At 54.8% G+C, this 57,671-nt stretch carries 52 protein-coding genes and 1 rRNA gene (1 of these 53 running past the window's edge); 27 read left to right on the top strand and 26 right to left on the bottom strand.

Translation table 11 applies throughout. From position 1 onward, the window contains the following. The 3 genes from ABLV30_RS17455 to ABLV30_RS17445 form a co-directional block, all read right to left on the bottom strand. Positions 1–1,250 carry the 5' portion of an MFS transporter gene (locus ABLV30_RS17455; protein ID WP_032751995.1) on the bottom strand. The gene continues 16 nt to the left of window position 1, outside the view, so only the first 1,250 of its 1,266 coding nucleotides appear in the window; its start codon is at positions 1,248–1,250; the stop codon falls past the left edge of the window. 41 nt (positions 1,251–1,291) lie between these two features. Continuing rightward, positions 1,292–3,415, bottom strand: a complete 2,124-nt coding sequence (locus ABLV30_RS17450; RefSeq protein WP_265801951.1) for an alpha-galactosidase — start codon at positions 3,413–3,415, stop codon at positions 1,292–1,294. A gap of 114 nt (positions 3,416–3,529) precedes the next feature. Further along, positions 3,530–4,525 carry a substrate-binding domain-containing protein gene (locus tag ABLV30_RS17445; RefSeq protein ID WP_025106535.1) on the bottom strand — a complete coding sequence of 332 codons (996 nt, stop codon included), beginning with the start codon at positions 4,523–4,525 and terminating at the stop codon, positions 3,530–3,532. Positions 4,526–5,059: 534 nt separating this feature from the next. On the opposite strand from ABLV30_RS17445, the gene ABLV30_RS17440 reads away from it, so the two are divergent. The 5 genes from ABLV30_RS17440 to ABLV30_RS17420 are packed head-to-tail and all read left to right on the top strand — an operon-like array spanning position 5,060 to position 12,184. Beyond that, a complete protein-coding gene (locus ABLV30_RS17440) occupies positions 5,060–6,319 on the top strand; it encodes an MFS transporter (protein ID WP_265801954.1) in 1,260 nt (419 codons plus the stop codon). A gap of 36 nt (positions 6,320–6,355) precedes the next feature. Beyond that, entirely contained in the window at positions 6,356–7,483 is a 1,128-nt protein-coding gene (locus ABLV30_RS17435) for an acyl-protein synthase (protein WP_014837014.1), read from the top strand. 1 nt (position 7,484) lies between these two features. Beyond that, positions 7,485–9,893 carry an acyl-CoA reductase gene (locus tag ABLV30_RS17430; RefSeq protein WP_224225685.1) on the top strand — a complete coding sequence of 803 codons (2,409 nt, stop codon included), beginning with the start codon at positions 7,485–7,487 and terminating at the stop codon, positions 9,891–9,893. Between the two features lie 42 nt (positions 9,894–9,935). After that, a complete protein-coding gene (locus ABLV30_RS17425) occupies positions 9,936–11,270 on the top strand; it encodes an AMP-binding protein (protein ID WP_181251334.1) in 1,335 nt (444 codons plus the stop codon). Then, the gene (locus tag ABLV30_RS17420) at positions 11,267–12,184 is read left to right on the top strand and encodes a GNAT family N-acetyltransferase (RefSeq protein ID WP_265801958.1); all 918 of its coding nucleotides are present in this window, start codon (positions 11,267–11,269) and stop codon (positions 12,182–12,184) included. The genes ABLV30_RS17425 and ABLV30_RS17420 overlap by 4 nt, the downstream gene beginning before the upstream one ends. Before the next feature lie 58 nt (positions 12,185–12,242). On the opposite strand, the gene ABLV30_RS17415 is transcribed toward ABLV30_RS17420, so the two are convergent. Next, the gene (locus ABLV30_RS17415; protein ID WP_004855902.1) at positions 12,243–12,791 is read right to left on the bottom strand and encodes an XRE family transcriptional regulator; all 549 of its coding nucleotides are present in this window, start codon (positions 12,789–12,791) and stop codon (positions 12,243–12,245) included. A gap of 100 nt (positions 12,792–12,891) precedes the next feature. Here ABLV30_RS17415 and ABLV30_RS17410 point away from each other — a divergent pair, with 100 nt between their 5' ends. Both ABLV30_RS17410 and ABLV30_RS17405 read left to right on the top strand, forming a co-directional pair. Further along, positions 12,892–13,551 carry an AzlC family ABC transporter permease gene (locus ABLV30_RS17410; protein ID WP_009653646.1) on the top strand — a complete coding sequence of 220 codons (660 nt, stop codon included), beginning with the start codon at positions 12,892–12,894 and terminating at the stop codon, positions 13,549–13,551. Then, on the top strand, positions 13,551–13,874 hold the full coding sequence (locus tag ABLV30_RS17405) for an AzlD domain-containing protein (protein ID WP_009653628.1): 324 nt from the start codon (positions 13,551–13,553) through the stop codon (positions 13,872–13,874). The genes ABLV30_RS17410 and ABLV30_RS17405 overlap by 1 nt, the downstream gene beginning before the upstream one ends. A 90-nt stretch (positions 13,875–13,964) precedes the next feature. Here the strand turns inward: ABLV30_RS17405 and ABLV30_RS17400 are convergent, their stop codons facing one another. The 7 genes from ABLV30_RS17400 to ABLV30_RS17370 are packed head-to-tail and all read right to left on the bottom strand — an operon-like array spanning position 13,965 to position 18,785. Continuing rightward, positions 13,965–14,519: an ATPase AAA gene (locus tag ABLV30_RS17400; protein WP_025106530.1), complete on the bottom strand. Its 555-nt coding sequence runs from the start codon at positions 14,517–14,519 to the stop codon at positions 13,965–13,967. After that, positions 14,516–14,953, bottom strand: coding sequence for a PTS sugar transporter subunit IIA (locus ABLV30_RS17395; protein WP_014227381.1), 438 nt, complete (start codon positions 14,951–14,953; stop codon positions 14,516–14,518). Before ABLV30_RS17395 ends, ABLV30_RS17400 begins: the two co-directional genes overlap by 4 nt. Positions 14,954–14,962: 9 nt before the next feature. After that, a complete protein-coding gene (locus ABLV30_RS17390; RefSeq protein WP_014227380.1) occupies positions 14,963–15,232 on the bottom strand; it encodes a hypothetical protein in 270 nt (89 codons plus the stop codon). A gap of 57 nt (positions 15,233–15,289) precedes the next feature. Next, positions 15,290–16,132, bottom strand: a complete 843-nt coding sequence (locus ABLV30_RS17385) for a class II fructose-bisphosphate aldolase (RefSeq protein ID WP_014227379.1) — start codon at positions 16,130–16,132, stop codon at positions 15,290–15,292. Beyond that, positions 16,119–17,486, bottom strand: a complete 1,368-nt coding sequence (locus ABLV30_RS17380; RefSeq protein WP_004855887.1) for a PTS sugar transporter subunit IIC — start codon at positions 17,484–17,486, stop codon at positions 16,119–16,121. Before ABLV30_RS17380 ends, ABLV30_RS17385 begins: the two co-directional genes overlap by 14 nt. After that, positions 17,479–17,793, bottom strand: a complete 315-nt coding sequence (locus ABLV30_RS17375) for a PTS sugar transporter subunit IIB (protein WP_004855885.1) — start codon at positions 17,791–17,793, stop codon at positions 17,479–17,481. The genes ABLV30_RS17380 and ABLV30_RS17375 overlap by 8 nt, the downstream gene beginning before the upstream one ends. Before the next feature lie 11 nt (positions 17,794–17,804). After that, positions 17,805–18,785 (bottom strand): 6-phosphofructokinase, encoded by a 981-nt coding sequence (locus ABLV30_RS17370; RefSeq protein WP_004855882.1) that lies wholly within the window; start codon positions 18,783–18,785, stop codon positions 17,805–17,807. Positions 18,786–19,333: 548 nt separating this feature from the next. Between ABLV30_RS17370 and ABLV30_RS17365 the strand changes: the two genes are divergently transcribed. The 7 genes from ABLV30_RS17365 (at position 19,334) to ABLV30_RS17335 (ending at position 26,850) form a co-directional block, all read left to right on the top strand. Then, positions 19,334–21,937: a sigma 54-interacting transcriptional regulator gene (locus ABLV30_RS17365; protein WP_064378070.1), complete on the top strand. Its 2,604-nt coding sequence runs from the start codon at positions 19,334–19,336 to the stop codon at positions 21,935–21,937. Between the two features lie 173 nt (positions 21,938–22,110). After that, complete coding sequence (locus ABLV30_RS17360) at positions 22,111–22,593, top strand: PTS fructose transporter subunit IIA (protein WP_049069823.1); 483 nt, start codon at positions 22,111–22,113, stop codon at positions 22,591–22,593. Continuing rightward, entirely contained in the window at positions 22,590–23,768 is a 1,179-nt protein-coding gene (locus tag ABLV30_RS17355; protein WP_049069821.1) for a glycoside hydrolase family 88 protein, read from the top strand. The genes ABLV30_RS17360 and ABLV30_RS17355 overlap by 4 nt, the downstream gene beginning before the upstream one ends. A 13-nt stretch (positions 23,769–23,781) precedes the next feature. Next, positions 23,782–24,279, top strand: coding sequence for a PTS sugar transporter subunit IIB (locus tag ABLV30_RS17350; RefSeq protein WP_014837005.1), 498 nt, complete (start codon positions 23,782–23,784; stop codon positions 24,277–24,279). A gap of 11 nt (positions 24,280–24,290) precedes the next feature. Further along, positions 24,291–25,094: a PTS sugar transporter subunit IIC gene (locus ABLV30_RS17345; protein WP_014837004.1), complete on the top strand. Its 804-nt coding sequence runs from the start codon at positions 24,291–24,293 to the stop codon at positions 25,092–25,094. Then, positions 25,087–25,929: a PTS system mannose/fructose/sorbose family transporter subunit IID gene (locus tag ABLV30_RS17340; protein ID WP_014837003.1), complete on the top strand. Its 843-nt coding sequence runs from the start codon at positions 25,087–25,089 to the stop codon at positions 25,927–25,929. The genes ABLV30_RS17345 and ABLV30_RS17340 overlap by 8 nt, the downstream gene beginning before the upstream one ends. A gap of 222 nt (positions 25,930–26,151) precedes the next feature. Continuing rightward, the gene (locus ABLV30_RS17335; RefSeq protein WP_348865634.1) at positions 26,152–26,850 is read left to right on the top strand and encodes an oligogalacturonate-specific porin KdgM family protein; all 699 of its coding nucleotides are present in this window, start codon (positions 26,152–26,154) and stop codon (positions 26,848–26,850) included. A gap of 46 nt (positions 26,851–26,896) precedes the next feature. Here the strand turns inward: ABLV30_RS17335 and ABLV30_RS17330 are convergent, their stop codons facing one another. The 3 genes from ABLV30_RS17330 to fdhD form a co-directional block, all read right to left on the bottom strand. After that, positions 26,897–28,408: a glycoside hydrolase 43 family protein gene (locus ABLV30_RS17330; RefSeq protein WP_064378071.1), complete on the bottom strand. Its 1,512-nt coding sequence runs from the start codon at positions 28,406–28,408 to the stop codon at positions 26,897–26,899. A gap of 145 nt (positions 28,409–28,553) precedes the next feature. Next, positions 28,554–28,766, bottom strand: coding sequence for a YdgH/BhsA/McbA-like domain containing protein (locus ABLV30_RS17325; protein ID WP_004127125.1), 213 nt, complete (start codon positions 28,764–28,766; stop codon positions 28,554–28,556). A gap of 128 nt (positions 28,767–28,894) precedes the next feature. Beyond that, a complete protein-coding gene (gene fdhD, locus ABLV30_RS17320; protein WP_046877898.1) occupies positions 28,895–29,731 on the bottom strand; it encodes a formate dehydrogenase accessory sulfurtransferase FdhD in 837 nt (278 codons plus the stop codon). Positions 29,732–29,887: 156 nt separating this feature from the next. Here fdhD and fdnG point away from each other — a divergent pair, with 156 nt between their 5' ends. The 5 genes from fdnG to ABLV30_RS17295 all read left to right on the top strand — a co-directional run bounded on the left by fdnG (position 29,888) and on the right by ABLV30_RS17295 (position 36,871). Then, positions 29,888–32,938 carry a formate dehydrogenase-N subunit alpha gene (fdnG, locus tag ABLV30_RS17315; RefSeq protein WP_014837000.1) on the top strand — a complete coding sequence of 1,017 codons (3,051 nt, stop codon included), beginning with the start codon at positions 29,888–29,890 and terminating at the stop codon, positions 32,936–32,938. A 12-nt stretch (positions 32,939–32,950) separates the two neighbouring features. Next, the gene (fdxH, locus tag ABLV30_RS17310) at positions 32,951–33,853 is read left to right on the top strand and encodes a formate dehydrogenase subunit beta (protein WP_014227375.1); all 903 of its coding nucleotides are present in this window, start codon (positions 32,951–32,953) and stop codon (positions 33,851–33,853) included. Then, positions 33,850–34,485: a formate dehydrogenase cytochrome b556 subunit gene (fdoI, locus tag ABLV30_RS17305; RefSeq protein WP_004107380.1), complete on the top strand. Its 636-nt coding sequence runs from the start codon at positions 33,850–33,852 to the stop codon at positions 34,483–34,485. The genes fdxH and fdoI overlap by 4 nt, the downstream gene beginning before the upstream one ends. Positions 34,486–34,827: 342 nt before the next feature. Then, complete coding sequence (gene fdhE, locus ABLV30_RS17300) at positions 34,828–35,757, top strand: formate dehydrogenase accessory protein FdhE (protein ID WP_004132861.1); 930 nt, start codon at positions 34,828–34,830, stop codon at positions 35,755–35,757. A gap of 196 nt (positions 35,758–35,953) precedes the next feature. Beyond that, positions 35,954–36,871 (top strand): alpha/beta hydrolase, encoded by a 918-nt coding sequence (locus tag ABLV30_RS17295; RefSeq protein WP_348865633.1) that lies wholly within the window; start codon positions 35,954–35,956, stop codon positions 36,869–36,871. A 17-nt stretch (positions 36,872–36,888) separates the two neighbouring features. Here the strand turns inward: ABLV30_RS17295 and fabY are convergent, their stop codons facing one another. The 5 genes from fabY to typA all read right to left on the bottom strand — a co-directional run bounded on the left by fabY (position 36,889) and on the right by typA (position 41,719). Beyond that, positions 36,889–37,830 carry a fatty acid biosynthesis protein FabY gene (fabY, locus tag ABLV30_RS17290; RefSeq protein ID WP_009652900.1) on the bottom strand — a complete coding sequence of 314 codons (942 nt, stop codon included), beginning with the start codon at positions 37,828–37,830 and terminating at the stop codon, positions 36,889–36,891. A gap of 44 nt (positions 37,831–37,874) precedes the next feature. Continuing rightward, positions 37,875–38,312: a D-aminoacyl-tRNA deacylase gene (dtd, locus tag ABLV30_RS17285; protein ID WP_186006663.1), complete on the bottom strand. Its 438-nt coding sequence runs from the start codon at positions 38,310–38,312 to the stop codon at positions 37,875–37,877. Next, on the bottom strand, positions 38,309–39,169 hold the full coding sequence (locus ABLV30_RS17280; RefSeq protein ID WP_004127107.1) for a virulence factor BrkB family protein: 861 nt from the start codon (positions 39,167–39,169) through the stop codon (positions 38,309–38,311). The genes dtd and ABLV30_RS17280 overlap by 4 nt, the downstream gene beginning before the upstream one ends. After that, positions 39,163–39,762 carry a glucose-1-phosphatase gene (gene yihX, locus ABLV30_RS17275; protein ID WP_004127106.1) on the bottom strand — a complete coding sequence of 200 codons (600 nt, stop codon included), beginning with the start codon at positions 39,760–39,762 and terminating at the stop codon, positions 39,163–39,165. The genes ABLV30_RS17280 and yihX overlap by 7 nt, the downstream gene beginning before the upstream one ends. Before the next feature lie 133 nt (positions 39,763–39,895). Further along, positions 39,896–41,719, bottom strand: coding sequence for a ribosome-dependent GTPase TypA (typA, locus tag ABLV30_RS17270; RefSeq protein ID WP_004127103.1), 1,824 nt, complete (start codon positions 41,717–41,719; stop codon positions 39,896–39,898). 378 nt (positions 41,720–42,097) lie between these two features. On the opposite strand from typA, the gene glnA reads away from it, so the two are divergent. From glnA to ABLV30_RS17250, 4 genes are all read left to right on the top strand, one after another. Then, the gene (gene glnA / locus ABLV30_RS17265) at positions 42,098–43,507 is read left to right on the top strand and encodes a glutamate--ammonia ligase (RefSeq protein WP_004127100.1); all 1,410 of its coding nucleotides are present in this window, start codon (positions 42,098–42,100) and stop codon (positions 43,505–43,507) included. A gap of 188 nt (positions 43,508–43,695) precedes the next feature. Continuing rightward, positions 43,696–44,745 carry a nitrogen regulation protein NR(II) gene (glnL, locus tag ABLV30_RS17260; RefSeq protein WP_004127098.1) on the top strand — a complete coding sequence of 350 codons (1,050 nt, stop codon included), beginning with the start codon at positions 43,696–43,698 and terminating at the stop codon, positions 44,743–44,745. An 8-nt stretch (positions 44,746–44,753) separates the two neighbouring features. Next, on the top strand, positions 44,754–46,163 hold the full coding sequence (gene glnG / locus ABLV30_RS17255; protein WP_004107350.1) for a nitrogen regulation protein NR(I): 1,410 nt from the start codon (positions 44,754–44,756) through the stop codon (positions 46,161–46,163). A gap of 111 nt (positions 46,164–46,274) precedes the next feature. Further along, a complete protein-coding gene (locus ABLV30_RS17250; RefSeq protein ID WP_004855828.1) occupies positions 46,275–46,385 on the top strand; it encodes a YshB family small membrane protein in 111 nt (36 codons plus the stop codon). Between the two features lie 36 nt (positions 46,386–46,421). On the opposite strand, the gene hemN is transcribed toward ABLV30_RS17250, so the two are convergent. Then, complete coding sequence (gene hemN, locus ABLV30_RS17245) at positions 46,422–47,795, bottom strand: oxygen-independent coproporphyrinogen III oxidase (protein WP_064358695.1); 1,374 nt, start codon at positions 47,793–47,795, stop codon at positions 46,422–46,424. A 188-nt stretch (positions 47,796–47,983) separates the two neighbouring features. After that, positions 47,984–48,490, bottom strand: coding sequence for a Der GTPase-activating protein YihI (yihI, locus tag ABLV30_RS17240; RefSeq protein WP_014227367.1), 507 nt, complete (start codon positions 48,488–48,490; stop codon positions 47,984–47,986). 583 nt (positions 48,491–49,073) lie between these two features. On the opposite strand from yihI, the gene yihA reads away from it, so the two are divergent. After that, positions 49,074–49,706: a ribosome biogenesis GTP-binding protein YihA/YsxC gene (yihA, locus tag ABLV30_RS17235; protein WP_064358694.1), complete on the top strand. Its 633-nt coding sequence runs from the start codon at positions 49,074–49,076 to the stop codon at positions 49,704–49,706. Between the two features lie 349 nt (positions 49,707–50,055). Here yihA and polA read toward each other — a convergent pair whose 3' ends face one another. Continuing rightward, entirely contained in the window at positions 50,056–52,845 is a 2,790-nt protein-coding gene (gene polA, locus ABLV30_RS17230; protein WP_048263214.1) for a DNA polymerase I, read from the bottom strand. A 396-nt stretch (positions 52,846–53,241) separates the two neighbouring features. On the opposite strand from polA, the gene ABLV30_RS17225 reads away from it, so the two are divergent. Further along, a complete protein-coding gene (locus tag ABLV30_RS17225; protein ID WP_049103681.1) occupies positions 53,242–54,141 on the top strand; it encodes an acyltransferase in 900 nt (299 codons plus the stop codon). 49 nt (positions 54,142–54,190) lie between these two features. On the opposite strand, the gene dsbA is transcribed toward ABLV30_RS17225, so the two are convergent. From dsbA to ABLV30_RS17210, 3 genes are all read right to left on the bottom strand, one after another. Next, positions 54,191–54,814: a thiol:disulfide interchange protein DsbA gene (gene dsbA, locus ABLV30_RS17220; protein WP_049084532.1), complete on the bottom strand. Its 624-nt coding sequence runs from the start codon at positions 54,812–54,814 to the stop codon at positions 54,191–54,193. 27 nt (positions 54,815–54,841) lie between these two features. Beyond that, complete coding sequence (locus ABLV30_RS17215; protein ID WP_122117840.1) at positions 54,842–55,828, bottom strand: serine/threonine protein kinase; 987 nt, start codon at positions 55,826–55,828, stop codon at positions 54,842–54,844. Positions 55,829–55,903: 75 nt separating this feature from the next. Then, a complete protein-coding gene (locus tag ABLV30_RS17210; protein ID WP_004855810.1) occupies positions 55,904–56,173 on the bottom strand; it encodes a YihD family protein in 270 nt (89 codons plus the stop codon). A 71-nt stretch (positions 56,174–56,244) separates the two neighbouring features. On the opposite strand from ABLV30_RS17210, the gene mobA reads away from it, so the two are divergent. Both mobA and mobB read left to right on the top strand, forming a co-directional pair. Next, positions 56,245–56,826 carry a molybdenum cofactor guanylyltransferase MobA gene (mobA, locus tag ABLV30_RS17205; protein WP_025106519.1) on the top strand — a complete coding sequence of 194 codons (582 nt, stop codon included), beginning with the start codon at positions 56,245–56,247 and terminating at the stop codon, positions 56,824–56,826. Beyond that, entirely contained in the window at positions 56,823–57,341 is a 519-nt protein-coding gene (gene mobB / locus ABLV30_RS17200; RefSeq protein ID WP_032751769.1) for a molybdopterin-guanine dinucleotide biosynthesis protein MobB, read from the top strand. The genes mobA and mobB overlap by 4 nt, the downstream gene beginning before the upstream one ends. A 112-nt stretch (positions 57,342–57,453) precedes the next feature. On the opposite strand, the gene rrf is transcribed toward mobB, so the two are convergent. Then, positions 57,454–57,569: ribosomal RNA gene (gene rrf / locus ABLV30_RS17195) — 5S ribosomal RNA — on the bottom strand. Positions 57,570–57,671 lie beyond the last annotated feature (102 nt).

Here is a 57,671-nt window from a genome sequence, read left to right as displayed (position 1 = left end):
CTATCGCTCATCTTTTCCGACGTTGCCTTACCCGATAAGGTAAAGGCGGAGATTAACGTGACGCTCAGGGCGATGCCGCCAAGGATCATATAGGTATCCTGGAAACCGATACGGTCATACATATTCCCGGCAAAAGCGGAGAGAAAGATCGCCGCCACCTGTTTGGAAAACTGGAAGCCAACCAGGTAAATCGTCGCCGACAGGCGGACGTCAAACACGCCGGTAATATATTTAAACGCGCCTACCAGCAGGAACGGGACTTCCAGCGCATGAAGCATTTTCAGCGCCACCACTTCAGCGGCCGTCGTGGCGAACGATGATCCGATCATCCTTGCCGCCATCACCATGCCGGCAATCAGCAGGGTATTCTTCGCGCCGATGCGGTTAATAATCCACGGCGAGCTGAACATAATAATAGCGTTGCATATTTCCCCGGCGGTGGTCGCAAAACCAAAGGCGCGGGTGCCCGATTCCGGGGTGGCAAAGAAGGATTTAAAGAAGGTGGCGAACTGCTGATCGAAAACGTCATAGACGCAGGCGACGCCGATGACGTAGAGAATAAACATCCACATTTTGCGCTGACGGAACATGCGTACGGCGGTTTTTAAATCCACCGATGAGCGGTTAGCGCCCAGCGAGTCCATCACCTGTGCGGTCTGGCTGGCCTGCGGTTTCGCGATGGCCACCAGCACGACCAGTACCAGCGCGGCGGCCGACCCCATCCAGAACACCCACTCGGGGTTAACGCTGAACAGCATCCCCGCCGTGGTGGCGCACAGCGCCCAGCCGAGGCAGCCAAAAGTCCGCGCTTTGCCGTACTCAAACCCGCTATTGCGGCTCACGCGTTCGATATAGGCTTCCATCGCCCCGGCGCCGGCGGAGAACACAAAGCCGATGTAGGCCCCGCCGCTCAGCGCCCCGAGCCAGATATTGGTTTTCAGCAGCGGCGCAAAAACGTAAAGGAAAAAGGGCGCGATCAGCACCAGCAGCACCGTCACGATCCACATCAGATGCTTTTTCAGCCCCAGCTTATCGGAGATCACGCCCAGTATCGGCTGAAAACAGATGGCAAACAGCGACAGGCTGGAGAAAACAATGCCGGTCTCGGTTTTATTCAGGCCGATGACGTCCGATAGCCAGATCGGCAAAAACGGAAAGCAGGTGGCCATGATGAAAAAGTAGAGAAAGAAGAACAGCCCGAAAATCCAGAAATTGGGGTTGTTTTTATGGGTACAGACGGTCGGGTTCATGGTGTATTCCTCAAAAAGGGCCGACGCGCGGCCCATCGTCATCACACGCGTTGCAGGCCAATCAAAATGGCGCTTTCCGGATCGAGGACTGGCAGCGCCAGCCCCGCCTGTTGCAACCACTCACCGCTGACGGTCTGCGGCGTCGTCATCCATTCCGGCAGCTTACGCATGGTATGGCCGCCCTCTCCCGTAATCTGAATATCGGGATGGTCGAGCAGCGTCACCTCGTAACGGGCGCCCGCGTCCAGCCCCGCCACGCGCAGCGGCGCCATCAGGGTGTAGTCCGGCATCGCCAGCTGGCTGACGAGGAAAATCGCCCGATGCCGATCCTCGCTCACCACGCCGTGCGCGAGGGTTGTGGCGTCCGGCATATCGATACGCCACTGCACGCCGTGATGAATGACATCGCGCCACTGCTTATGCAGCGCCGCGTATTTGCGATAGCCCACGCGCTCCTGCTCATCGGCGGTCACCGGGTCCAGCTCAAGCCCCATATGACCGAACAGCGCCGTCAGGCCGCGAAACGCAATGCTGTGCTGGCGGAAGGTGGCGTGGCAGCGGCGGTTGCCGATGTGCGCGCCCATCACTTCCGGTGGGAAGAAGTAGCTCATGCCGCGCTGGATGGTGTTGCGCTCAAGGGCATCGTTATTGTCGGAAGCCCAGAAACGATGGCTGCGCTTCAGCACTTCATAATCGATACGCCCGCCGCCGGAGGAGCAGGATTCAAATTCAATATGCGGGAAGCGGGCCACCAGCGTATCCAGCAGGCGATAGAACTGGCGAGTTTGCGCATCGGCGGCGGCTTTGCCGTTATGGGCAGGCTGCACCAGCTCGCGATTCATATCCCACTTCACATAGTCCACCGCGTGTTCGCCCAGCAGCCAGCTCATCCGTTCCAGCAGATAATCAAAGGCTTCAGGGATATTCAGGTTCAGGACAAACTGATGACGCCCGGGGATCGGCGTATAGCCCGGCAGCGCCAGCAGCCAGTCGGGATGGGCGCGGTATAAATCGGAGTTCGGGTTAATCATCTCTGGCTCAACCCAGATGCCGAACTCCATCCCCAGCGACTTCACGTGGTCGATAACCGGGGTCAGACCGTCAGGGTATTTTTCCTCATCAAGATACCAGTCGCCGAGCGCCGCCCAATCGTCGTTGCGCCCTTTAAACCAGCCGTCATCAATGATAAAGCGCTCCACGCCCAGCTCCGCCGCCTCATCCGCCATGCGCATGATGTACTGCGGGTCGTGGTCGAAATAGATCCCTTCCCAGGTATTGAGATGCACCGGGCGCGGCTTGTTGTCCGGGAAGCGAATAATCTGTTCGCGCAGATAGCGGTGGAACTGCTGGCTCATGCCGTTCAGCCCCTGCGCCGAATAGCTGGCGTAGAGGTTCGGCGTCCACAGCGTTTCCCCTTCCGCCAGCGCCATTTCTCCCGCCAGATAGAGCGCTTCCGCCTGCAGGTAGCGGCGACCGTCGGTTTTCACTTCCGCCCGCAGGCGGTGGTTACCGCTCCAGCCCAAATGCACACCCCACACTTCGCCCTGCATCTCGCTAAAAGCGCGACTGCCGGTAATCAGCGCTGGAAAATGTTCGTGAGAAGTGCGTCCACGACGGTTTTCCAGCACAAAGCTGTCGTGTTCAAGGGTCAGACGATGGGGCTGGAATTCGCGGATCCAGCGGCCATGAAAGGCCATGACTTCGCGGGCGCGCTCGGCGACCGGCAGCGTGACCGCCAGGCGGTCCACCTGCCACGGCTGCGGGCGCAGGTTGGTTAAACCATGACGAACGCTGAGCACGCCGCTGCTATCAAGCTGAATTTCACTGCACAGCCGCAGGCCCGCCTGCGCGTCTTCGCTGAGAAGGGTTAAATTCTGCCCATCCTGCACCACCTCGGTCGTGGTAAATATCGGTGAGGCGTCCAGCCCCTGGCGGTGGCCTTCAATGCCCGGCGCGCCAAACAGACCGTGGCCCAGTTCGGCCATTAAGGTTACCGGGGAATCGACGTCGAGGCGGCCATTGGCCACCGCGCGGGCGATGCTGGCCGCATCCTGCGGCGAAAAGTGGCTTAAATGTGGCCCCCAGTAGATAATTTCGGCGAACGGACGAGTTTTTATCACCACATCGGCCGCTGCGCTTTGCAGGCGTAAAATCGAATCAGACATGAGACATCTCCACAACAAGGAATGCCTTACTGTTGATCCGAAACGTTTCGGGTGCCAACCAAAACGTTTCGGATCCGTGATCGAGTTCAGGAAATTAATCTGACGGGAGGAGAATCAGGCGGTTTCGCCGGGAATAAATTCAGGCTGCCAGAGCACCTGGAGAGAGGCGAGATCCTCGCCGGCGATTAAGCGGCGGACCATGGTGGCTATCTGGCGGCCCACGCCCTGCCGGGTGGACTGAACCACCGCGCCCACCGGGGTTTCGATGATGCTGTCCTGCGGCAAGCCGTCGTAAACCACCAGCGAGACGCGATCGGCGCCGGTGAGGCGTCCGAGCTGAGCCAGGGCCATCGCCGCGCCGTCGCCGTGGGTGTTGCAATCGGTGACAATCGCCGTTGGCGGTTCAGGCAAGCGCAGCAGCTCCATCGTTGCCTGAAACCCGCCGCGGCGGGTGGGCGGTACGCTGCGCAGCCAGGTTTCCGCCAGGCCCGCTTCGCGCAGCGCCTGTAGGTAACCGTTGCGGCGCTGGGTAATAAACGCCTGATTGTTATTTTCGCTCAGCAGCGCGATGCGCTGATGCCCCTGGCGAATCAGATGACGGGTGGCGCGGTACGTTCCCGCCTGGTTATCGAAATCAAACCAGGCGTAGGGCTGCGGCAGGCGGCTGCGCCCCAGGGCGAGAAAAGGAAAGCCGGAAGAGAGCAGCTGAATCAGGCGCGGGTCGTCGTCCAGGGTATGGGCCACGATCAGCGCATCGACGCGACGACTCTGCACCATACGCATATAGCCGTGCTTATCGGCCTGCTCATCGTCGGCAATCAGCAGTAAATCAATCTCATAGCGCGCCAGCTCGTGACTGATTTCTCCCACCATTTCGAGAAAGACGTTGTTATTCAACGGCGCGGGACGCACGGGGAAAACGAGGCCAACGGCGTCAATTTTGCCCATTTTCAGGCGGCGGGCGAAGGTATTTGGCCGATATCCACGGCGCTGGGCTTCGGCCTCCACGCGGGCGCGCGTCTCCTGCGACACGTCATCATAGCCGTTTAGCGCACGGCTGACGGTCGTTACCGAGATCCCAAGTTCTTTAGCAATGGCTTTCAGCGACATAAGTATCCCTGTCTTCGCGGGAGAATGCGGCTAGTGTCCCGCAATACGGGCATGGCGTCCAGCAAGAGCGACGCCGCGCGGCAATACCTGAACACCGCGGCCCTCGGCGCCTGATGATACGTCACAAAGAAATGAGAGGCAGCAAGACCGTTTATTCAATGTGGCGGTAAATTAAACGCCCCCTTCCTCATAAGAAAGAGACGAAGATACGCTGTGATTCACCAAGCTGAATATATTTGAATCCGACAGGTTTACCCTATACAAATCATATGGTTGATAGATGAATGACTTAATCGCTCACCCCTGGAAAAATAACGCAGCGTCTGGAAAACGCACATTTAATCCCCATAAATCATTCGATTTATTTTTAATTAAAATATGAAGTATGTATCGGAATTATAATTCGCAGTTAAAACAAACATGAACACGGTCTGTTCATTGATATTTATCAACTAAGAATCACTTGATAAAAGTTTTTAAAAAGAGGGAGTGATATAAAAGCAAAATAATGGAATATGTTAATAACAGGGTTTTATGTATAACTCACTACTGCCTGTTTCTTCACGGCACGCTTTATTTTTTTGTTTATTTCTTTCAACATTCGAGCTGTTAACTTATGTCGCCAGCGATGTAGTAATGCCGGGAATGCTAACGGTTATTAAAGATTTAAATGCTCAACCGCATTACGTACCGTGGTCACTTAATGCCTATTTACTTGGCGGCGTCAGCTTTCAGTGGCTTATTGGACCGGCGTCGGATAGATTTGGCCGCAGGCCTTTATTACTCATCGGCTGTGCGCTTTTTTCTGTTTCCTGCCTGGCCACGCCATGGGTAGACAATATCCAGGTTTTTACTCTCCTGCGGTTTATTCAGGGAATAGGTTTGGGGTTTGTGGTGGTAGTGAGCTATCCGGCCCTGCAGGAAGCATTCAACGAATCGGATGCGATCCGCTTAATTGCCCTGTTTGCCAATATCGCGCTGCTGTCGCCGCTGTTTGGCCCTTTGGTCGGTAGCGTTGTGCTTGCTTACCTGTCATGGCGCACGCTTTTTATTGCTATCGCGTTGATGGCGGCGCTCACCTGGTTCGGTTTGCTACGCTGGATGCCGGAGACGATCGGCGTCGTACGCGAGGATGGCAGTAAAATTGAATGTCAGCCGCTCGAGGTAAAAACCCTTGCGCGCGCTTATGGCGATTTGCTTACGAACCCACGCTGTATATCCGGCAGCGTTGCGCTTGGCCTCGTCGGGCTGCCGCTGATGGCGTGGATCGCGCTCTCCCCGCTGCTGCTGGTGCATCATCTGCAAATGAGTATGCTGGAGTACGCGCTATGGCAATTACCTGTTTTTGCGGCGTTGATTGCGGGGAATATCGTCCTTAACTTTACCGCTGAAAAATTTAAGCCGGAGCAGTTATTATACTTTTCACTCTCTCCCATATTTATCGGCATAATGCTGGCGCTGGTCATGACGCTAATATGGCAAAATATTATTGCGCTGATTATCGGCATGGCTATTTATGCTTTTGGCCTGGGCATTTGCAACGCCACGCTGTATCGCCTCACGCTATTTTCCAGCGAGCATGGAAAAGGTTCAGTATCGGCAATGACAGGCATGATTTCCGTCGCTATTTTTAGCCTCGGGGGGGCATTAATGGCCGGATTTGGCGCCGGCGACAGCCTCAGCGCATATATTATCGCGGCCACTATTCCGATGCTGGCAGCATTATTCATTATCGTTAATATATTCACCAGGCAGAAGAGGAGTAAAACGAAAATAACAGCTTCAGGCCATTAATCACTCACGGACGACTTTTTATTAAGGATGAATAAAATGGACACTTTATCCTGCGTCGATGCCCTCTGCGCACTCGACAGCCCTTATCATGAAGATAGCGATTCACAACGGCTCTTTGATGAAGCCATGCGTGAAATCGTTGCATTTCATGTTATGAATACGCCGGGCTACCGCCAGTGGCTGGCCCGCCACAATATTCCGGCAGATGCGGCCAATATAGATTCGTGGTCGCAGCTGCCGCCGATCTTTGCCGACTATTTCAAACAGAATCTGCCGATCGGCCGCTCCGGTGAGGATGCGCTTGAACTCACCTCTTCCGGTACCAGCGGGCAGAAAAGTCGAATGCGCTATGATGCGCGCAGTATCGGAGCCGCCCAGGGAATGGTCGATCGCATTTTCCGCCATTATGGCTGGGAAACGCCCGATGCGCCCTGCAACTACCTGCTCCTCAGCTACGAACCCGCCGATATCATCACGCTTGGCACCTCTTTTACCGACCAGTTCTTGTGTAAATACGCGCCGGTCAAACGCGCCGTTTACGCGCTGCGTCACACCGGGAGCGGGCATGAGTTCGACCCTTTCGGCGTGATTCGCGCTTTACAGGAGTTTGCTGAAGAGGGGTTACCGGTACGAATCCTCGGTTTCCCGGCATTTATGTGGTTCATACTTGAACGGATGCGAGAAATGCAGCTACCGCCGCTCCAGCTTCATCATCAATCGCTGGCCTTTTTCGGCGGCGGCTGGAAAACGCATGCCGACCGTGAAATCCCTAAATCCGCGTTCTATGCGCGGCTGACCCAACAGCTCGGGATCCCCGATAGCCGATGCCGCGACGGCTATGGTTCCGTGGAGCACTGCGTGCCCTACATTGAATGCGCGCATCACCATTTCCATATTCCCGTTTATTCCCGCGCCTGGATCCGCGATACCGCCTCTCTGGCGGTGAAAGATTATGGGCAGCGCGGTTTTATACAGTTTGTGTCGCCTTATATCACCTCCTGCCCTGCGCACAGCGTGGTCATGAGCGATCTTGCACAATTGCACCGCGCCGAAGAGTGCGGATGCGGTGTGACAACCGATTGGTTTGAGCTGCTGGGCCGGGCCAGCCATAGCAAAGCACGTAGCTGCGCACTGGCGGCGTCAGAACTGATTAAGGGAAATTAATATGTATCTCATTCAGGGAAAAAACTATCCCTCGCTCACGCCAGAAGAGGCCATCGCCATGTTGACGAGCGGGCTGGATAGCGCGCTGAGCCAACCGCCGCGTCCGGAAACCGTGCTTGCCTGCGCCGGGCGTTTTATCGAACAGCTAAAAGACCACGCTTTCCTTCCTCAACTGGGCCCGGCTTATCGGGAAGAGGTCAGAAAGTTTTGCCAACCGGACGCGCTGCGCCAAAAACTCGAGCATGAGCTGGGCGATACCCCCTTTTCCGTGCGCCGCATTAACTACCGTGAACCGCAGTTTGAAGGCTGGCGTCCTTTGGGCGTCGTGGTGCATGTCACCCCAGCCAATGCGCAACTGCTTCCCTTCTTCGCAATAATAGAGAGCCTGCTGGTCGGGAATATTAACTGGCTGCGCCCGAGCGCCAGCGAACAAGGAATGACAATCGATCTGCTACGGGCGTTTATCCACTGCGATTTAACGGACCAGTTGGCTAACTTCGTCGCCGTGGTTCCCGTCGAAACCACGCGCCTTTCCCTACTGCTTACCCACGCCGATGGTATATCGGCCTGGGGTGGCGATACCGCCCTCGAGGCGATTCGTCAACAGCTCCCTGGCGGGTGTCGCTGGATCCCATGGGGACATAAAATCAGCTTTGCCTGGCTACAACCGGATGCCGTTAATGAAGAAAGCCTTCTCGCGCTGGCGGATGACGTTTGCTGTTTTGACCAGCAGGCCTGTTCCAGCCCGCAAATCGTTTTTGTTGATAGCGATGATTCGGCGGTATTGCAGGATATTGGCGAAAGACTGGCGGAGGCCATGCGGCGCCGTCACGTACGGTGGCAACCGTTAATGCCCGATGAAAAGGCGGCGGCGGATATCACCCGCGCCGTCGCCTTCGCGCAGCTGGACACCGTATTTGCCGGGGCTGACAACGCTCTGCTGGCAGGAGATGGCTGGCGCATCATTCAGCAACACACCTCGGCCATAACGCCTTCACCGCTGTTCCGAACCGTCCTGCTGCGGCCGCTACCGCAAAATAAAGTGATGCAAACGCTGCGCCCCTGGCGAACCCACCTGCAAACCTGCGGGCTGGTTGTCGCCGATCGGGACAGAATCCCCCTCAGCCAACTGCTGCTGGCAGCCGGCGTCAATCGAATTACCCCCGTCGGTAAAATGCATGACGGCTATCACGGCGAACCGCATGACGGCGTTTACGCCTTAAGTCAGCTGGCTCGCCGCGTCACCGTGACGCTGGATGCCGATGTCCTGCCGCAGCAGGCCACGCTCGATCCGAACCCGCCGCCGCCGATGCTGACGGCGCAGCAGCCGATTATGGATAAAACGGCATTCTTACAGCACGCAATGCGGCCCAGCGCCCAGCTTTTCTTTCGCAGCGGCGGCAGCAGCGGCGTGCCTAAACTCGCCGGGTTTACCTATCGCGACTATCGCCGCCAGATGCAGGCCGCCGCCGCAGGCATGTTCGCCGCCGGGCTGGATCCCGCCCACGACAAAGTGCTCAATCTGATGTACGCGGGCAATCTCTACGGTGGTTTACTCAGCTTTTTCACCCTACTGGAAATGCTTGAAGTGACCCATCTTCCCATGGGCGGCCCCCATGATGATGACTATCACGAGATCGCCCGAACCATTGTGAATCAGGGCGTTACCACGCTCATTGGTATGCCAAGCACGCTGTATCAGCTCTTTACGCGAGAAGAGGCCATTCTGCGCGACTACGGCGGTATTCAGAAACTGCTGCTGGGCGGCGAACATATGGGCGTCGCCCAGCGTGACTATATTCACGGTTTCGGGGTGAAAACCATTCGCTCGGCGCTGTATGGTTCGGTTGATGCCGGGCCGCTGGGACATGCCTGTACGCATTGCCCGGATGGCGTGTTTCACCTGATGACGGATATTCAATGGCTGGAGATTGTCGACCCGCTCGACGATCGGCCCGTCGCGCCCGGCGATGCCGGCCGCCTGCTCTTTACCTCGACGGCCCGCGAAGGTCAGAAGGTGATTCGTTATGACATCGGCGATATGGGCCGTTGGCTGCCGGGCGAATGCCCCTGCGGCGCCCCCAGCCCCCGCTTTGAACTTTTAGGCCGCCACGGCAGCCTGGTGCGTATCGGCACGATGTTTATTCAGCCCCAGCGGCTGGCAACGCTCGCCGATGCTCCTGTTCAATTGATTCTTCAACATAATCCGCGCAGCGGGCTCGAATGCATCAACATCTTCACCGACGGCAATATTGATACCGTCAAACAGCGGGTCTGCACCGACCCTGAGCTCAAAATGGCATTGGACGCCCATTTGCTGGAGTTAGCCGTGACCAGCCGCCCGTTCAGCGAATTTGAACGGCATCCGCAAAGCGGCAAGACGCCGCTGGTCATTGATAAACGCCGTTGAGCGCACTCCGCGCCGATCGGCTCACAATAAGGATATTTGAATATGACAACAGCAAAGATGATGGGTCGCTTTGATCCGCAACCCACCCAAACGGACGAAATGGCCGTAAACCCACCGGGTCTCGAACAGCTTGTCGAGAGGGTTCGCTGCCGCTCGCCTTTCTATGCCGAACACTATCGCCATCTCGCCGCCCGCGGCTGGCAGCTGAAGGACCTGCCGCTTATCAATCCCGAACGCTACTGGGAGGGGAGCCAGGGCCTGAAAAACTGGCCCGTCCTCACCGGGCCGGTGGAGGACGGTATTGTCTTTAAGACCGGCGGCACCACCGGCGGCGGCAAGCTGTCGGTTTTTTCCCGCCAGGAGTGGCGTGCGTTCGTCACCAGTTTTGGCCGCAGCCTCTCCAGCCAGCTCAAGCCAGGCGCGCGCGTGGCAAATTTATTTTTCGCCGGTGATTTGTACGCGAGCTTCTTATTTATCCACGGCGCGCTTTCGCACATGTCGATACCGGTATGCGAGTACCCTTTCACCGGATCGCTTGAACCGCACACCCTCACCGAACAGATCGTCCAGCACGATATCAACGTACTGGTGGGCGTCCCGGCGATGCTGCTGCAATATGCGGCAGAGCTCGCTGGAAAAAACCGCCGTCTGCCCGGTATCGAGACCATCCTTTACGGCAGCGAGAGTCTTTTTACTGAACAGCTACAGCTGCTGGAAGCCGCCTTTCCCAACGCCCGTATTGCTTCTATCGGCTGCGCCTGCGTGGATGCCGGGCTTATCGGACTCAGCACGCCGGATTGCCTGGCGGACGAGCATCGGGTCTTTGAACCCGAAACTATCGTGGAAATTATTGATGAAGCGACGGGCGAGCCGATCGACGAAATCAATCGTTCCGGAATGCTGGTGGTCACCAGCCTTACGCGCACGCTGATGCCGCTGATTCGCTATCCGGTAGGCGATCTGGCCGCCTGGCGTGAACCTCCGGGAAGCAAACATCGCAAGTTTATTTTGCAGGGACGCAGTAGCCTCGGGCACCGCTTGCGGGTAGGCTACGCCTCGCTATTTCCTGATGAAATAGCGGCCCTTATTACGGAAGAGATGGGGCATCAGCAGTGGCAGCTGATGCTGGAGCACGCCGATAACCGGGATCGTTTGAGCTTACGTATCGCCTTTTCCGGTACCCGGCAGCAGGCCGACAGGCTCTGCGGTCAATTACTCGCCAGGGATCACGCTCTCGCAGAACTACAGGCTGCCGGCCAGCTGTGCGTTCAGGTTCACTGGTGCAGCCAGGCGGAACTTATCCGCAATACCCGAACAGGTAAGCTGCAGCGGGTGATCGACAAACGCGCCTACCTCGCGCAGGAGGCGGTGAAATGATTGAAATCCGAGCGTTCCAGCGACAAGACGGCGAAGGCATCAGCGCCTTATTTCGCACGGTTTATGGCGATCGCTATGTCTATCCTGATATCTATATGCCCAGCCTGATTGGCTGGCGCAACGCCCGGGACGAATGGCACAGCGCGATAGCCGAACAGAATGGCATCATCATCGGGCATGCCGCCTTATGGCGGCACCACGCGGATAAGCAGACGGCCGAACTGGCCATGTTCGCGGTGCACCCCGCCTTCAGAAACCGGGGCGTAGCCACCCAACTGGGGGAATATTTGCGTCTTGCCGCAAACAGGCTTGGCCTGGGCACGCTAACCATCAAAATGGTGTCCAGCCATCCACACTCGCAGCGCCTGGCGCAGAGGCTGGGCTTTTACTCAACGGGGTTGCTCAGAGATTACGTCCCCTCCCCCTTTCAATCCGGCCTGCGTGAAAGCATTATCCTCGGCGTATTACCCTTGCATCCACGCCCCGTCCCGCTCACCGCGGGTGATAGCCGCGATGACGGTTGGATAAACTTGCTAAAGGAAAAATTTGGCGCGGCGCAGATCCCGGTCGCCAGGGAAACTCGTGCAGCCCCCGTTGAAATTGCCATTTGTGATGATCGGGTGGACGTCACGATGAATATATCAACGCAACAGATAGTCGACGAGATTTCCCGACTGCCGGCCCGTAAACTGATTTATATCCGGGCGCGCGTGGATGGCGCGCTGATGTCGCTACGACCCAGGCTGCGGCGAGCAGGTTTTACCGATATGGGGCTGGAGCCAGCGGCCGGTGGAGAATGGTTCTGGCTGCTGCAGCGCGGCTATCATCCCCGGCAGCTCGACCTCTCCTGCCCTATCGCTATTGCCCTGCAGAAAACGGCCGATGGCGATATCAATCATAACGCGCGCGCCTGACAATCCCTTTTATCTGACGCCTGTTTTTGGCACACCGAAGGCCCAGTGTCGGGCCTGACTAGTTCTGCTCGGCGACCAGCAGCGCCTGGGTATCCGGCTCCAGCGCCTGGAAAACGTGCTCCCGATCGGCGGGATAGCAGATGTAATCTCCCTCCCCCAGCTCTTCCGGCGCTTCCGTCAGGCCGACCCGCGCGCGCCCCTGGGTGACAATAATATGCTCCACCGAACCCGGCGGATGAGGGTGGGAAATGCGGTCCGCGCCCGGCTGGGTCAGCAGGAGATAAATATCGCGCCGCGCGCCCGGCGGGCAGGCGGCCAGTAAAATCGCCTGATAGTTTGCCTGCTCGGCGATCACTTTCGTTCCCTCGCCGCGGCGGATCACCTGGGTGGTATTCACCTGCGGCTCCAGCAGCCGGGCAAAGGGGATATCGAGGGCCACGCACAGCGCCCAGAGGGTTTCCAGGCTCGGGTTACCGTTGCCGGACTCCAGCTGCGATAACGTTGATTTGGCGATTCCCGCCCGTCGCGCAACTTCGGCAAGGGAAAGACCGGTGCGCGCGCGTTCCCGCACCAGGCTTTTGGCAATCAGGCTAATTGGCTGAGTCATACAGCCCTCCGTGTTTTTTATAACGAACGTTTCGTTCGTCTTGAAATGCGATTCTGTTGCGTTCATTATAATGGAAATTCGTTCGATATGGCTAAAGAGTATGAAACAACACTTCGCCACGCTTAAAGGCGACACCCTCAGAGCAATTGTTTTAGTCTGCCTCGCGGTAGGCATCGTCGGGATGTCCTACGGCTCGCTGGCCGTCGCCTACGGCTTCCCGATTTGGGTCCCCTTTGTGCTTTCGGTTTGCGTCCTGGCGGGGGCCTCAGAGTTTATGTTTATCGGCATTGTCGCCAGCGGCGGCAACCCGCTGGCGGCAGCGGCGGCCGGTTTGCTGGTCAACGCGCGGCATATTCCCTTCGGCGTGACGGTTCGCGACCTGGTCGGCCAGCGCGCCGCCAGCTTCCTCGGCTGCCATATTATGAACGATGAAAGCGTGGTGTTTGGTCTGTCGCAGAAAACCCCCGAGCAGCGGCGGGCCGCCTACTGGCTGTGCGGTCTGGGCGTGGCGCTGATCTGGCCGTTGGGGGCGCTCCTGGGCGCGGGGGTCGGCAAACTGCTCCCGGCCCCGGAAACCATTGGCCTCGATGCGGTATTCCCGGCGATTCTGCTGGCGCTGGTGGTGCCGGCCTTTAAAAACCGCACCACCCTGATCCGCGCCTGCAGCGGAGCGGCCCTGTCGCTGGCCGCCGTTCCTTTCGCACCGGTTGGCCTGCCGGTTTTGCTGTCGCTGTTTGGCCTGCTGACGAGGAAAAAATAATGGGCAATATGACGCTATTTATCGCCGGTATTGCGATTCTTTCGCTGGGCACCTACTTAATGCGTTTAGGCGGGGCGAAGCTCGGCAGCCGGCTGGCGTTTTCCGAGCGCGCCCAGGCGCTGCTTTCCGATGCGGCGACGGTGCTGCTCTTTTCCGTGGCGCTGGCGACCACCTTTTACGAAGGCGAACATTTTGCCGGGATGGCGCGGGTGCTGGGCGTGGGCCTGGCGGTGTTCCTTGCCTGGCGTAAGATGCCGCTGATCGTGGTAATTATCGCCGCCGCCGTGGCGACGGCGCTGCTGCGGATGGCGGGCGTCGCCTGATCCGACCTACGAAACGCGAAACATCATGTTGTTATGCAATTTTTATAGGCCGTGCCAGCAAAGCGCCGCCGGGCAGCTGCCCTTAAGGGCTTACGCTATTTGTGCTTCGATCCAACGGGTAGCGGACGCCATATCCAGCGGCTTGTGCTGATCCACGGTGAACACCGGCCCCAGCCGCATCGGTTCCGCCTGCTGCGCCAGCTGCGCCAGTTCCGGAAGATACTCCTCGCCCGGGTGCCCCGGCTTACGATCCTGCAACCGGCTGGCATAGCGCGACACCGCAAGCTCAGGCGAGATGTGGTTCCAGACCTCCAGCACTTTCTCAACGCCCGCGTGTTGCAGCAGCTGCTGTAGCGTGTCGCGCGGTTGAAAGCCAAACCAGGCGTCAATAAGCCAGATACAGCCTGCCGGCGACTGGCCGACGATCGACCAGATGACTTCATACGCGGCGCAGCCCAGCTGCCGGTTGAAGGTCCGGTCGATCCCGGTAAAGCACGCCATAAACGGCTCTTTAATACCGTCGATGGTCAGCTGCGGCAGATTAAACGCTGCCGATAGCTGCCGGGTGACGGTGCTTTTACCCGATGCGGGAATACCGTTAATTAAAATCACCGTTTTGCAGCCGGGTGTGAGATGTCTGTTCATAACAACGCGACGACCTCCTCTCTGCTGCTGGCGGCCCGCAGCTTCGCCATGGTCTCGTTATTATCAAGCAGAGCGACAATCGCCCGAATCCCCTCTTCAATATGAGCATTGCTGTCCTGCGCGCCGAACATAATGACGATATCCGCCTTCTCGCTATCGGCAAATTGAATCGGCTTATTCAACACCACAAGGCTGAAGCAGTTGCGTTTGACGCCACATTCCGGCCTGGCGTGAGGGATGGCGACACCTTCATCAAACACGTAATAGGCGCCATGATGCAGGGTATTATCGATCACCGCCTGGCCGTAATCTGCCGAGATATAGCCTTTTGCAACCAGCGGGCTGGCCGCCAGCTGGATCACCTTCTGCCAGTCGGACTCCGTGACGCCGACCTGAATCGCATCGGCCTCAATCAGCAGTTCTTTTATCGTCATTATCACTTCCTATATATTATGGCGAATAATGTTACGTAACTCATCAATGCGCATAAAAAGCGCATCGATTTCCTCGCGATGCGTATGACTTTTGGCATAGACCGACAGCGCCCGGTTATATATCAGCATTAATGCTTTCTGCACTTCGCCATTAGCCGGGTTGCCCCGTAACTCGCCTTCCAGCCTGGCAATTTCCCCCGCCAGCTGGCGAGACTGTTCGTCATAATCCTGCGGGGGTTGATTCTCTTTTTTCCACAGCGTTTTCAAAGATTCAAACATAGCGAGCTCCTCCCCGACGGACAGCAGGGCAACGGAATACGGTTTAAAAATATGCGTTTATTTAAACAGAGCGATTTTTTCCATTAATACATGGGTGACCGCGTTATTCGCCGGAATTAAAAATTTGCGCACGCTGTCGTTCACTTTGCCTTTTTCAAACGTGCTTTTACATTGATCGACCCACTGCACATTCATTTCAGTGCCGACATTCACCTTGTTGATACCTTCAGTGACGGCCAGGCGCATATCTTCATCGCTGACGCCGGTGCCGCCGTGCAGCACTAACGGCACGCCGGTCGCGGCGCTAATCTCTTTCAGCCGCTGGTGCTGAATTTGCGCCTTACCGGTATACAGGCCGTGCACCGTGCCCACGGAGACCGCCAGCATATCCACCTGCGTCTCCTCCACAAAGCGTTTGGCGTCCTCCACCGTGGTGAAGCAGATATCCTCCGCGGCCACGGCTTTGCCATCTTCCGATCCGCCGATCGCCCCCAGCTCGCCTTCTACCGTGATATTCCGCGGGCGCGCCATTTCCACCACGATGCGGGTATTGCCAATATTCTCTTCCAGATCCAGATGGGAGCCGTCGTACATCACCGATGAAAATCCGGCATCCATGGCCGTTTCAATGGCGCTGATATCAGAGCAGTGATCCAGGTGCAGGCAGGTCGGCACGTTTTCACTTTCCGCTAATGAACGAACCGCATCCACCAGTAAACGATAGCCGAGATATTCCGCCGTCCCGGTAGAGATTTGAATCATTAATGGGCTATCGCTTTGTTGCGCCGCTTTAAAAAAGGCGGGCAGCATTTCAATACAGTGCAAATTAAATGAGCCAATGGCTTTAAAATCTCTTTCCTGCGCAATTTTCAGAATAGCGTTGAAGTTATACAGACTCATGAACATTTTCCCCTTTCGGCTTCGCTGATTTACCGTTTACGAACCATGCCAGTGCGGCAACAAAAACAATGAACAAGGCGACAAAAAGCCAGTTGTTCTGGAAGGCGTGGCCTAATACCAGACCGGAACTAATCACGTCCGAATCGCTGAAGGTGACGCCGGTAAAACCGTAGCTTTCCAGCATCGGTACCAAAATGGCGGGCAGGAAGGTGATAAACAGGCCGTGAATGACGCCGCCAATCATCGCCCCGCGGCGGCCGCCCAGCGCGTTACCGAAGACGCCCGCCGTACCGCCGGCAAAAAAGTTGGTTAACAGACCGGGCAGGATCATCGCCAGGCCAAACATCGGGAACACCAGCATGCCGATGATGGAGCCGACGGTCGTCGCCAGGAAGCCGACGATCACCGCATTGGGCGCATACGGGAACAGCACCGGGCAATCGAGCGCAGGCTTAGCGTCCGGGACAATGCGCATCGCAATCCCGCGAAATGCCGGCACCAGCTCGTTGAGCAACAGGCGCACGCCGCTGTAAAGAACGAATACCCCCGCCACAAACTGAATGGACTGCATAAAGGCGTACATCAGGTAGTTAATGCCGTTGGAGAACTGAGCGATATATTCCGGGCCCGCCGCAATCGCGGGAATGAGATACATCGGCACCATCACCACCGCCATCGCGAGATAGGTGTCCTGGAGGAACTTAAAGTTATCCGGTAATTCAAGATCTTCCGTTGAGCGGGAACCTTTACCCACCACTTTAGCCACCGCCGCCTGCACCAGATAGCCGATAGTGCAGAAATGCCCCAGCGCCACGTCATCGGAACCGGTGATGCGCCTGACGACCGGCTGCGCCAGGGCGGGCATCAGTACCGCCATCACGCCGCCGAAAATACCGCCGGTTAAAATCAGCGGCAGTCCGGTCAGCCCGGCTTTATAGCCAATCACCGCGCCGATGGTCGCCATCCACAGCAGCGCCTGGCCGGTCAGAAAGATATATTTCAGCGGCGTCAGGCGGGCGATAATGATGTTGACGGCAAAAATCACCATCAGGGTCAGCGCGACTTCGGAACCTAATTCACGGTTGGCTAATCCGGCGATGGCGGCGACATCGGTAATGTAGCCTTTCATGCCGAATCCCTGCGTGAAGATATCGTTAAGGAACGTTAGCGTGGCGACAATAATGTTGATGCCGGCCATCATAATTAAGAAACCGAGCAGCGTTTTAAACGTCCCCTCCGCCGTTTTGCCCGCTGATTTTTTTTGCAGAATCAGGCCCAGCATCGCAATAAATGCAATTAATATTGAAGCCTGGCCGAGTAAATCTTTAACGATAAACTCTACAAAGCTATTCATAGTCCGCTACCTTCAGGTTACGCTCTTTTAAGAATGCGACGATCTTAGCTTCAATCTCATCTTTATCGGTGAGCTTATGCAGTACCACCACGCGTTTAATTTCTTCCGCACTGGCGTCCGCCGTTAATATATCGGCGAAGGTTTTTTGCGTCAGAATCATATCTGATTTAAACGCCCCGGCTTCGGAAATAGTGGTATGTTCAATCTGTGCGGGAATCTCCAGCTTCTTTAAAACTGCCTTCGCCGTCATTTCAATGGCAAAGCTTGAACCGAGGCCGCAGCCACATACGCATAGAATTTTCAGCATGTAGGGTCTCCTCAAATAATATTGAGTTGTTTGGCAAGTTTATAATGATGTCCTTCAGTGTCGACCAGACGTTTTTTCATACTAACTAAATCAATCGGAATAGGTTTGTTGCTTGAATTAATTATGATGGCTTTATTTTTCATCCCTGACTGAATACAGCGAACCACTTCACTGGCCATAATCGTGCCCTGGTAAATTTCTTCGCAGGTCGGATCGCCATTACGCAAACCGTAGCCTACGATGGTTTTACGAATACGCACGCCAATTTGCGGTTCAAGCTGCTTAATCATGGTATCAATGGCCCCCTGAAAGCCGGGAGAATACTCCCTGGTGTAGCCTTCAGAGCACAGGATCACCACGCTGTTCTGCTGTGTCAGCTTATGCTTCACCCGCTCGGCCAGCGTTTCTAACGGCATCTGCGATTCCGGAATCAGGGCGATATCAGCATTCGATTTAATCGCGGATTGCAGCGTTAACTCTCCACAATAGCCTCCTAATATTTCGACCATAAAGACGCGGCCCGGTAATGCTCTTCCGGTATTTCTTAACCGGGAAACTTCCTTAATAATCTGCTCGCAGGCGGTGGAAAAACCAATGGTATAATCGCTGCCGTACACATCATTATCGATAGTCATTCCGACGCCAAAGCAGTTAATATCAAATTCGCTCAGCGTATTGAGAAACTGCAGGCTGCCGTCGCCGCCGGCCATAATCAGCACATCAATGCGCAGTGATTTAATTTTTTTAGCTATGGTTTCATATTCACTGCGCAGCAGCCTGCGGCTGGTTCGCCCGGAGGTGATGATCGGAATAGAGGCAATGGAGAAATCAACCAGATCGCGCCAGGCGACTTCGTGATGATTTTTATCCAGCAGTCCGGGTATTCCGCCATTAAAAAGGGTGATATCGGCACTCGCCAGTCTGGCTATCTGGAATATAAAATTATTAATTCCAGAAACATCGCCGCCGCTAATAACCATGCCAATTTTCATTGCCTGTCTCCGTTGCTTTGCTTGCCCACATTTTTCCCTGAGTTCAAGACCGTTATTTGCAATAGAGATCACAATATGCTGATAAATTCCTCCGAGCCTAATATTGACAGTGGGTTTATTTACTCATTTTTTGTGATGCATATCTCTTTTATAAAATGAGATCGCCTTAACAATTATCTTTTTATTTTCTTTAAGATCATTAAGTTGCTTGAAGCGATAATTGCGCGGGTGGGCTGCCTGTTTTCTCCCATAAACCCAGCGATGATGAAAAGACAGAAATGTGATAAATAGCGCATTTTTTTGCGTCAGGAAGGTTCACGGCTCGCGTATCACGCGGTTCGGGCAACAGCGCTCTTCTGGCGTTCGCAAGAGCGTCGCCTGCTTTTACATCCTATAAAATCTGTGGCGATCTCCATCACATTCTAATCAAAACATGGTTTCATTTTTATCTAATGCCGTAGAAAGTACTCAGTGTCTAATAAAAGCAGTAGTGTCTAGTGTCGAAATTAAATCGACGCTATTTTCTACTCTATCCGGGGCATTGAAGAATGGCGCTGTCGGCAAAAGAAAAATTATTCCAGAAAATAGTCACCCACTACGCACGGAAACCCGCAGGATTCACGGCTCAGGACTGTGCGGACTTTATGCAGGTTAACCGCAGCGTTATCAGCCATTACCTCAACAGGCTGTGCGATGACGGTTACCTGCGTAAAGAAAACACCCGTCCGGTGCGCTTCTATGTGCAGCAAAACGGTGGGGAAAAGACTCAGCCATCTCGCATAGTGTCGAAAAAGCACGACGCCTTTCAGCCGCTGATTGGCGCGCACGGGAGCCTGGCCGACGCCGTCGCGCTGTGCCGCTCGGCGGTGGACTATCCCGGTGACGGTTTGCCTGTCCTGCTCTCCGGGGAGAGCGGCGTCGGCAAAAGCCATCTGGCGATGCTGATTTATCAGTACGCTCTCGAGCGCGGGGTTATCGCAGCGGACAAACCCTTCGTTGAGCTTAACTGCGCCGATTACGCCAACAATCCGGAGCTGCTTTCAGCAACCCTTTTCGGCTATACCCGCGGCGCTTTCACCGGCGCTGACCGCGAGAAACGCGGCGCCTTTGATGACGCCGATGGCGGATTTCTGTTTCTCGATGAAGTGCATCGTCTCTCGGCAGAGAACCAGGAAAAGCTGTTTCTGTTTATGGATAAAGGGTATTTCTACCGTCTTGGCGATAACCGTACGCGCCATCCGGCGTCGCTGCGCTTTATCTTCGCCACTACGGAAAATATCGATACCGTCCTGCTTAACACCTTCCGTCGCCGCATCCCGGTGCGCGTCACGCTGCCCAACTATATTTCGCGCCCGCTGACCGAGCGCGTCGCTCAGGTCAGCCACTTTTTGCAGCAGGAAGCTCGCAGCCTGCGTCGGGATATCCATCTCGATAATCAGCTGATGCATCAGCTGGTCACCTCCCCGGTGCGCGGCAATATTGGCGAGTTAAAAAATCAGATTAAAGTGATGTGCGCCAGCGCCTGGAGCGAGAATCGTGAGGCTGACGTCATCACGCTACGCGGCCCCGCGTCCGGCGGCGAAATAATCCGTATTGCCGCCAGCGCGCATGAAGATACGCTGAATGTCAGCCAGCTGCTGCCCAAAGCGATGCGCGATGAGGTGATTTTTCGCGACTTTTGCCACAGCGGTAACGTGCTGTTGCTGAATCGCAAAGTAGAACAGCTGCTGACTACCGTCAGCGGCGCGGTCTCCGCCGAGTCGCTGTACAGCGGCTATATCTGGCAGAACACCGTTCACGCGCTGGAGGAGCTGGAGAGCCTGACCGGCGTCTCCTGTCACCCGGAGATCCGCAAGGCGGTCTGGCTCTGCCTGAGCTATGCGCTGCATGCTCCGGAGGAAGCGCTCGACCCAGGCGAACTGCAAACCATTTCCGATTATGTTTCCGCTAAGGCACGACTGCTGGCCGAAGAGTGCCTCGCTTTGCTGAGCAAACATGTCACCCGGCAGCCGCTCCCCCTGCTTCAGCCGCTGCTAAGCTGCGCTTTTCACACCCTCGCTGGCGAAGACGATCCGATTCAGGGCATTATCGTGTCCCACGGTCGCGCCACGGCGTCGAGCATCGCCGGGATCGCCAATCAGCTGACCGGCGGCTACTACTTTAAAGCCTTCGACATGGCGAACGCGACGTCCACCAGAGAGATCATCGACCTGCTGATTGCCCACGTTTCCCGCCTTAAACAAGGCGCGGGGCTGATTATTCTGGTGGATATGGGGTCGCTAAAAGAGATCTACGAAGAGATTAAACTCCACCTGCACGGCGAACTGTTGGTTATCAACAACGTCAGTACGGCCATGGCGCTGGATATTGCGGCCAAAATTCAGGATAAGCTGTCAATGGAGGCGATTATTGAGAGCGCCAAAGGCGCGTATGAGGTGGAAACGCGCTACTACGCGGGCGTGTTGCCGGGCAATAAAATCATTATCTCCTGTATCTCCGGCGAAGGGATCTCCCGCAAGCTGAAGGATATCGTTCAGCGCTTCCTGGCACAGGAGGAGATCGACATTATTACGATGGAGTATGACGACCTGAAGTGGAAAATCGCCCACGCCGACCCGGCACTGAACGGCACGCGGTTGATCATTACCACCACCGATCTGGAAGCCGGGTATATTCCGCTACTTAGCGTAGAGCAGCTGATTAAAGAAAAGACGCGGGTGTTAAAACGCGACTACTTCAACGGGCTGCTGATGGAAGGCGGCCTGGAGCCCATGATTGATGAAGTGGTCAAGCTGTTTACCGTCGAAGGCGTCGCCAGTCGCCTTAACTTCCTCAATCCGGTGGTGATTATTGATGAAGTCGAAGCGGTCATTAAGCAGTATGAAGCCTTCTACAAAATCCATTTTGAAAGCTATCTGCGCATCAATCTGTTTATGCATATCGCCTTGATGATCGAGCGGGTAATGGTCAACAACGGCGTGCGCCACCGGGAAGAGGCGGAGCTGACGCTGGCGCAGCAGGCGTTTGTCGCCGTCCACGACACCTTTTTCCAGGCCCTGAACCGCAAATACAATATCACCTTGCCGCTTACCGAAGTGCTGATGATTTATGAAATCATGGAGCCGTGGATCGCCTTTGACCCCGACCATTAACCCCCCGTGCCAGCGTCGGCTGGCAAACCTGTCGACACTGAATAAATTGCCCATTCAACACTGCAAAAAGCGTCCAAAAAACCGTTTTTATCCTTTAAAAACATATAAATAAAAATATGGCACGCTGATTGCTATTTCTTTTTCAGATACCTGAAAAGATGAAGGAATATGCAATGCGAGAGATGTACATCGCAACCCATGGCCGCTACGCAGAAGGGATAGTGTCGGCATTAAATCTGCTGATTGGCGACGACCATGGCGTCACGCCCGTCTGCGCCTACTGCGGTGAAATTGAGTCAACGGCTGAACTGGCCATCCGCTTTGACGCTATCGCCCGGCAGGCGGCCGGTCGCGGCAATGAGCTGGTGCTGTTTACCGATATGCCCGGCGGGAGCGTCAACAATACCGCCGTACAGATGATGGTCAAATATCCCCACGCGCACGTCATCAGCGGCACCAGCCTGATTATGCTGATGGAGTTTTGCATGTCGGAACACGTCGAAACCGCGCAGCGGCTTCAGGATGCCGTCGCCGCCGCCAGCGGGGCGATGCAGTACATGAATCAGCTGCCGGAAATCATCGCGGCGCGCCAGGCTGCGCAGCACAAAACGCAGGACAATATTGATGATTTTTTTGCCGAAGAGGGAAACCCGTGACTATCGCACTCGAAGCGCTTGATGCGCGCTATCTCTCGCCGCAGCCGAGGTTAAATCATACCTGGCTTAACGCGGCAATCGGCGAAGTGCTGACGCAGCTCGACGCCATGCTGCCGCGCTTTACGGCAACTTTTCCCGCCGCCAGTGCGACACGGGGCCGCTATGAAAGCGTAGAGAAAGTCGACTGGACCGAGGGATTCTGGACCGGCATGCTGTGGCTCGCCTGGGAGGTCACCGGCGATGATAAATATCGGGCGGTGGGGGAAAGCCTGCTCGATAGCTTTGAAGAACGTCTCGATAAGCAGATTAAAGTGGATACCCACGACCTGGGCTTTCTCTATCTCCTCTCCTGCGTTAACGCCTGGAAGCTCACCGGCAACCTGCGCGCACGCGAACTCGCCCTGCGCGCGGCCGAGCTGCTCTATCGCCGCTTTAACGCCACGGCGGGCGTCATTCAGGCCTGGGGAGATTTAAACGACCCGGCGCGCCAGGGGCGGATGATCATCGACTGCAATCTCAATGTTCCGCTGCTATTTTGGGCCGCCAACGAAACCGGAAATCAACGGTGGCGTGAGGCCGCCAGCCGTCATCTGGCGCAGGCGGCACGCTATCTGGTGCGTGAAGACGCCTCTACTTTCCATACATTTTATATGGATGTTCATAGCGGCCAGCCGCTGCGCGGCGATACGCACCAGGGATTCAGCGACAGCTCCTGCTGGGCGCGCGGCCAGGCGTGGGGAATTTATGGTTTCGCGCTGGGATACGCCCACACCGGCGATGCCTGGCAGCCCGAGCTCTCCCGCCGCCTGGCGCACTATTTTCTTAACCGCTTACCGGAAGATTTTGTCTGCTACTGGGATCTGATTTTTACCGCCGAAGATAACCAGTACCGGGATACCTCTGCGGCGGCGATCGCGGCCTGCGGTCTGGCGGAACTGCTGAAGCTATTACCGCTCACCGACCCGCTGCGTCCGGCCTACGGCAACGCTATCGAACTGATGATGCGCAATTTACGCGAGCGCTACTTTGCCCACGCGCAGGACGGCCTGCTGCGCGAAGGCGTTTATAACTTTGGCCGCAATATGGGCATTAACGAACCTAACCTCTGGGGCGATTACTTCTATTTCGAAGCCCTGGTTCGCCTTTCCCGCGTCTGGACACCCTACTTTTGCTAACTGGAGCTACACCATGATTTCTTTAGTACGTATTGACGATCGTTTAATCCACGGACAGGTTGCCGTGGTCTGGACCAAGCATCTGGGCGTGAACCGCATCCTGGTCGCCAATGACCAGATCGTGAATAACGAAGTGCAGAAAATGTCGCTGCGCATGGCGGCTCCCGATACCGCAAAGTGCGCCATTATGGCGGTGAAGGACGCGGGCGATGTGCTTAACGACCCGCGTTCAGAAGCCATGAAAATTATGGTGATCGTTAACAATGCCGCCGACGCCCGTCGGCTCGTCGAACAGGCGCCGGGGATAAAAACGCTGAACGTCGCTAACTTCGGGCGCATCACCGACAACCTGGCGGCGAAAAAGCGCATTAGCGATACCGTCTACGTGACGCCGGAAGATGTGGCGGATTTCCACGCTATCGCCGACCGCGGCGTTGCCGTTGAATACCAGGTCCTGCCATCTCATCCGGTGAAAAACCTGATTGAGATGCTGGATAACGCCGCCAGTTAAGCGAGGTCGCTATGTTAACTTCCGCAATTCTTGTTGCTGTCATTATGTTTCTGGTGAAAACCGCCGACCATACGCTGGGTCAACCGCTGATTGAACGTCCGCTCATCTGCGGCGCGCTGGTGGGGCTGGCGCTGGGAGACCTGCAACAGGGCATTATTATCGGCGCCACGCTGGAGCTGATTTTCCTTGGCACCATCACCATCGGCGGCTCGGTTCCTGCCGACCTTGCGGTGGGGTCAGTACTGGCAACCGCTTTTACGATTCTGACCCACGCGGAGCCGCCGGTGGCCGTTGCGCTGGCGCTGCCTATCAGCCTGCTGGCAGTCTTTGTTTATCAGGTGCTGAAGCTGGTCTATACCGCTCTGGTTGAAAAATACGATGCGCTACTGGAACAGGGGCGTGACCGTGCGGCGCTGGGTTTGACGCTCGGTATGACCTTCTTTTACGGCATCCCCTTCGCCCTGATCGCCTTTTTTGGCGTGCTCTTCGGCACCGAGGTCATCCGCAGCCTGGTCGAGAGCATTCCGGGTACGGTCATGCGCGGCATGACGGCGGTTGGCGGCATTCTTCCGGCGCTCGGGTTCGCCATTCTGCTGAAGGCGCTGTGGAACCGTAACATCGCCGCCTTCTTCTTTATCGGTTTCGCTATGGCGGCCTATCTGCAATTGCCGATTATGGGGATTGCGATTATTGCAGCCTCGGTAGCGGTCTATCTGTGCTTTAACGAATTCAATCAGCTTAAAGCGAATAAACAAACGGCAACGGCGGCCGCGTCCGCCTCAGTTGACGATAAGGATGGGTTCTTCAATGACTGATATCCAGACACAAAGCGTTAGCGCTTACGCCGATGATAAAAGCGAGAAAAAGCTTTTTCGTCAGCTTTTTATCCGCCAGTTTCCGCTGCTGGGGTCGATGAACTTCACCCGTATGGAGGGATTAAGCTACGGCTGGGCGCTGGCGCCAATGCTGAAGAAAATCTACGCCAACGACCCGCACCGTTATCTTGAGTCGCTTAAGCGAAACAGCCAGTTCTTCAATACCAACCAGCATCTGGCGCCCTTTATTATGGGCCTGACGCTGTCGATGGAAAAAGAGAATGCCGCCAACCCGAACTTTGATACCTCCAGTATTAACGGCATCAAAGTGGCCTTAATGGGGCCATTTGCCGGGGTCGGTGATTCCTTCTTCTACGGCGTGCTGCGTATTATCGCCACCGGGATTGCCATTGGCCTGGCGTCGCAGGGTAATCCACTGGGGCCGCTGCTGTTCTTGCTGATTTACAATATTCCCAGCTATCTGCTGCGCTATTACGGCGGCGTCATGGGTTACCGTTTAGGCTCGAAGTATATCGCCGAAGCGACGCAGTCCGGGCTGCTGAGCTGTATCACCAAAGCCTCATCAATTATGGGTTTAATGATGGTGGGGGCGATGAGCGCCAGCATGGTGAAGTTTACCACCACCTTTAAAACCACCATCGCCGGGCAGCCCTTTGTACTGCAGGAGATCCTCGACAAAATTTGCGTCGGGTTAATTCCTCTGCTTTTAGTCCTGGGCTGCCTGAAGCTGCTCAATAAAAAGGTCAGCCCCAATAAGGTGTTAATTATGCTAATTGTCTTCGGCTTTGCCGCTGCGGGTATTGGCATAATTTAACCCATCTCCTGGCTCCCTTTAATAAAAGGGAGCCGTCCTCTTACTCGTGATATGTATCGACGCAAATAAAAAATCAGTCAGTGTCTAATTAACGCTCAACACATTAAAGCAACGTCATGTATTTTAAGAACTTTATATTCTGGCACAGCAATTGCTATTTAATAAGTGTCTTTTATTTCTCTCCAGAAATCATGGCACTTAATAAATCCTACAGGAATTAAAATGAAAACATTACGCACGCTATTGATCGGCATCCCGCTGTCCTGTTTTACGCTAAATACGCTTGCCGCGGCAACCTGGGTTGATAATCGCTACGCGCATACTACGGCTTCTGAGAAAAATCAGTATAAAATAGGTCTGGGTCATATATTTGATAATGGCGCCGGTGTTCTGGCCTCCGCCATGTACGACCTCGGACAAGATTTTAATCAAATGAAAAGCTCCTTTCAGGAGTTTGAAGGCTGGTATCCGATCCCGCTTAATGAAAAATGGACGCTGACGCCGGGCGGATTAACCGATATTGATAGTAAAGGAACGAAGCTGGCGCCTTATATCAGCCTCGATTATAAAATCAGTAAATCTTTAAGTTTTAGCCGCCGCTACCGCTATAACCATATGACCCATAAAGATCGCGATTACAACGGCTATATGGATTACAACGACAGCCATCAGTTCGACCTGTACCTTAATTACCAGGCGACTGAGAAACTGTGGCTTCAGTTCAACCCGGAGTTCTTCGTCAACACAAACGACTTCAATGCCTCTAACGGGCAGAAAACCCACTGGGAGCCAAGCATTGTGGCGCGCTACCGCGTCGATAAACACTGGCTTCCCTATGCGGAAGTGGCCTGGCTCGATCAGGATCAGAATCATGACGATCAGGTGAGATTCCGCCTCGGCATTCGCTATTACTTCGATTAAACCCCGCAAGGGCAGCGAAGCTGCCCTTCTCATATCGCCGTCAGGCTTACTGCAAACGCACGATAAACGGTGAGAAAACGGCGCTGCCGCCGGCGTTTTCATGCGCGCCACGCGCGTAAATGCCCATACGCGCGCCGATCCATTTTCCCGCACCGGCGGAAAACGACGGCGTCACCTGCTGCCATTCACGCTGCGTAAACCGATAACGAAAGCGGACTATCCCGTCGTAGTCCACCCGGAACCCCAGCGCAATCTCGTTGCAACAGGCGATCGCCTCAAGTTCGATGGCTTCTTGATGCGTTTCACCGCGATCGTCTATCCATCCGTGGCACAGCGATAGCTGAAGATTCGGCGCGCAGTACCTCACGCGCAGTGCGGCAAAGCGTTGGCCGTAAATCGCGACTCCCGCTTCATCGCCATCCTGAGAAAACATCGGATGAACCGCTGTCTGCACGTGAAAACGTTCAGCGGGAAATTTTTGTAGCAGCAATTGAGGTAAACGATACAGGCTGATATCGGAAGCGGTCGGCGCGCAGCGCAAGCGTAGCCCTTGCGCATGCGGCATTAGCCAGCGGCGCTGGGGGTTTGCCTGCCATTGCCATTGAAGGCCGGGCTGGCCGCACGGGAAATCGTCGCTGGTCTGCAAACAACATGGAGCAAGAGGCAGCGCGGGTAAGCGATGGAGGCTTACGGGCTGCCCCTTACCGTGATCGTCAAGGCGTTGCCCAATTTGCGGCCAGCCGTCAGCCCGCCAGCTCAGCGGCTGAAGATGCACTATGCGGCCGTACACGCCTTTATCCTGAAAGTGGAAAAACCAGTTTTCACCGTTCTCCAGTTCAACCCACGCCCCCTGATGAGGGCCATTTATCGGTGAATCTCCCTGATGCAGAACATCGCGACTTTGCCATGGACCAGATAGCCTCGGGGCGCGCATGACCGTTTGCCAGCCTCGCTTGACGCCTCCGGCCGGAGCGAATATCCAGTATTCGCCGTTGCGCTTATATAATTTGGGGCCTTCCAGAGTGGGATGGGAGGGCGTTCCGTCAACAACGATCCGGCCGTTATCCAACAGCCGGGATGCATCCGGCGCCATTTCAAAAATCTGGAGCTTGTTTTTCACCCCGCTGCGGCTGAAAGCGAAAGCGTGAATCAGCCAGGCCCGTCCATCATCGTCCCAGAACGGACAAGGGTCTATCCAGCCAGGGGAAGCGTTCAGGCAATAGGGTTCGCTCCACTCGCCTCGCGGATCCCGGGCGTGGGAAACAAAAATACCCTCGTCGGGCAAACTGTAGAAAACCCAGAACAGGCCCCCATGGAAACGAATGGAGGGCGCCCAAATCCCCTTTCCCGGCTGAACGCTGTCGTATTCAGGCGAAGGCAGGCGTTTAACAATATGGTTAACGATTTGCCAGTGGATGAGATCGCGAGAGTGGAGAAGCGGTAAGCCGGGCAATTGATGGAAACTGGAAGCCACCATCCAGAAATCATCGCCTGTGCGAATGACATCGGGATCGGCGTAATCGGCATGAATCACGGGGTTTTGATAGAACAGCGGCATAGTGGGGGACCTTTTATTGTCGACTGTTCGTCGTGTTGCAATAAGCGGACCACCGGATAAAAAGGCTTAATTAACAATGAAATAAACATACCTTCAGACACAAAAAAAGCGCCCCTTGGGCGCTCTTTCGACAGTAGCTTTACGCTTATTTATTCAGTTCCGCAGTCATGTGCACGCGGTTACCGGTAAACGCTTCGGTAATTTTGTAAGATGAAGCGCCAGCGGCCTGGGCCTGAGCGGCGATTTTCGCTTCCGCACCGTCCATCGTTGCGGCGGTCGCGGTCACGGTTTCCGCAGCGAAAGAACCAAAAGAAGCGGCCAGAGCGATAACTGCGACAAAAGTTTTGATGCTTTTCATGATATAAACCCTTTACGTTAGTTGTTTGAATAAGGCGCCGTGCCTTGATGTGATAAATAGTAGCCCTCACATCGCCAAACCAAAAGCGGAAGGATTTGTTGTCATCATTCAAAAAAACTGACTTAAATTTAACCCGCAATTAACCGCTGCGGATGCGTGTAAACGGTCGCCCTGCCCGGCTTGCAGAAGCCCACCAGCGTCAGGTTGCAGCGCTCGGCGACGTCAACCGCCAGCGTGGTCGCGGCAGAGACCGCAAAGAGGATTTCCACCCCGCACATGGCCGCCTTCTGCACCATTTCATAGCTGGCGCGGCTGGAGACCAGCGCCGCGCCGTTCTGCCAGGCGCCTTCTGATTCCGCGCGGTGTCCCAGGAGCTTGTCCAGCGCCACGTGGCGACCCACGTCTTCATAGCCGCCCGCGAGCTCGCCGGAAGGACTTACCCAGGCCGCGGCGTGAGTACAGCCGGTAAGGCGGCCTATCGGCTGAAAATCATGCAGGTGAGCCAGCGCGCGATCGAGATTCGCCAGATCGAACGTCTGGGTAAAGGGCAGCGGCTGCACGGGCTTCCCGATATCGTTGAGCTGCTCAACGCCGCATACGCCGCAGCCGGTGCGTCCGGCCAGCGCGCGACGGCGCTCTTTCAGCCCCATAAAGCGGCGGCTGGAGAGTTCGATTTGCACTTCCAGGCCGTTACAGGCCTGAACGACGTCCATACCATAAATCTCGCCCCGGTTTTCGATAATCCCTTCGGATAAGGAAAAGCCGACGGCGAACTGCGCCAGGTCTTTCGGCGTCGCCATCATCACCACGTGCGAGATGCCATTATAAACCAGCGCAACGGGTACCTCTTCAGCTAACTCGTCTGGCTGAGGATGTTGCAAATTTTGGCGCTTCCAGAGCGACACCTGGCGATAACCTGTGATATCTGTCACATTTTCGATTTGTTCAAGAGGCTTCTTGTTCACTTTGTCTTAACCGTATTGGAACAGGCATACACACAATGTGGTATTCTGTTTATATCCCTTCGGGAACGAGGGAAATTACCCCCAATTCTGAACCTTTGCGGCCCTTACCGCAAAGCAAATAACTATACGTGACAATGTCGAAACAAGGAGCGAACCATGCAGGTCAGCAGAAGGCAGTTCTTTAAGATCTGCGCTGGCGGTATGGCAGGAACCACGGCAGCGGCGCTGGGCTTTGCGCCCGGTTTAGCACTCGCGGAAACACGGCAGTACAAGCTGCTGCGCACCCGCGAAACCCGTAACACCTGCACTTACTGTTCCGTTGGCTGCGGGCTGTTAATGTACAGCCTCGGCGACGGCGCAAAAAATGCCAAAGCGTCTATCTTCCATATCGAAGGTGACCCGGACCATCCGGTCAACCGTGGCGCGCTCTGCCCTAAAGGGGCCGGTCTGGTGGACTTTATCCATTCCGAAAGTCGCCTGAAATTTCCGGAATACCGTGCGCCAGGCTCTGATAAATGGCAGAAAATCAGCTGGGATGAAGCGTTCGATCGCATCGCTAAGCTGATGAAAGAGGACCGCGACGCCAACTTTGTCGCGCAGAATAGCGAAGGCACCACCGTCAACCGCTGGCTGACCACCGGTATGCTGTGCGCCTCCGCCTCCAGTAACGAAACCGGTTATTTAACCCAGAAATTTACCCGCGCGCTCGGTATGCTCGCGGTCGACAACCAGGCGCGCGTCTGACACGGACCAACGGTAGCAAGTCTTGCTCCAACATTTGGTCGCGGTGCGATGACCAACCACTGGGTCGACATCAAGAACGCCAATCTCGTCGTGGTGATGGGCGGCAACGCCGCTGAAGCTCACCCGGTTGGATTCCGCTGGGCGATGGAAGCCAAGATTCGCAACGGCGCGAAGCTGATTGTGATCGATCCGCGCTTTACGCGTACCGCGGCGGTAGCTGATTTCTATACCCCAATTCGTTCCGGTACTGACATTACCTTCCTGTCAGGCGTCATCCTGTACCTGTTGAACAACGAAAAAATTAACCGTGAATATACCGAGGCTTACACCAACGCCAGCCTGATCGTGCGTGAGGATTACAGCTTTGAAGACGGTCTGTTCAGCGGCTACGACGCCGAAGCCCGCAAGTACGATAAAACGTCCTGGAACTATGAGCTGGATGAAAACGGCTTTGCCAAACGCGATACCACGCTGCAGCATCCGCGCTGCGTCTGGAACCTGCTGAAGCAGCACGTTTCCCGCTATACACCAGAAGTTGTCGAAAACATCTGCGGAACGCCAAAAGCTGACTTCCTCAAAGTCTGCGAGTACATCGCGGAAACCAGCGCGCACGATAAAACCGCCTCGTTCCTCTACGCGCTGGGCTGGACGCAGCACTCCATCGGCGCGCAGAACATCCGCACCATGGCGATGATCCAGCTGCTGCTCGGCAATATGGGCATGGCGGGCGGCGGCGTAAACGCCCTGCGCGGCCACTCCAATATTCAGGGTCTTACCGACCTGGGACTGCTGTCGCAGAGCCTGCCTGGCTATATGACGCTGCCGAGCGAGAAACAGACTGACCTGCAAACCTACCTCGCCGCCAACACGCCGAAACCGCTGTTGAAGGACCAGGTGAACTACTGGGGTAATTACCCGAAATTCTTCGTCTCAATGATGAAGGCCTTCTTTGGCGATAAAGCCACGGCGGAAAACAGCTGGGGCTTTGACTGGCTACCGAAGTGGGATAAGGGCTACGACGTCCTGCAATATTTCGAGATGATGAACCAGGGCAAAGTGAACGGCTATATCTGCCAGGGCTTCAACCCGGTAGCGTCGTTCCCGAACAAAAACAAGGTTGTCGCGTCGCTGTCGAAGCTTAAGTTCCTGGTGACCATCGACCCGCTCAACACCGAAACCTCCACCTTCTGGCAAAACCACGGGGAGTCGAACGACGTCGATCCGGCGAAAATCCAGACCGAAGTGTTCCGCCTGCCGTCCACCTGCTTCGCCGAAGAGAACGGTTCTATCGTTAACTCCGGCCGCTGGCTGCAGTGGCACTGGAAAGGCGCGGACGCCCCGGGGATTGCGACCACCGACGGTGAGATCCTCGCCGGTATCTTCTTACGCCTGCGCAAGATGTACGCCGAACAGGGCGGGCCGGCGCCGGAACCGGTGCTGAACATGACGTGGAACTACGCCACGCCGCATGAACCAGCGTCGGAAGAAGTAGCGATGGAGAGCAACGGCAAGGCGCTGGCAGACATTACCGACCCGGCAACCGGGGCGGTGATCGTCAAGAAAGGCCAGCAGCTCAGCTCGTTTGCGCAGCTGCGTGACGACGGCACGACTTCCAGCGGCTGCTGGATCTTCGCCGGTAGCTGGACGCCTGACGGCAACCAGATGGCGCGTCGCGATAACGCCGATCCATCGGGCCTCGGCAATACGCTGGGCTGGGCATGGGCGTGGCCGCTTAACCGCCGCATTCTGTATAACCGCGCCTCCGCGGACCCGCAGGGTAAACCGTGGGATCCGAAGCGCCAGCTCCTGAAATGGGACGGCGCGAAGTGGGGCGGCGTGGATATTCCAGACTACAGCGCCGCGGCGCCGGACAGCGATGTCGGGCCGTTTATCATGCAGCCGGAAGGGATGGGGCGTCTGTTCGCTATCGATAAGATGGCGGAAGGGCCGTTCCCGGAACACTACGAGCCGTTTGAAACGCCGCTGGGCACCAACCCGCTGCACCCGAACGTGGTCTCTAACCCGGCTGCTCGCGTCTTTAAAGGCGACCTTGAGCAGATGGGCAAAGCGGAGAAATTCCCTTACGTCGGTACTACTTACCGCCTGACCGAGCACTTCCACTACTGGACCAAGCACGCGCTGCTTAACGCCATCGCGCAGCCGGAACAGTTCGTGGAGATCGGCGAGAAGCTGGCGAACAAGCTCGGCATCGCCCATGGCGATACCGTGAAGGTCTCCTCTAACCGCGGCTATATCAAAGCCAAGGCGGTGGTGACCAAGCGTATTCGCACGCTGAAAGCGGACGGTAAGGATATCGATACTATCGGTATTCCGATTCACTGGGGCTACGAAGGCGTGGCGAAGAAAGGGTTTATCGCCAATACCCTGACGCCGTTTGTCGGTGATGCGAACACGCAGACGCCGGAGTTCAAGGCTTTCCTCGTGAACGTGGAAAAGGCGTAACGGAGACGAATTATGGCTTATCAATCGCAAGACATTATCCGTCGTTCCGCGACTAACGGCTTCACCCCCGCGCCCCGCGCGCGGGACCATCAGGAAGAGGTGGCGAAGCTTATCGACGTCACCACCTGTATCGGCTGTAAAGCCTGCCAGGTGGCCTGTTCCGAGTGGAACGACATCCGGGATGAAGTCGGTCACAACGTCGGGGTGTACGATAACCCCGCCGACCTGACCGCCAAATCCTGGACCGTGATGCGCTTCTCGGAAGTGGAGCAGAACGACAAACTGGAGTGGCTCATCCGTAAGGATGGCTGTATGCACTGCGCCGACCCGGGCTGCCTGAAGGCCTGCCCGGCGGAAGGGGCAATCATTCAGTACGCCAACGGCATCGTCGACTTCCAGTCCGAGCAGTGCATCGGCTGCGGCTACTGCATCGCCGGCTGCCCGTTCAACGTGCCGCGCCTGAACCCGGAAGATAACCGCGTCTACAAATGTACGCTGTGCGTGGACCGCGTTAACGTTGGCCAGGAGCCGGCGTGCGTGAAAACCTGCCCGACCGGCGCTATCCACTTTGGCTCCAAAGAGGATATGAAAACGCTGGCGGGCGAGCGCGTCGCCGAGCTGAAAACCCGCGGTTACGACAACGCGGGCCTGTACGATCCGGCAGGCGTTGGCGGCACGCACGTGATGTACGTGCTGCACCACGCCGACAAGCCGAATCTGTACCACGGCCTGCCGGAGAACCCGGAAATCAGCGCCACGGTTAAGTTCTGGAAAGGGATCTGGAAGCCTCTCGCGGCGGTCGGCTTTGCGGCCACCTTCGCCGCCAGCATCTTCCACTACGTCGGCGTCGGTCCGAACCGCGCGGAAGAGGAAGAGGACAATCTGGATGAAGAGAAAGACGAGGTGCGCAAATGAAAAGACGTGACACCATCGTGCGCTACACCGCGCCGGAGCGAATCAACCACTGGGTCACCGCCTTCTGCTTCGTGCTGGCGGCGGTGAGCGGGCTGGGCTTTTTCTTCCCGTCCTTCAACTGGCTGATGCAAATCATGGGCACCCCGCAGCTGGCGCGTATTCTGCACCCGTTCGTGGGCGTGATTATGTTTGCTTCGTTCATCATCATGTTCTTCCGCTACTGGCACCACAACCTGATCAACCGGGACGATATTTTCTGGGCGAAAAATATTCGCAAGATTGTCGTCAACGAGGAAGTGGGCGACACCGGGCGCTATAACTTCGGCCAGAAATGCGTGTTCTGGGCGGCGATTATCTTCTTGGTGCTGCTGCTGGTGAGCGGCGTGATCATCTGGCGTCCGTACTTTGCGCCGGCCTTCTCCATCCCGGTTATCCGCTTCGCGCTGATGCTGCACTCCTTCTCTGCGGTGGCGCTGATTGTGGTGATCATGGTGCATATTTACGCCGCGCTGTGGGTGAAGGGCACCATTACCGCGATGGTGGAAGGCTGGGTCACGAAGACCTGGGCGAAGAAACATCACCCGCGCTGGTATCGTGAAGTCCGCGAAAAGCAGGATAAGCGTCAGTCGTAGGCCTGAGCGCGTTGTTCGTCTCTGAAATGGCGTCGTATATCGACGCCATTTTTTTGCGGATAACGCGCTGTTTTGACAACGTTAGCCAGAGTGCGCCGCAGGCGGGAGCGGCACGTTTCCCGTTTCGCTCAAGCCATGGCGCAGGGCAGCTAATCCTAACGGTGCATAGTCGGGGGTATCGATATCAGGTATCGTAGCGCACACATTGCGATGTCGTGGCTATATCCCGTATGCCGATTGCGGTTATCATTAATGACATCACCAGAGCGGGCGCATGATGCCCGCCAAATCGCAGAGCGGACGCGACCATCGCCGAATCTGCTGAAACCAGGAAGTGACTGAATGAGCATTCGTATCATCCCGCAAGATGAGCTGGAAAAGAGCGAGAAACGCGCGACGGATATGATCCCGCCGTTGTTGTTTCCCCGGCTCAAAAATTTATATAACCGTCGCGCCGAACGCCTGCGCGAACTGGCTGAAAATAACCCGCTGGGTGATTACCTGCGCTTTGCCGCGCTTATCGCCCACGCGCAGGAAGTGGTGCTGTACGACCATCCGCTGCAGATGGATCTCACCGCGCGCATCAAAGAAGCGAACGACCAGGGTAAACCGCCGCTGGATATCCACGTTTTGCCGCGCGATAAGCACTGGCACAAGCTGCTGCATTCGCTGATTGCCGAACTGAAGCCGGAGATGAGCGGCCCGGCGCTGGCGGTCATCGAGAATCTGGAAAAAGCCTCCGAGCAGGAGCTGGAACTGATGGCAAGCGCGCTGTTTGCGTCCGATTTTGCCTCTGTCAGCAGCGATAAAGCTCCGTTTATCTGGGCCGCGCTTTCGCTCTATTGGGCGCAGATGGCCAGCCTGATCCCCGGAAAGGCCCGCGCTGAATATGGTGAACAGCGTCAGTTCTGCCCGGTTTGCGGCTCGATGCCGGTCTCCAGCATGGTGCAAATTGGTACCACACAGGGCCTGCGCTATCTGCACTGCAACCTGTGCGAAACCGAATGGCACGTGGTGCGCGTGAAGTGCAGCAACTGCGAACAGACGCGCGATCTGCACTACTGGTCACTGGATAACGAGCAGTCGGCGATTAAAGCCGAAACCTGCGGCGACTGCGGTACCTACCTGAAGATTCTCTATCAGGAAAAAGACCCAAAAGTGGAGGCCGTAGCCGACGACCTCGCCTCGCTGGTACTGGACGCACGGATGGAACAAGAGGGCTTCGCCCGCAGCTCCATCAACCCGTTCCTGTTCCCTGGCGAAGGGGAATAACGGCAGGCATCATGTCGGGCGGCGCCTGCTGCCCGGCTCACCATTGATAATGGCGTAAACACTCCCGGTATGCCGGCAAAATCTTTGGTTTTGCGAGCCGCTTTCCAGAATCACTTCCCGACGAAAATCCCCGGTTTTCTTTTGCTCACAATCAGGCTATAACACTGTATATCCAAACAGCTTAAGGGAATGAAAAATGGCGCTTGAAAAGGGTATCGCAGAGCTGGTGCGGGAATTTATCGATGCGGGCCGCCCCTCATCGCGCGAACAGAATATTGATGACCGGAGACGCGGCTATCTCGCCAGTACGGTACTGGCTGGGGAACAGGAAAAGCGCGTTCAGGTAGAAGATATCGAGCTCGACGGCATGGCATTTCGCGTTGTCTCTCCCCTTAACGCTTCCGGCGCACTGCCTGCCATTATCTATTTCCACGGTGGCTGCTTTATCAGCGGCGGTTTCGCCACGCATGACCATCAGCTCCGCCAGCTGGCATACCACAGCGGCTGCCGCGTTATCGCCGTGCAATACCGGCTGGCGCCGGAGCATACTTTCCCTGCCGCCCATGACGATGCGGAGAGAGGCGCGCTGATTATTCACCGCCGCGCGGAGCAGTTAGGCATCGACGCTTCCCGTATTACGCTGGCTGGCGACAGCGCCGGGGGACACCTGGTATTAGTGACCGCCCTGCGGCTCAAAACAGCACAGGCCTGGCAACCCGCGCAGCTGGTTTTGATTTACCCGATGCAGGACGCCACCGCCAGCATGAAGAGCTATATCGATAACGGTAAAGATTACATCATCACCGAAGATACCCTGCTCAGCGGCTATGAAATGTACCTTTCCGCGACGGCGCTCCACCATCCGGAAGCCAGCCCGCTGTGGCGTAAAGACTTTCACGGCTTACCGCCGGTGCATATTCTGACTGCGGAATACGACCCTCTGCGTGATGAAGGCGAAGCGCTTTACCAGCGCCTGCTTGAGCAGGGCGTTGACTGCACCTGTCAGCGTTATCTCGGGGTGATTCACGGCTTCTTTCAGCTGGGCGGCATCAGCCCGGCGGCAGGCAGCGCGATGAGAGATATCGCCTGGCGGGTTAAAACACCAGGCCGATAGTTAAGCGTAAAGGGAGACTACTCCTCTTCGTTACCGCCCTCTTCATAGGGGCCGAACGGTTTCGCGGGAAGAACAATATAGATACCCTCAAAAACCGCGCCCAGCCGCTCGTCGCCAAATAGCTCAACCTGCAGCTGAACGCGCGCTTTGCGGCCTCGCGCCAGCCGGTCAAGATCGCCGCTTAACGAGCCAAGATCGGCAACGGCGCTGGGGCGTCCGCTAATAGGCTGGCTGTAGCGGATATGCGCATCGGCAAGAATAATTGTGCCACCAAGATGCCGCTCGCGCAGCATCAGCCAGATAAGCCCCCAGCCGGTTAACGTTGCCTGAGAAAACAGGCTGCCGGCGAACAGCGTATGGTGCGGGTTCTGGTTACCGGCTTCCGGCATGGTGGTGATAAACTTTTGCCCGGTATACTGCTGAATGCGCACGCCCATTTTCTCGCTGAGAGGGATGTGCTGATACCAGGCCTGCTGCAGCTGAGCGCACCAGTCGCCGCGATGTAAAATATCGTCCAGCGAGGCTATCGGCTTAATCATCAGAAAATGACGGATCGGCGTGGTCGTCGGCGTCGTGATTTCGCCCTGGTTCACAAAACCGAGCTTAGCGAAGAACTCCACTGCATCTTCGCGGGCGCTACAGGTCACGCGCTTAACGCCTTCCTGACGGGCGACGGACTCCAGCGTCATCGCCATCAGGGTTCCCAGCCCTTTATCCTGTACTGACGGATGGACGGCCATAAAACGGATAGAAGCTTCGTTTTCCGCATTCACATACAGCCGCCCGACGGCAACCAGATTGCCCTCTTCATCGACCACCATTTGATGGTGCGCCATCGCATCCCACGCATCGCGCTCGGACCCTTTTGGCTGATGCAGCGGCTTACGCAGCATCTCCCAGCGGAACTGGTAGTAGCTCTCTAACTCTTCTTCTGTTTGCGGTACACGAAGGTGATACATAGCTGTACTCTCTTTTGTTACCCGCAGCCTGCCCGGAAGCTGGCTCATACCTGCAACCAAAAGGTCACGGGACCATCATTCACCAGAGAAACTTGCATATCGGCAGCAAATCTCCCGGTCTGCGTATGCATTTGCTGCTGGCGGCAGCGCTCAACGAAATACTCGTACAGCGCTTCCGCTTTATCCGGTGCAGCCCCTTTCGAAAAACCAGGACGCATCCCGCGTTCGGTATCGGCTGCCAGCGTAAACTGCGAAACCACCAGCACGCTGCCGCCAGCCTGCTGCACGTTCAGATTCATTTTGCCTTCAGCATCGCTAAAAATACGGTATCCCAGCACGCGCTCGCACAGGCGGTTCGCCTTTTGCTCATCATCGTCTCTCTCGACGCCTAACAGCACCAGAAGCCCGGGGCCGATTTCGCCCGTCACTTCACCCTCCACGGTAACGCTAGCTCGGGATACGCGTTGAATTAATGCAATCATGATTGTTCTGTTTCTTCTTTTTTCAGTTTGCGGTATTCACCGAGAGTGACAGTAATTTCAGCGCCAAGCAAGACGATACACCACGTCCAGTACACCCAGACAAACAAAATAGGCACCACGGCAAGCACGCCATAAATCAGCTGATATGACGGGAAAGCGGTGATATATAAAGCAAAAGCTTTCTTACCCGCCTCAAAGAGCAGCGCCGCGACCAGGGAACCGATTATCGCATCGCGGTTACGCACCTCGGCCGTCGGCACAATGCTGTAAAGCAGCCAGAATGCTACCCAGGATAAAATGAGCGGAAAAATACGCAGCACATCGTCAATCACGCTATTCAGGTCGCTGGCCCAGCGTAACGACAGGAGATAGGAGCTGATCGCCAGGCTGGCCCCCGCCAGCAGCGGCCCCAGGGTAAGGATCATCCAATAAACCGCAAAGGAGTAGGTTTTGGGCCGGGTTCGGGTACTGCGCCAGATGGTGTTCAACGCGCTATCAATCGAATACATCAGCAGCAGCGATGTCACAATCAGGCCGAAAGCGCCCACGGCGGTCATCCGGCTGGAGTTGGCGACAAACTGCTCAATATAGCCCTGAATGACATCTCCGGTTGCCGGAATGAAATTGGCGAAAATAAAGTGGCGAATCTGAATACTGACATCAGAAAACATCGGAAATGCCGCGAACAGCGCGAACACGACGGCAATCAGCGGCACAAGGGAGAGTAACGACACGTAGGCAAGATTGCCTGCCAGGGTCGTCATATTATCTTCATCAATACGCCGCCATAACAGCTTTAGCCAGGCGACCAGCGGCCGCAGATGGCGCGTTGTTTTTTGATGAACGGTTTTTAGCATAGCTGTTTAGCAAAGTAGTTGGGGATGGTTTCCTTCCCGGTCACCAGAATACTGGTTATGCCCAGCTGGTTAGCCCCGGCGATATTGTCCGCGTTATCATCGAAGAAGACCGTATCGTCAGCAGCGAAACCTTCAGCGTCGAGGACGCTCTGATAGATCCGCGCTTCCGGTTTACGCATCCCCATCTCTTGAGAAAGATAGATATGATCAGCAACGGCGCGTATCTCAGGGTACTCATCCGGCCAGAAAGTCGTATGCAAACGGTTCGTGTTGGACAGAACCACAACGCGATGCCCCTGCTCGCGTAATTTTTGCATAATCGCGATAACCTCCGGGCGCAGGGCAACGAAAACCGCCTGCCAGCCGTGGGAGAACTGCTCGTAGCTTAGCGACATGTTCATTTCATGGCACATCGCCGCCGCAAAATCTTCGTCGCTGATTTCACCGCGCTCATGCTGGTGGAACGCTTCGCCCATGGTGAAATGCTGCTGCAGCGTCGCAAGGGGAATGCGCGTTAAATCACTCCACGTCCCGAGCACCCGGTTGAAGTCAATATCGACAATCACATTACCTAAATCAAAGATATAGAGCATGGTCCTCTCCTTTTGCACCGTGGAAAATTAACTGTAGCGGGAAAGGGGGAGTTTGACTACGGGCGGCAGGGCTTTGTACAAAAAAGAAACCCTGCCATTGAGGCAGGGTTCAGATAGCAGAAAGAAGCGTTAATTAATCTTCTTTCGCACCGCGCATCGCGCGTTTACGGTCGTTCTCGGTCAGGTGACGTTTACGGATACGGACAGAAGTCGGGGTGACTTCTACCAGTTCGTCGTCATCGATGAACTCCAGAGCCTGCTCCAGGGTCATCTTAACCGGCGGAACCAGAACCGTTGCTTCGTCAGTACCGGACGCACGCATGTTGGTCAGTTTCTTACCGGTCAGGCAGTTTACCGTCAGGTCGTTAGAACGACTGTGAATACCGATAATCTGGCCTTCGTAAACTTCTGCGCCGTGGCCCAGGAACAGCTTACCGCGATCCTGCAGGCTGAACAGTGCGAACGCAACCGCTTTACCCTGGCCGTTGGAGATCAGAACACCGTTCTGACGCTGACCCACATCACCCGCACGAACGTCGTCGTAGTGGCTGAAGGTGGAGTACAGCAGACCGGTACCGGAGGTCATGGTCATGAATTCTGAACGGAAGCCGATCAGACCACGGCTTGGGATCACGTAGTCGAGGCGTACGCGGCCTTTGCCATCTGGATTCATGTTTTTCAGATCGCCTTTACGCTCACCCAGCGCCTGCATCACAGAACCCTGGTGCTGCTCTTCAACGTCCAGCGTGACGTTTTCGAACGGCTCTTGCTTACGGCCATCGATTTCGCGGAAGATAACTTTCGGACGGGAAACCGCCATTTCGAAACCTTCACGACGCATGTTCTCGATAAGAACGGACAGGTGCAGTTCACCACGGCCAGAAACGCGGAATGCGTCTGCATCCGGCGTTTCTTCAACGCGCAGCGCGACGTTATGTACCAGCTCTTTGTTCAGGCGGTCAAGGATCTGACGAGAGGTAACGTACTTACCTTCTTTACCACAGAACGGCGAGGTGTTAACGCAGAAGAACATAGAGACGGTCGGCTCATCAACGGACAGCGCCGGCAGCGCTTCAACATTCTGCGTATCGCAGATGGTGTCAGAGATGTTCAGTTCGCCCAGACCGGTGATCGCGATAATATCGCCAGCTTCTGCGACGTCGCTCTCGATACGCTCAAGGCCCAGATGGGTCAGAACTTTACCGACTTTACCGTTACGGGTTTTGCCTTCGCTATCAATGATAGTGACCTGCTGGTTCGGCTTCACTTTACCGCGCTTGATGCGGCCGATGCCGATGACGCCAACGTAGTTGTTGTAGTCCAGCTGGGAGATTTGCATCTGCAGCGGGCCATCAAGGTCAACGTTCGGCGCCGGTACGCGATCGACGATGGTTTGATACAGCGGCGTCATGTCTTCAGCCATATCTTCGTGATCCAGACCCGCGATACCGTTCAGCGCAGAAGCGTAAACGATAGGGAAGTCCAGCTGCTCGTCGGTAGCGTCGAGGTTAACGAACAGGTCGAATACCTGATCGACAACCCAGTCAGGACGCGCGCCCGGACGGTCAACTTTGTTGATAACAACAATTGGCTTCAGGCCATGAGCAAAGGCTTTTTTGGTCACGAAGCGCGTTTGCGGCATCGGACCATCCATTGCATCAACGACCAACAGAACGGAATCAACCATGGACATGACACGTTCAACTTCACCACCGAAGTCGGCGTGCCCTGGGGTATCAACGATGTTGATACGGTAGTCATTCCATTTGATAGCGGTGTTTTTAGCCAGGATGGTAATCCCGCGCTCTTTCTCCAAATCGTTGGAGTCCATCACTCGCTCTTGAGTTTCGGCACGCGCGTCGAACGTACCGGATTGCTGTAGCAGCTTATCAACCAGGGTAGTTTTACCATGGTCAACGTGCGCGATGATGGCGATATTACGCAAATTTTCGATCACAACTTTGCCTCAGGCATTAGAAATAGCGCGTTATTGTACACGGATTAATCGCAGTACAAAACAGGATCACAAACATCCTCCGCAAACAAGTATTGCAGAGATTCTTTGTGATCGCTTTCACGGAGCGTTAAAAGGGTTATTAAAGGTCAATTGCACCAAATAAGTGCCCAATGTTCACACAAATGCACTATATTGGTGCAATGCATTCATTTTGGTGCAGCCCTTTTGCACGATGATGTGCATGATAACGCCTTTTGGGGGCAATTTAAAAGTTGGCACAGATTTCGCTTTATATTTTTTAAGGCAACAACGCCACTTTTCGTAGTTAAAAAGTTTTCGTTTCCACGACGACAATGACCAATCCGGGAGAGTTTAAGTATGTCCGCTGAACACGTTTTGACGATGCTGAACGAGCATGAAGTGAAGTTTGTCGATCTGCGCTTCACCGATACCAAAGGTAAAGAACAGCACGTTACTATTCCTTCTCATCAGGTAAATGCCGAATTCTTCGAAGAAGGCAAAATGTTTGATGGCTCCTCGATTGGCGGCTGGAAAGGTATTAACGAATCCGACATGGTCCTGATGCCGGATGCAACCACCGCGCTGATCGATCCGTTCTATGAAGAACCGACGCTGATCATCCGCTGCGACATCCTGGAACCCGGCACGCTGCAGGGCTATGACCGTGACCCGCGCTCCATTGCTAAGCGCGCTGAAGAGTATCTGCGCTCTACCGGCCTGGCTGACACCGTACTGTTCGGGCCAGAACCAGAATTCTTCCTGTTCGACGACATCCGTTTTGGTGCGTCCATCTCCGGTTCCCACGTTGCTATCGATGATATCGAAGGCGCATGGAACTCCTCCACCAAATACGAAGGCGGCAACAAAGGCCACCGTCCGGGCGTGAAAGGCGGTTACTTCCCGGTTCCGCCGGTAGACTCCTCTCAGGATATCCGCTCCACCATGTGTATGATCATGGAAGAGATGGGCCTGGTTGTTGAAGCTCACCACCACGAAGTGGCGACTGCGGGTCAGAACGAAATCGCTACCCGCTTTAACACCATGACCAAAAAAGCGGACGAAATTCAGATTTACAAATACGTTGTGCACAACGTCGCACACCGTTTCGGCAAAACCGCGACCTTCATGCCAAAACCGATGTTTGGCGATAACGGTTCCGGTATGCACTGCCACATGTCCCTCTCCAAGAACGGCGTAAACCTGTTCTCTGGCGACAAATACGCAGGCCTGTCTGAACAAGCGCTGTACTACATCGGCGGCGTTATCAAACACGCTAAAGCGATTAATGCCCTGGCTAACCCGACCACCAACTCCTACAAGCGTCTGGTCCCGGGTTACGAAGCGCCGGTTATGCTGGCTTACTCTGCCCGTAACCGTTCCGCGTCTATCCGTATTCCGGTTGTCACCTCTCCGAAAGCGCGCCGTATCGAAGTTCGCTTCCCGGACCCGGCGGCTAACCCGTACCTGTGCTTCGCTGCGCTGCTGATGGCTGGCCTTGACGGTATCAAGAACAAAATCCATCCGGGCGAAGCCATGGATAAAAACCTGTACGATCTGCCGCCGGAAGAAGCGAAAGAGATCCCACAGGTTGCAGGTTCTCTGGAAGAAGCACTGAACGCGCTGGACGCAGACCGTGAATTCCTGACCGCCGGTGGCGTATTCACCAACGACGCTATCGATGCTTACATCGCCCTGCGTATTGAAGAAAACGACCGCGTACGTATGACTCCGCACCCGGTTGAGTTCGAGCTGTACTACAGCGTCTAATTTTGCTGTAAATCCGCGGTATTCCGTGTTGTGGCGTGGGATACCAAGGATGTTTTGTTGCCGTGGAAACTTTCAGCCCATCTCAGGATGGGCTTTTTTCTCCACCAACACGCTGATCTCATGAGCTTTTTATACATAAAAAGCTATACTGCACTAAAATAGTGCACTCATTTTCAGGAGACTGTCGAATGGCAACAGGCACACTGCCCGATGCTGGGCAGATCCTTAACTCTTTAATCAACAGTATCTTACTGGTCGATGACGACCTGGCGGTGCATTACGCGAACCCGGCGGCGCAGCAGCTGCTGGCGCAAAGTTCGCGTAAATTATTCGGCACGCCGCTGCCGGAGCTGTTGAGCTATTTCTCGCTGAATATCGGCCTCATGCAGGAGAGCCTCGCTGCGGGTCAAGGGTTTACCGATAACGAAGTGACGCTGGTCATTGATGGCCGCTCGCACATCCTTTCCCTGACGGCGCAACGCCTGCCTGAAGGCTATATCCTGCTGGAAATGGCGCCGATGGATAATCAGCGCCGTCTGAGCCAGGAGCAGCTACAGCACGCACAGCAGATTGCCGCTCGCGACTTAGTGCGTGGCCTGGCCCACGAGATTAAAAATCCGCTGGGCGGTCTGCGCGGCGCGGCACAGCTGCTGAGCAAAGCGCTGCCCGATCCTGCGCTAATGGAATATACCAAAGTCATTATTGAACAGGCCGATCGGTTAAGAAATCTGGTTGACCGTCTGCTGGGACCACAGCATCCCGGAATGCACGTAACAGAAAGCATCCACAAGGTCGCTGAGCGGGTGGTAAAGCTTGTGTCGATGGAGCTGCCGGATAACGTCAAGCTGGTTCGCGACTATGACCCCAGCCTGCCAGAACTGCCGCACGACCCGGACCAAATTGAACAGGTGCTGCTGAATATCGTCCGTAATGCGCTGCAGGCTCTGGGACCGGAGGGCGGCGAAATCACTCTGCGCACCCGTACGGCCTTTCAGTTAACCCTGCACGGCGTGCGCTACCGCCTCGCTGCGCGTATCGACGTTGAAGATAACGGCCCGGGAATACCGTCTCACTTACAGGATACGCTGTTTTATCCGATGGTGAGCGGACGCGAAGGCGGCACCGGACTCGGGCTGTCTATCGCCCGCAGCCTTATCGATCAGCACTCCGGCAAAATTGAATTTACCAGTTGGCCAGGGCATACCGAATTCTCGGTGTACCTGCCTATTCGGAAGTAGAGGTGTTTATGCAACGAGGGATAGCATGGATCGTTGACGACGATAGCTCCATCCGTTGGGTGCTTGAACGCGCGCTCACCGGGGCAGGCTTAAGTTGTACAACGTTTGAAAGCGGCAACGAGGTGCTTGATGCCCTCACGACCAAAACCCCGGATGTGCTGCTGTCTGATATCCGCATGCCGGGAATGGATGGACTGGCGCTGCTAAAGCAAATTAAACAGCGCCATCCGATGCTCCCGGTCATCATAATGACGGCGCATTCGGATCTTGACGCGGCGGTCAGCGCCTATCAGCAGGGCGCCTTTGATTATCTGCCGAAACCGTTTGATATCGATGAAGCGGTGGCGCTGGTTGATCGTGCCATTAGCCATTACCAGGAACAGCAGCAGCCGCGTAATGCGCCGATTAATAGCCCAACGGCCGATATCATCGGCGAAGCGCCGGCCATGCAGGACGTCTTCCGCATTATCGGCCGCCTGTCGCGTTCATCAATCAGCGTACTGATCAACGGCGAGTCCGGTACCGGTAAAGAGCTGGTTGCCCACGCTCTCCACCGCCACAGCCCGCGCGCCAAGGCGCCGTTTATCGCGCTAAATATGGCGGCCATTCCGAAAGATCTGATTGAGTCAGAACTGTTTGGCCACGAGAAAGGGGCCTTTACCGGCGCCAATACCGTGCGCCAGGGGCGTTTCGAGCAGGCAGACGGCGGCACGCTGTTCCTCGACGAGATCGGCGATATGCCGCTGGACGTACAGACACGTCTGCTGCGCGTACTGGCCGATGGCCAGTTTTATCGCGTGGGGGGCTATGCGCCGGTGAAGGTGGATGTACGCATTATTGCCGCCACCCACCAGAACCTTGAGCTGCGCGTCCAGGAAGGAAAATTCCGCGAGGATTTATTCCACCGCCTGAACGTGATTCGCGTCCATCTGCCGCCGCTGCGCGAGCGTCGGGAAGATATCCCGCGACTGGCGAGACATTTCCTGCAAATCGCCGCCCGTGAGCTGGGCGTCGAGGCCAAACAGCTGCATCCGGAGACGGAGATGGCGTTAACCCGACTGGCATGGCCGGGCAACGTACGTCAGCTGGAAAACACCTGTCGCTGGCTGACGGTAATGGCCGCAGGTCAGGAGGTTCTGACGCAGGATCTTCCCAGCGAGCTGTTTGAAACGGCGATACCGGATAACCCGACGCAAATGCTGCCGGATAGCTGGGCCACGCTGCTGGGGCAATGGGCCGATCGCGCTTTGCGTTCCGGTCATCAAAACCTGCTCTCGGAAGCGCAGCCGGAGATGGAGCGCACGCTGCTGACCACCGCGTTACGCCACACGCAGGGACATAAACAAGAGGCGGCTCGCCTGCTGGGCTGGGGTCGTAATACCCTGACGCGTAAGCTAAAAGAGCTGGGAATGGAGTAGCAGCGCGGCGGCGAGTAAAAAATAGTCATCCAGCGCAAACTGCTGCTATTTTGTACTTTACTGTTGCCATGCGTTGAGTATGATCTTGCCCGGAAAGACGGGGGAGAAATCATGCTTGAATCATTTATTAATATTATATCGAGCGGTGTTGCAGCGGGTCATACGCCGCAGACGGCGGTAGCTGCCGTTCTGTGCGCGGCGATGGTTGGGCTGTTTAGCTGATAATACCCCCGCTCCTTCCTGGAGTGGGGGTATGCTTTATATCACGCGGGAAAACTGCTGCATCCGCGCTTTCTGGCGCAAATACGTATCAAAACACATGCAGATATTTCGTATCAGCAGCCGGCCTTTCGGCGTCACCTGAATGCCCTTCTCATCCACCTCCACCAGCCCATCTTTGGCCAGCGGTGCCAGCAATTTCATATCGTCGGCAAAGTAGCTATCGAAGGTAAGATCCCACTGCGCTTCTACCGCAGCGAAGTCGAGACGGAAGTGACAAATTAGCGCCTTAATCACGTCGCGACGAATGCAGTCATCGCGCGTCAACGCAATACCGCGCCACAGCGCCGTTCCGGTTTCATCAACCTGCTGATAATACTGCTTCAGCTCTTTCTGGTTCTGCGCATAGCAATCGCCAATCATGCTGATCGCCGAGACGCCCATCCCCAGCAGATCGGTGTCTCCCTGGGTGGTATACCCCTGGAAGTTACGATGCAGGATACCTTCACGCTGGGCTATCGCCAGCTCATCATCCGGACGGGCAAAGTGGTCCATGCCGATAAACTGATATCCCGCGGCCGTCAGCGAAACAATCGTCTCCTGAAGAATGTCCAGCTTCTGTTCTGCAGAAGGCAGATCGGCGTCTTTGATTTTGCGCTGCGCAGCAAAGAGCGTTGGCAGATGCGCATAGTTGAATACGCTCAGACGATCGGGGTTGAGCTCCGCCACTTTCTGTAGCGTATACGCGAAGCTCTGCGGCGTTTGCTTCGGCAGACCGTAAATCAGGTCGATATTGGTAGAGGTAAAGCCGATATCGCGCGCGTGGTTGAGTAGCGCGAAGATAAACGCTTCATCCTGCTCGCGGTTCACCAGGCGCTGCACTTCTTTGTTGAAGTCCTGCACGCCCATACTCAGGCGATTAAAGCCTTCGAGGCGTAAATGATCCAGGACATCGAGTTCGATTTCGCGCGGATCAACCTCAATGGAGATCTCTGCATCCGCGTTAAAATTGAAATGGGTACGCAGCAGCCCCATCAGACGACTAATTTGCGCCTTGTTTAAATAGGTTGGCGTACCGCCGCCCCAGTGCAGCTGATTAACTTTGCGGCCAGCAAAAAGCGGCGCGCGATGAATAATCTCCTGCTCAAGCACATCCAGATACTGGTCGGCCTTATGCTGCTGACGGGTGACGATTTTGTTGCAGCCGCAGAAATAGCAGAGTTTATGGCAAAACGGGATATGCACGTACAGCGAGAGGGGACGCTGCGGATAGCGGGCTACCGCCGCATCAAATTCAGCGGCGCCAAATTCTGGAGAAAACTCCAGCGCGGTGGGATACGAAGTATAACGCGGCCCGGAATAGTTATATTTCTGGATCAGGGCCAGATCCCAGTCGATTAACTGCACAGACATGCTCACTCCTTCCGATGGTACCGTCGGCGGGTACGCCGCCCCGGCCCAACCGCACCTCGGGTAATGAGCCGGTTGCGCAGCCATTTCTGACGCCGCGACAACCGTCGTAGTTTAACGAATAACCACAGCAGATAACATATAACCAGAAGGGTTATAAGCAGGACCGGGAATCCGATGGGGTGCAAACGTTAGTTTCCACCCTTCAGCAGGCGCATCATATCTTCTTTGCGCTCTTCCTCTTCTTCATCTTCGTCATCATCGTATGAGAGGCCCAACTGCTGCATCAGCTCATCAATACGATCCAGCTTAGCGTCAACCCAGGCTTGCTCTTCAGCATTCAGGGTACCGCCCTCTTCCAGACGTTCCAGCAGCGCGTCCAGGCGCTCATCGTTCTCCAGCAAATCCAGCTCAGCCTGCGGTGAAAGCATAGGTTTCTCGCTCTTTGGTTTATGCTGCTTAATCGCCGGAGCATTCTCAGTTACGCCCAGCGGGATTGGTTTTTTACTGCCAATTCGGGGATCTTGCTGCTGACCTTGTTTTTTACCTGCTGAAGCGGTGTCGCCGCCGGTCGCACGACTTCCTGCCGCGTGGCCGCGATGCTTCTTCTGATGCTTGCGCTCGCGGGCTTCCTGGTTCAATTCTTCACGCGTTTTGCGATTTTTTTTGCCGCGAGGTACGGATGTCGGTTTTTTCATGTTGTGTAATCTTCAGGCCGTTTTCTTCAGTATAGAATTGAGGCGGAATCTAGCAGAAAGCAAGCAAAGAAAAAAGGCGACAGATTACTCTGTCGCCTTTTTCCGCACTGATAACCCTTAATGGGCTTCTACTTTCCATGTTAGCTAACGACACACCCTGTCTTTCCTTTAGCTACCAACAATCCCTGTTACATCCATTTCCTTTTAAAACGTCTCCAGACGTTTGTCATCCTGACAATCCGTAGTCTTCGCCTCCTGGCGCTTCCTGACTCCTCATCCTGAGTCATAATCCTGTTAGCATCCTCGCCCTTGACCGCTACTTTACTGGTTTGCGGGAAACCTACAACCGACTGTACAGAAAAAAAACGAGTTTCAGAATTTTCTTTCATTTTAACGCAATGATTTATATAACTTTGTATTATTTTTAATCAGACTTTTCTCATGAATTTCTCATATAACCAATAGCCAATGTCTCACAAAGACTGTGGTTTTAACTTACAGCGATGAGGTGCGGTAAAAACAGCCTTTTTCTGTTGTTCAGGTATAATCCCCGTCAAAGCCTGATTTAACGGAGACGACCGTCTTGACCAACTGGAATTATCAACTGACGCATTTTGTCACTAGCGCGCCAGATATCCGCCATCTTCCTGCCGATACCGGTATTGAAGTGGCCTTTGCTGGCCGCTCTAACGCCGGGAAATCCAGCGCGCTGAACACGCTGACTAACCAGAAAAGCCTCGCGCGTACTTCGAAGACGCCAGGCCGTACGCAGCTTATTAACCTGTTTGAAGTCGCTGAAGGCAAACGCCTGGTCGACCTGCCGGGCTATGGATATGCCCAGGTTCCGGAAGAGATGAAAATCAAGTGGCAGCGCGCGCTGGGTGAATATCTGGAGAAACGCCTCTGTCTGAAAGGGCTGGTTGTGTTGATGGATATTCGTCATCCGCTTAAAGATCTCGATCAGCAGATGATCCAATGGGCGGTGGAAAGCGATATCCCGGTACTGGTGCTGCTAACCAAAGCCGATAAGCTGGCCAGCGGCGCGCGAAAAGCGCAGATCGCCATGGTTCGTGAAGCGGTCACCGCCTTTAACGGAGATGTGCAGGTCGAAGCGTTTTCTTCCCTGAAGAAGCAGGGCGTGGATAAACTACGGCAGAAGCTGGATAGCTGGTATAACGATATCCCTCCTCAGGAAGCCTCTGAAGACGGCAAATAATCTCGCTAACTTCTCCGGATAGCGGCGCGTGAGGCTCTATCCGGGTAGCCCGCCTCATCAGCATCGATACGCAAAAAATTTTCTTTCGCGCAATAAAAAACGCCCCGGTCATAAATGACCGGGGCGGCTAAAATATTCAGCCAAATCCGATTACGTGAAGTAAAAGGTCTGAAAGATAGAACATCTTACCTCTGTACCCTACGTCTTTAACTCTACTCTTCTTTCGGTTACGGATAAAGCATTTTTTGTAGTTTTTTTTCACTCTTTACATAGCAAATTCAAATGATCATCACAAAATGCGATAAGTTATGTTACTCACTTACAAGAAATGACCTTCCTTACCGAATACTTAGTGCGCTTGATCCCAGTTTTCTCCACTACCCACTTCCACCAGCAGCGGAACCGCCAGCGTCGTGCTGCTTTCCATCAGTTCGTGGATCTTTTTCGCAACCGCCTCAAGGTCGTCTTTATGCACTTCAAAGACCAGTTCATCGTGTACCTGCATAATCATCCGCACGCGCGGTTTTTCGCTTAATAACCAGCTATCTACGGCGATCATCGCGCGCTTAATAATGTCGGCAGCGGTTCCCTGCATCGGCGCATTGATCGCCGCACGCTCGGCACCGGCGCGGCGCGCGCCGTTGCTGGATTTGATGTCCGGCAGGTAGAGACGACGGCCATCAAGCGTTTCAACATACCCCTGCTCTTTGGCCTGGGTGCGGGTGCGCTCCATATACTCCAGCACGCCCGGATAGCGCTCAAAGTAGAGATCCATATACTTTTGCGCTTCTTTGCGTGGAATATTGAGCTGGCGCGCAAGGCCGAATGCGCTCATGCCGTAAATCAGGCCGAAGTTGATCGCCTTCGCGCTGCGGCGCTGTTCGCTGCTGACGCTCTCCAGCGGCAAACCAAAGACCTCTGCCGCCGTCGCGCGGTGGATATCCTTCCCTTCCGCAAACGCGGTCAGCAGGCCCTTGTCGCGGGAAAGATGCGCCATGATGCGCAGTTCAATTTGCGAGTAGTCAGCAGAGACAATGAGATAATCTTCCGGAGCAATAAACGCCTGACGGATACGCCGCCCTTCTTCGTTGCGCACCGGAATGTTCTGCAGGTTCGGGTCTGTAGACGACAAACGTCCCGTTGCCGTAACCGCCTGGTGATAAGAGGTGTGAACCCGGCCCGTTTTCGGGCTGATCATCAGCGGCAGCTTATCGGTATAGGTGGATTTGAGTTTTGCCAGACCACGATACTCGAGGATGACTTTCGGCAGCGGATAGTCCAGCGCCAGCTCTTCCAGCACCTCTTCCGAGGTAGACGGCGCGCCGCCCGGGGTTTTCTTCAGCGGCTTAATACCTTGTTTTTCAAACAGGATGGTTTGCAGCTGCTTCGGCGAAGAGAGGTTAAACTCCTCACCCGCGATATCATACGCCTTCTTCTCCAGTTCAATCAGGCGTTTGGCTATCTCCTGAGAATGCGCATGCAGCACGGCCGGATCAATCTTCACCCCGTTACGCTCTACGCGGGATAGCACCGGCACCAGCGGCATTTCAATATTTTTAAAGACCTTCAGCGGGCCTTCATTTTGCTGAAGTTCAGGCCACATTTTGAGGTGCAGCTGCAGCGTGACATCGGCATCTTCCGCCGCGTAGCGGCCCGCTTCTTCCAGCGCGATCTGATTGAAGGTGAGCTGGTTTTTACCTTTACCCGCAATCTCTTCAAAGGTAATGGTTTTGTGCTTCAGCCAGCGATCGGAGAGGCTATCCATATCATGGCGGCCCGCCACGCTGTCAAGAATGTAGGATTCCAGCATGGTATCAAAGGCAATACCGCGCAGTTCAATGCCGTAGTTAGCCAGGATACCGCGGTCATATTTGAGGTTTTGCCCAACCTTCAGAACCTTGTCATCTTCCAGTAGCGGTTTCAGCAGCTCAAGGACACGGTCGCGCGGGATCTGATCCGGTGCATCCAGATAATCATGGGCAACCGGTACATAGGCCGCAACGCCAGGCTCAATGGCGAAGGATAAGCCGACCATATTGGCGGATACGTTATCGAGGCTGTCAGTTTCGGTATCAAAGGCAAAAAGCGGCGCTTTCTTCAGGCTCTCAACCCAGGTCAACAACGTTTCTTCATCAAGGATCGTGACATAATTTTCAGAAGAGAGCGCCGTCGCGGTTTCCTCCTCCGCATCGGCCACGTCAGCCACCGCTACAACCGCCTTTGCCGCAGGCTTAGCGCCTTTTGCCTGCATCCACTTGCCGGACTCTACATCGGTGATCCAGCGTTTGAATTCATATTTTTTAAACAGCGTGAGCAGTTCATCAGCGACGGGTTGCGCAACCAGCAAATCTTCACAGCCCAGCTCCAGCTCAACGTCCGTTTTGATCGTCGCCAGCTGATAAGAGAGGTACGCCACCTCTTTATTCTGTTCCAGCTTTGCGGCCATCGTTTTTGCGCCGCGGAAGGTCAGCCCAGCGATTTTTTCAGGCTCAGCGTATAACGTATCAAGGCCACCCAGCCCCTGCAGTAACGCCTGCGCTGTCTTTTCTCCCACGCCAGGTACGCCTGGAATATTGTCCGATGAATCTCCCATCAGGGCCAGAAAATCGATGATCAGCTCCGGTGGTACGCCGTATTTCGTCACCACTTCATCGGGGCCAAGGATAGTGTTGGTCATGGTGTTAATCAGCGTAATACCCGGCGTAACCAGCTGGGCCATATCTTTATCGCCGGTGCTAATCAGTACCGGACGCCCGACCTTTTCAGCTTCACGCGCCAGGGTACCGATGACATCATCGGCTTCTACGCCAGGAACAGCCATTAGCGGCAGGCCCATCGCTTTTACCATGGCATGCAGCGGCTCGATCTGCGCACGCAGATCGTCCGGCATCGGCGGGCGATGAGATTTATAGTGCTCAAACAGTTCATCACGGAAAGTCTTCCCCTTGGCATCAAACACGACGACAGCGTGGGTCGGTTGATACTGCAGGATCAGGCTTCGCAGCATATTCAGCACGCCATACATTGCGCCTGTCGGTTCACCAGCGCTATTCGTCAGCGGGGGGAACGCGTGATATGCCCGATAAAGGTAAGAGGAGCCGTCAACGAGGATGAGAGGGTTTTCTGGGATCTGAACCATAATTTCCGTGCCTGTTTATCAGATTATCGGTAAAGGATGCCACAGACGGGCATTAAATCCTGAATTTTTCCCGCATTTCGTCGAAAAGATTCTGCGATCCTTTCGATCGCGTTATGGGCTATCCTGTGGATAACTTTGTGAATATTTTTATAACGACAGCCAAACAATCGTTAATTAAATCATCCATAAACAAATTATTTCATATTTATCATTAAGTTATACACGCATAATTTGCTTTAATAACACCATGGCGACTCAATGTTCCATGTGGATATAAGATCCGAAAATTTTTCTGTTCTGGTAAGACCCGTTATTTACGCTATTTTCTGGTAAAATCAGCCTCTTGCGCCGTTTAAACGCGTTCTTTGTCAGTCTAACTTTCTGAATAAATTAACTATGTCGAGATTACTCGCCGCGATAACGCTCCCGCTGAGTATCGCCCTGACTATCATAGTCACCATAATCTGCTCGGTGCCAATCATCGTCGCCGGGCTGATTAAACTTCTTGTGCCTATTCCTGCGGTCTGGCGCTCGATATCCGTTTTTTGCAATTTCATGATGTACTGCTGGTGTGAAGGGCTGGCTCTGCTGCTGCCTCTTAATCCCTGGCTTAAATGGGATGTACAGGGCCTGGATGGCCTGAATAAGAAAAACTGGTATCTGCTCATCAGCAACCACCATAGCTGGGCAGATATCGTGGTGCTTTGCGTGCTGTTTCGCAAACATATCCCGATGAATAAATATTTCCTCAAGCAACAGCTCGCCTGGGTGCCGTTTATTGGGCTGGCCTGCTGGGCGCTGGATATGCCTTTTATGCGCCGCTATTCCCGAGGCTATTTACTCCGCCATCCAGAACGCCGGGGCAAAGATGTTGAAACCACTCGCCGCTCCTGCGAGAAATTCCGCGCGCATCCAACAACGATTGTTAACTTTGTCGAAGGCTCACGTTTCACGGAAGAAAAGCAACAGCAGACCCGTTCGCCTTACCAGAATCTGTTATCGCCAAAGGCTGCGGGTATTGCCATGGCATTAAGCGTGCTCGGCTCGCAGTTTGATAAGCTTTTGAACGTCACGTTATGCTATCCGGAAAACAACCAAAAGCCGTTTTATGACATGCTGAGCGGCCGATTGACGCGGATTGTGGTGAGAGTCAGTCTTGAACCTGTGACGGAAGAGCTGCACGGCGATTATGTAAATGACAAAAACTTTAAGCGACGCTTTCAGCGCTGGCTAAACAGGCTTTGGGAAGAGAAAGATCGGCAGCTAACGGAAATAATGCAGCAGGCAGAGAAATAATTGTGGGCGCAGAAAAGAAAAACGCCGGTCAGTAACCGGCGTTTATTTTTTATTTCTTCTCAACGAGCTGCTTAACGGCATCGGCATACTGGGCAACAAATGCGTCCATGTTGCTGGTATCCATACCCTGCGGGTTAAGCTGGTATTTACCGTTAACGTACATAGCCGGCACGCCCTGCAGCTGGAAATCAGCGGCGGCTTTCTCTTGCTGAGCCACCAGGGATTTCACCACGAAGCTGTTCCAGGCTGCATCGTAATCTTCACCTTTAACGCCGGCGTCAACGAAGACCTTACGGATATCGGCCACGGTCTGGACGGTCTGGTTTTTCTGTACCGCTTCAAACATCGGCACGGTAATTTTATCTTCCACACCCAGCGCCATCGCAACGGCCCACGCCTGAGTCAGATCCTTGCCTAACGGACCCAGGAACTCAACGTGGTATTTCGTCATTTTGACGCCTTCAGGCAGCTTTTTCTTCACGTTATCTGATACATGAAGAACTTCCTCAAACTGATAGCAATGCGGGCAGTAGAACGAGAAAAACTCGAGCACCTGCGGCTCACCGGCAACGGGCTTATCGAGGGTAATATACTGCTTACCGTCGGTGATCTGGGCAGCGGATGCACTGAAAGCCAGAATCATACCAGCCAGCGCCAGCCAAATTTTTTTCATGATTAATTCTCTCCTGGATATATCACATTAATACATTGGCGTTAACTGAAGAGGCGGTTCCTGCAGAACCTTTACCTGCTCAAGAAAAGTTGTTGTCTGCCCGCGCCAGTAATCTTCCCCGGTTAACCACGGGAAGTTTTTAGGAAAAGCGGGATCTTCCCAGCGCCTTAATAACCACGCCAGATAATAAACTAACCGCATTGCACGTAAAGGTTCGATGAGGGCAATTTCATCGGTATTGAAAGCGCTGAACTCTTCATACGCTTCAATGATCATCTCAAGCTGCATCCGTTGTTCGGCTTTATCGCCGTTCAACAACATCCACAGATCCTGGATAGCAGGTCCATTACGTGAATCATCTAAATCAACAAACAGTGGCCCATCGCGCCAGAGGATGTTTCCCGCATGGCAATCACCGTGTAACCGTAAAATATTGGCGCGTCCGTGCCATTGCGCCATTACCGCATCAATCAGCTCATCGGTAGCGCTGAGAAAAGCCTCTTTCAGACCTGCAGGTATCAGCGGGGAAAGCTCAAAGACCTGGCGTGGCTCAAGAAGATACTCATTCGTCCCTATCTCCGGACGCGCGACAAAACGCTGTTTGCGTCCAGTTTGATGCAGACGGCCAAGGTAGCGCCCAACCCATTCCATCTGATCGAGGTTATCCGCCTCAAACTGACGTCCACCCAGGCTTGGGAATACGGCGAAAAAGAATCCCTGATGCTGATGAAGGGTACTGTTGTTAAACGACAACGGCGCCGCTACAGGGACTTCGTCCTGCACGAGCTGGAGGGAAAACTGATGTTCTTCGAGGATCTGCTGGGCGGACCAGCGCTCAGGACGATAGAACTTCACCACATAGCGGCGACGATCTTCGTCCTGAAACTGGTAAACCCGGTTCTCATAGCTATTAAGCGGAGTGAGACCGGAGTCCACCCGCATTCCCAGATCAAATAAGCCATCAATGATGGTATCCGGGTGAAGCGTCTGAAAAGTGAAAGCCTTATCGTGCATCCTGACATCCGATAATCGTACGAATGATACAGGATATCATCTCATTGCCGATTCCGCGGCAGCGCTTACAACCTTTTACTCTTTAATCACGCCGCGAGCGCGTAGCAGCGCGGTTTTAAAATCTTCTTCATAATCTTTCTGAATCCCGGGAATAACGGCTTCTTTTGCCGAGTCGCGCATCTTCAGATGATAAATCAGAATATCGTCGGAGAGATCGTTCAACTCACCGGTGTATCCGGCCTCTTTCGCCAGTTTTTGCAAAAATTGCATTAAATTCAGCTCGGGTTCTTTCTGCCAGGCTGGCTGGAGGAGTTCAATGACTTCATTCAGACGTTTACATTTCATAGCAATGCTCCTTACTCTTGATAGGAATACGTTAGCAGGGACAATCCCACAATGAAAGAGGCGATATTAATATGCAGGGCAAGGTCATAACCGGCGTCGTGCTGGCGGGAGGAAGAGGCTCGCGCATGGGAGGAATAGATAAAGGATTACAGCTGCTGAAAGGTAAAGCCCTGTGGCGTCATGTCGCCGATGCGCTGCAGCCGCAGGTTACAAAGCTGGTAATTAGCGCTAACCGCAATCTTGATTGCTGGCGAAGCAGCGGCTACCCGATTATTACCGACTCTCTGAACGACTTTCCCGGGCCGTTGGCCGGCATGCTTTCCGTAATGCATCAGGTTGAGGGCGAGTGGTTTCTGTTTTGTCCCTGTGATACGCCATTTATCCCATCATTTCTGGCGACGCGCTTAATACAGCAGAGAAAATCCTCTCCAGCCGTTTGGGTACACGATGGTGAACGTGACCATCCGGCCATTGCTCTGGTGAATCGCGAGGCGATCGGCGAACTGGAAACGTATCTGGCGGCAGGAGAAAGACGGGTAATGGTATTTCTGCGCAAAATTGGCGGTCATAGCGTCGATTTTAGCGATGTAAAATCAGCATTTATTAACGTCAATACTCTCGACGATTTGCAACGTATGCAGGTGCCATCATGATCCCGCTTTTAGCCATCGCAGCCTGGAGCGGTACAGGTAAAACCACCCTACTGAAGTCGCTGATTCCGGCACTGCGCGCGGAAGGCTTACGGCCAGGGCTAATTAAACATACTCATCATGATATGGACGTGGATAAGCCCGGTAAAGACAGCTATGAACTGCGTAAAGCCGGAGCGGCTCAGACGATTGTCGCCAGCTCCCAGCGTTGGGCATTAATGACGGAAACACCCGAAGAGCCTCCGCTGGATCTGGAATGGCTGGTTAGCCGAATGGATGCATCAACGTTAGATTTAGTCCTGGTTGAGGGTTTTAAGCATGAAGCTGTGCCCAAAATCCTGCTTTTTCGGCAAAACAGCGGACATAGTATTGAAGAATTAGCTTATGACGATGACGTGATTGCCATAGCCAGCGATACGCCGGTCGAGACGTCGCTTCCATTGTTAGATTTAAATGATGTCCCGCAAATAGCCGCTTTTATTATGCAGTGGTTAACGGGGTTTAACGAGGACCGATAGTTATTGCAGAGATATAGCCATGATCGCGCCTTCTGAAGGCATCTGCTGATATTTTCAGGCGACAAAAACGCAAAAAGCCCATCCGTCAGGATGGGCTCTTCACTTGTTTGATGCCTGGCAGTTCCCTACTCTCACATGGGGAGACCCCACACTACCATCGGCGCTACGGCGTTTCACTTCTGAGTTCGGCATGGGGTCAGGTGGGACCACCGCGCTATCGCCGCCAGGCAAATTCTGTTTAATCTGTATCAAGCTGTATTGAAAATCTCTCAGTCCGCCAAAACATCTTCGGCGTTGTAAGGTTAAGCCTCACGGTTCATTAGTACCGGT

Source organism: Klebsiella sp. CN_Kp113, from assembly GCF_040064585.1.
Lineage (GTDB): Bacteria > Pseudomonadota > Gammaproteobacteria > Enterobacterales > Enterobacteriaceae > Klebsiella > Klebsiella michiganensis.
Note: the sequence above shows the minus strand (reverse complement) of the source record. Positions and strands in the feature narration are given on the sequence as shown.

What these genes read in the sequence shown, in the direction of transcription:
- fdhE (WP_004132861.1), top strand. Translation starts at nt 34,828, where the DNA reads ATGAGCATTCGTATCATCCCGCAAGATGAGCTGGAAAAGAGCGAGAAA.
- dsbA (WP_049084532.1), bottom strand. Translation starts at nt 54,814, where the DNA reads ATGAAAAAAATTTGGCTGGCGCTGGCTGGTATGATTCTGGCTTTCAGT.
- polA (WP_048263214.1), bottom strand. Translation starts at nt 52,845, where the DNA reads ATGGTTCAGATCCCAGAAAACCCTCTCATCCTCGTTGACGGCTCCTCT.
- yihI (WP_014227367.1), bottom strand. Translation starts at nt 48,490, where the DNA reads ATGAAAAAACCGACATCCGTACCTCGCGGCAAAAAAAATCGCAAAACG.
- ABLV30_RS17385 (WP_014227379.1), bottom strand. Translation starts at nt 16,132, where the DNA reads ATGAGTCTGTATAACTTCAACGCTATTCTGAAAATTGCGCAGGAAAGA.
- ABLV30_RS17425 (WP_181251334.1), top strand. Translation starts at nt 9,936, where the DNA reads ATGACAACAGCAAAGATGATGGGTCGCTTTGATCCGCAACCCACCCAA.
- ABLV30_RS17415 (WP_004855902.1), bottom strand. Translation starts at nt 12,791, where the DNA reads ATGACTCAGCCAATTAGCCTGATTGCCAAAAGCCTGGTGCGGGAACGC.
- ABLV30_RS17380 (WP_004855887.1), bottom strand. Translation starts at nt 17,486, where the DNA reads ATGAATAGCTTTGTAGAGTTTATCGTTAAAGATTTACTCGGCCAGGCT.
- ABLV30_RS17400 (WP_025106530.1), bottom strand. Translation starts at nt 14,519, where the DNA reads ATGAACAGACATCTCACACCCGGCTGCAAAACGGTGATTTTAATTAAC.
- ABLV30_RS17340 (WP_014837003.1), top strand. Translation starts at nt 25,087, where the DNA reads ATGACTGATATCCAGACACAAAGCGTTAGCGCTTACGCCGATGATAAA.
- ABLV30_RS17365 (WP_064378070.1), top strand. Translation starts at nt 19,334, where the DNA reads ATGGCGCTGTCGGCAAAAGAAAAATTATTCCAGAAAATAGTCACCCAC.
- hemN (WP_064358695.1), bottom strand. Translation starts at nt 47,795, where the DNA reads ATGTCTGTGCAGTTAATCGACTGGGATCTGGCCCTGATCCAGAAATAT.
- ABLV30_RS17445 (WP_025106535.1), bottom strand. Translation starts at nt 4,525, where the DNA reads ATGTCGCTGAAAGCCATTGCTAAAGAACTTGGGATCTCGGTAACGACC.
- ABLV30_RS17335 (WP_348865634.1), top strand. Translation starts at nt 26,152, where the DNA reads ATGAAAACATTACGCACGCTATTGATCGGCATCCCGCTGTCCTGTTTT.
- ABLV30_RS17360 (WP_049069823.1), top strand. Translation starts at nt 22,111, where the DNA reads ATGCGAGAGATGTACATCGCAACCCATGGCCGCTACGCAGAAGGGATA.
- ABLV30_RS17295 (WP_348865633.1), top strand. Translation starts at nt 35,954, where the DNA reads ATGGCGCTTGAAAAGGGTATCGCAGAGCTGGTGCGGGAATTTATCGAT.
- fabY (WP_009652900.1), bottom strand. Translation starts at nt 37,830, where the DNA reads ATGTATCACCTTCGTGTACCGCAAACAGAAGAAGAGTTAGAGAGCTAC.
- ABLV30_RS17435 (WP_014837014.1), top strand. Translation starts at nt 6,356, where the DNA reads ATGGACACTTTATCCTGCGTCGATGCCCTCTGCGCACTCGACAGCCCT.
- ABLV30_RS17280 (WP_004127107.1), bottom strand. Translation starts at nt 39,169, where the DNA reads ATGCTAAAAACCGTTCATCAAAAAACAACGCGCCATCTGCGGCCGCTG.
- ABLV30_RS17215 (WP_122117840.1), bottom strand. Translation starts at nt 55,828, where the DNA reads ATGCACGATAAGGCTTTCACTTTTCAGACGCTTCACCCGGATACCATC.
- ABLV30_RS17225 (WP_049103681.1), top strand. Translation starts at nt 53,242, where the DNA reads ATGTCGAGATTACTCGCCGCGATAACGCTCCCGCTGAGTATCGCCCTG.
- ABLV30_RS17370 (WP_004855882.1), bottom strand. Translation starts at nt 18,785, where the DNA reads ATGAAAATTGGCATGGTTATTAGCGGCGGCGATGTTTCTGGAATTAAT.
- ABLV30_RS17430 (WP_224225685.1), top strand. Translation starts at nt 7,485, where the DNA reads ATGTATCTCATTCAGGGAAAAAACTATCCCTCGCTCACGCCAGAAGAG.
- ABLV30_RS17250 (WP_004855828.1), top strand. Translation starts at nt 46,275, where the DNA reads ATGCTTGAATCATTTATTAATATTATATCGAGCGGTGTTGCAGCGGGT.
- ABLV30_RS17350 (WP_014837005.1), top strand. Translation starts at nt 23,782, where the DNA reads ATGATTTCTTTAGTACGTATTGACGATCGTTTAATCCACGGACAGGTT.
- mobB (WP_032751769.1), top strand. Translation starts at nt 56,823, where the DNA reads ATGATCCCGCTTTTAGCCATCGCAGCCTGGAGCGGTACAGGTAAAACC.
- ABLV30_RS17450 (WP_265801951.1), bottom strand. Translation starts at nt 3,415, where the DNA reads ATGTCTGATTCGATTTTACGCCTGCAAAGCGCAGCGGCCGATGTGGTG.
- fdoI (WP_004107380.1), top strand. Translation starts at nt 33,850, where the DNA reads ATGAAAAGACGTGACACCATCGTGCGCTACACCGCGCCGGAGCGAATC.
- ABLV30_RS17330 (WP_064378071.1), bottom strand. Translation starts at nt 28,408, where the DNA reads ATGCCGCTGTTCTATCAAAACCCCGTGATTCATGCCGATTACGCCGAT.
- ABLV30_RS17390 (WP_014227380.1), bottom strand. Translation starts at nt 15,232, where the DNA reads ATGTTTGAATCTTTGAAAACGCTGTGGAAAAAAGAGAATCAACCCCCG.
- glnL (WP_004127098.1), top strand. Translation starts at nt 43,696, where the DNA reads ATGGCAACAGGCACACTGCCCGATGCTGGGCAGATCCTTAACTCTTTA.
- glnG (WP_004107350.1), top strand. Translation starts at nt 44,754, where the DNA reads ATGCAACGAGGGATAGCATGGATCGTTGACGACGATAGCTCCATCCGT.
- dtd (WP_186006663.1), bottom strand. Translation starts at nt 38,312, where the DNA reads ATGATTGCATTAATTCAACGCGTATCCCGAGCTAGCGTTACCGTGGAG.
- ABLV30_RS17420 (WP_265801958.1), top strand. Translation starts at nt 11,267, where the DNA reads ATGATTGAAATCCGAGCGTTCCAGCGACAAGACGGCGAAGGCATCAGC.
- ABLV30_RS17210 (WP_004855810.1), bottom strand. Translation starts at nt 56,173, where the DNA reads ATGAAATGTAAACGTCTGAATGAAGTCATTGAACTCCTCCAGCCAGCC.
- fdxH (WP_014227375.1), top strand. Translation starts at nt 32,951, where the DNA reads ATGGCTTATCAATCGCAAGACATTATCCGTCGTTCCGCGACTAACGGC.
- ABLV30_RS17325 (WP_004127125.1), bottom strand. Translation starts at nt 28,766, where the DNA reads ATGAAAAGCATCAAAACTTTTGTCGCAGTTATCGCTCTGGCCGCTTCT.
- glnA (WP_004127100.1), top strand. Translation starts at nt 42,098, where the DNA reads ATGTCCGCTGAACACGTTTTGACGATGCTGAACGAGCATGAAGTGAAG.
- ABLV30_RS17395 (WP_014227381.1), bottom strand. Translation starts at nt 14,953, where the DNA reads ATGACGATAAAAGAACTGCTGATTGAGGCCGATGCGATTCAGGTCGGC.
- ABLV30_RS17375 (WP_004855885.1), bottom strand. Translation starts at nt 17,793, where the DNA reads ATGCTGAAAATTCTATGCGTATGTGGCTGCGGCCTCGGTTCAAGCTTT.
- ABLV30_RS17410 (WP_009653646.1), top strand. Translation starts at nt 12,892, where the DNA reads ATGAAACAACACTTCGCCACGCTTAAAGGCGACACCCTCAGAGCAATT.
- mobA (WP_025106519.1), top strand. Translation starts at nt 56,245, where the DNA reads ATGCAGGGCAAGGTCATAACCGGCGTCGTGCTGGCGGGAGGAAGAGGC.
- ABLV30_RS17345 (WP_014837004.1), top strand. Translation starts at nt 24,291, where the DNA reads ATGTTAACTTCCGCAATTCTTGTTGCTGTCATTATGTTTCTGGTGAAA.
- ABLV30_RS17405 (WP_009653628.1), top strand. Translation starts at nt 13,551, where the DNA reads ATGGGCAATATGACGCTATTTATCGCCGGTATTGCGATTCTTTCGCTG.
- yihX (WP_004127106.1), bottom strand. Translation starts at nt 39,762, where the DNA reads ATGCTCTATATCTTTGATTTAGGTAATGTGATTGTCGATATTGACTTC.
- ABLV30_RS17440 (WP_265801954.1), top strand. Translation starts at nt 5,060, where the DNA reads ATGTATAACTCACTACTGCCTGTTTCTTCACGGCACGCTTTATTTTTT.